Source organism: Micromonospora sp. CPCC 206061 (assembly GCF_036906915.1).
Taxonomy (GTDB): Bacteria; Actinomycetota; Actinomycetes; order Mycobacteriales; family Micromonosporaceae; genus Phytohabitans.
Map to the genome: position 1 here is coordinate 1 of NZ_JBAKHX010000055.1, position 53,836 is coordinate 53,836.

The window sequence follows — 53,836 nt, forward strand, 5'->3', positions numbered from 1 at the left end:
GGCCGCCGTCGGCATCGCCTGCGGCGGCACGGCGGTGGCCGCCCGCGAAGCCGGCTCGGGCCGGGCCGGCGGTGGGGCCGGCGCCGGAACGACCGCTACCACCGGCGCCGCCGCCCGCACCTCCACCTCGACCGGTACCCTCACTTCGCCGGTCAGCCCCTTGAGGGTGATGGTGCCCCGGTGCGCACCGGCGTGGCGGGCCCGCACCGACACGGACGGGCCGGCCGCCGTCTCGGTGACGGTGATCCAGCTCTCCGACACCTGGTACGTGCAGGCGCGCGCCAGGGGCGGGCCGAGCAGCGGCAGCACCCGGGCGGCCGGCTCGGTGCCGGCGGTCACGGTGCCGAAGTGCAGCTCGGCCTCGGCCGGCCGGATCGCCGCCTCCCGCAGGGCTGCCATGGCCGCCTCGGCCACGTACTGGATGTCGCTGCCCGCGATCTCCCGCAGCGCCTCGAAGGCGCCCATGGCGACGGGCAGGTTGTCGCTGACCAGCCGGGCGCGCAGCTCGGTGACCGCGCCCAGGCGGCTGAACATGTTCGCGTCCGTCATGGCCGCGCGCAGGTCGGGCGGGACGGGCTGCGGCCGGATCCGGCGCCGCCGGCTTCGCGCCAGGTAGAGCTCGCCCTGCATTTCCACGTCGCGGCTGGGCGTCTGGTGAGGGTTACGCTCGCGGACCCGATCGAAGACGTACTCGTACAGCTCGTTGAGCGACACCCAGCCGTCCTCGTCGCGGTCGGCGTCGCCGCTCGACAGCCCTTCGACGAGCGCGGTGGTGAACACGGACGGGGCGCGACCGTGCTCGTCGGCGAGGCGGTCGCCCTCGAAGGCGTACTCCATGGCGCTGGACGCGCTGATGACCGCACGCCCGCGCCCGCCGCCCCTGCCGCCCGGGAAGCTGTCGAGCACGTTGACGTCGCCCGCGGCGCGGACCGCGACGCCTTGCCCGAAAGCCCCGCCGTAGCAGCAGTCGAGCAGCAGCACGATGCTGCGCGACCGGCTGGCGCGCATGCAGCGCTGGACGAAGTCCGCCGACAGGGCGGTCGAGCCGAGCCGGTTGGGACGGGTGTTGCGGGCGGCGAAGTACAGCTCGCCGGACTCGCTCTTGAGGCCGTGGCCGGAGAAGTGCACCAGGAGCACGTCATCCGGCTTGGCCTCCGAGAACAGGTCTTCGACGTGGCCGCCCATGACGTGGGCCGGCTCGTTGTGCACCACCCGCACGTCGAACCCGCCGACCTCGGCGTCGCCGAGCACCCGTCCCAGCGCCTCGGCGTCCGCGGCCGGCGAGAGCAGGTGCTGGAGCCCGTCGTTCTCGTACTGGTCGTTGGCGATGATCAACGCCTTGCGCTGGCCGGTCATGCGCCGCCTCCCGCAGTCGGCCTGGAGTCGAGGGGGCTGTGAGGGCGCGCCTCCCGCAGCCGGTCGCTGCGCTCCCTCCGGTTGGTGGCGGCTGCGGGGCGGCTTGGAGCGCCGGAACCGCCGTCGCGGAGCGACCGAGCGGAGGGTCGGTTACAGCGAGGCTCAAAGAGCGCATGACCCGCACGAGCGGCGACGGGTCGGGGTCGCCGCGCGGCGCCGGACGCGCCGAGCCGGACCTGTCGTAGAGGGCGGGCCAGCCCGGTCACGGGTCGACCTCGTCGTGAGCGTGCCGGCTGACGAACAGTGTGATCAGGCGGTCCTGCTCGGCCGCCGACACCTCGGAGAGCTCCAGCATGTCGCCGTCGATCTCGATCTTCACGGTGCGGCGTACCCCATCACCGCGCGACAGCCAACGGCGCACCGCGGTTACGACGTCTTTCAGGCCCGCGGCCGTGCGGCCGAGCGTCACGACCAGGCCGCCGAGGGCCACGATGTCGACCGCGCGGGTACCCGGCGGCGCCGCGCCACCCGTTGCCCGCCGTACGTCGTCGACGTCCAGCTCCAGAAGCTCCTGCCGGAGGTATCCGGTCAGGGTGTCCAGCCGTTCGGCGCTCGCACCGTCTTCGGCGAGGTTGAGGTTGAGCTGCCGCACCATCGGCCCGCCCCTCTCGTGGGACTCCTGTCGAGATGTAGAGCCGGTCAGAGGGCGCCAGATACCATCACCACGATGATCGAGCCCGCTGACACCACCACGTCGGCCGGCGCGCGGCTGCTGCCCGGCGCGCCCGTTGCCGAAGCGGTCCTGGCCGAGACCGCCGCCGCGGCCGCCCGCCTGCGCGAGCGGGGCGTCACGCCGAGCCTCGCAACCATCCTTGTGGGTGACGACGACGCCAGTGCCGGGTACATCCGGATCAAGCAGCGCCAGGCCGCCGATCTCGGGTTCGCGTCACCGCACGAGCACCTGGCCGCCACGACCACCCAGGACGAGCTGCACCGGGTGATCGCCCGGTTCAACGCCGACCCGGCCGTGCACGGGATCCTCGTCCAGTACCCGATCCCGGGGCACCTGGACTACGACGCGGCGCTGCAGACCATCGACCCGGACAAAGATGTCGACGGCATGCACCCGCTCAACATGGGGCGCCTCGCCGTCGGCGTGCCCGGCCCGCTGCCGTGTACGCCCGCCGGCATCGAGGCGCTCCTGGCGCACTACGAGATCCCCGTCGCCGGCCGTGAGGTCGTGATCCTCGGCCGCGGGGCCACCCTGGGCCGGCCGCTCGCGATGCTGCTGTCACAGAAGCGCCCCACCGCCAACGCCGCCGTCACCGTCGTGCACACCGGCGTGCCGGACTGGCCGCGCTACACCCGCCGCGCCGACATCCTCGTCGCCGCCGCCGGCGTGCCCGGCATCATCCAGCCGGAGCATGTCAGGCCGGGCAGTGTAGTGATCGGCGCCGGTGTCCGGTACGCGGGGCGTCGGTTGCTCCCCGATGTCGACGAGGCATGCGCCGAGGTTGCTGGCGCGATCACACCGAGGGTCGGAGGCGTGGGCCCCACCACCGTGGCCATGCTCTTCCGCAACGCTATCCACGCCGCCACCCGCCTGACCCCATAGCCCCGCCCCGCCCCCCGGCTGCCCCCGCGCCGCGCTCTCCCGCGCCGCGCTCTCCCGCGCCGCGCTCTCCCGCGCCGCGCGTCCGGCGAGAGGCGCTCGCGCTGCGCGCCGTGCGCTCTCTCCGCCGTGCGCTCTCTCCGCCCGATCAAGGGCAAACGCACGTGGTTTGATCTCTTTTCCACGTGCTTTTGCCCTTGATCGACGCGATGTTCCTTGAGCGGCGGCGCTCAGAGGGGGAGCGGGCACCGCGCCGGGCCACACATCCGTGCCGTGCCCGCCAACGTAGGCCGCGATATCGGGGAGACCGCGGCCTCGACCCACGCGCCCACGCCTGATACCGCGATGCCGTCAGCGTCAGGGATGGGTGTCCAGGCAGGAGCGGACGAAATCCTGGACGACCGGGTCGGCATCAGCCGCGGGCGCCCACCCGACACCCACGCGGGTCGGGTCAATGTCGGTGACCGGCCGGTACGTCACGCCGGGTCGGGCGTAGAAGCGCGCCGCCGACGCCGGTGTGAGGGCGATGCCGTACCCGCTCGCGATCGCACCGAGCCATTCGTCGGGTTGCTCCGTGACCGCACCGATGCGGATCGGGCGCCCGTCGCGTTCACCGGCGGCCAGCCAGTAGTCGCGCCACTCGCCGGTCTCCGCGGGCGCGGCCACGAACGGCTCGTCCCACAGCTCCCGGAACGGGATCTCCGCCCGCTCGGCGAGCGGGTGCGCGGCGGGCAGCGCGATCCAGCGCGGCTCGGTGAACAGCACCTCCACCCGCAGCGCGTCCTCACCGGGAAAGGGCAGGCGGAGCAGCGCCACGTCCACGTCCCCGTCGGCGAGGCCCGCCGTCGGGTTCGACCAGGCCGCCTGCCGCATATCGACCCGCCACCCGGGCCGCCGGCGGGCGAACACACCGAGGATGTCTACAGTGGACTCGTTGGCCGCGCTGGCGATGAAGCCGACGCACAACACCCGCGCGATCCGGCTCGCCGTGCCCTTGGTCTCGCGCGAGGCCTCGTCCCACTCGGCGAGCAGCGACGGTACCCGCCGCGCCAGGACCTGACCGGGCTCGGTGAGCGCCATGCCGGCCCGCGACCGCGTGAAGAGCTGGACGCCCAGCTGCGCCTCGAGCTGCTTGACCTGCTTGGTCAACGCCGGCTCCGACACGAACAGCCGCCCCGCCGCGGGTCAGGTTGCCCTCCTAGGCAACGGCCAGGAAGTAGCGCAGCAGCCTCGTGTCCACGTCCATGCCGTCAGGTTATCGATACAGGTATTGGACGCCTTTTCCGCGGCTCGGCAGGCTCCCATGCGTGACTGTGGCGTATGTCGTCGTGACCGTGGCGACGATGGCGGTCAACGTGTGGGCCGCCGTCGTCGACTTCCTCCGAGCCAGGTTCGTCCTCGCCAACGCGGCCGACGTGGGCGTACCGGCGTCCTGGCTGCCGATGCTGGGCGCGCTCAAGCTCGCCGGCGGCGCCGGGCTGCTGCTCGGCCTGTCCGGCGTGGAGCCGATCGGCATCGCGGCCGCCGCCGGACTCGTCCTGTTCTTCGTCGGGGCCGTCGGTGCGCACGTCCGGGTCGGCGCGTACGCCAAAATCGCCTTCCCGGCCGGCTTCCTCGCCCTGGCCGCCGCGTGCCTGGCTCTGTCCGTCGCGCGGCTGTGACCCGGGTTGCATCGCGTGCGCGATGATCAAACACCCCGTCGGCGTCAAAGAGCAGTCCCCGCACGCCCTAGACGATCCGCTCCGCGGATCCAGCCGCTCGATCAAGGGCGATCGCATCGATCAAGGGCAAACACACGCGGAAAAGAGATCAAACCACGTGCATTTGCCCTTGATCGGCGGGCAGAGCCGGCGGGGGGAGCCCGGCGGGGGAGCCCGGCGAGGGCTAGCGGTGGGACGGGTCGGGGGTGAGCACGACCGTCGCGCCCGGCGTCGTGGCCGCCTGGATGGTGCGCAGGTGCAGCAGGGCCGGGTGCTCCTCGAGCAGCCGCGCGGCGTTGGCGAGGGTGCGCAGTGCCGCCGCCTCGGCGCGGGCGCGCTCCAGATCGGCCTTGCCGCTTTCGCGGGCGAGCAGGGTCTCGGTCGCGGCCCGGCGCAGCTCGCCGGGGAGCATGAGGTCCTTGACGGTGGCGGAGAGCAGCTCGATGCCGTGCTCGGCGACTCGCGGTGCGGCCGCCTCGGCGAGGCCGGTGGAGAGCCGGCCACGGTCGGCGAGCACCTCGTCGAAGGTGAGCGCGGCGACGGCGTCGCGGATCGCGAGCTGCACCGCCGTGTACAGCTCCTGGCCGGTGTCGGCGGATCCCGTGAGGAACGCCAGCGGCTGACTGATCCGCCAGGTAGCCACAGTGGACACCCGCAGCGTAACACTGTCGGCGGTAAGCAGCTCCTGACCGGACACCACGATGGTGCGCGGGCGTACATCGACCACGTGCAGGTGGGTGCGGCGCCGGCGGTACCGGTGACGGCCCGGCGGCAGCTCGCGCGTGAACCGGCCGTCGGTGAACAGCAGGCCGCGCTGCCACTCCATGATTGTCGTCTTCGCCATGTCATTCACCTCCATTGTGGACCGGGGAGCGGCTCCGCGCGCACCGCGGCGGGTCGGCGGGGGCGTCCGCGACCGTGGTCGCGAGCCCGCATGGCCGCACCGCCGCCGCCCGAGGGCAGGATTGCGCGGAGCCGCTCTGCGAGGAATCGAACCTCAGCCTTGTCGGCCATACCTGAAATGGTTGGAGAGCCCGACGCGCGGGACGCGGGCCGGCGATGCCGGTGCGCCGCTTGGCATCTCCAGGCCGAACGGTACGGGATCATGCCCGCGCGACGCACCGGGTTTTCCGGAGGTGGACGCCCATCGGGGGAGTGTCGAGAGGCTATACCCGCTGTGTATGCGTGCTGGGTCGAGTCGACTCGGTCCGGACGATGCGCCAGATCGCCACGAGGCACAGCGCGTTGACGACGAAGATGAGCACCGGCACCGAGCCGGCGCCCGCCTGCTCGATGCCGGCGCCGAGCAGCGGTGGAAACGCGACGCCGCCCAGCATCGAGGCCGCGAAGACGTACGCGCCGGCCCGGCTGGCGCCCGGCACGGCGCGGTGCAGCCAGGGCAGCCCGGTGGGGAAGACCGGTGCGATGAACAGGCCGACGCCCGCGTACGCGACGATCGCCAGCCCCGGTACGGCCGCGAGAGCCAGGCACACCGCGATCCCGACGCAACTGCCGATGACAATGGCGCGGTCGGACACGCGCAGGGTCAGGGGCACCACCAGGAACCGCCCGAGGGTCATCATCAGCCAGTACACCGAGGTGGCCGTCGCGGCGTCCGAGGCGCTGTGGCCGATGGCCTCGAGGTGCGTGGGCTCCCATCCGCCGACCCCGGCCTCGACGCCGACGTTCATCACGTAGAGCACGATGAACGCGGCCAGCAGGCCGCGACGGCGGATGCGCGCGGGGGTGACCGCCGGTTCGGCCGGGTCGGCGGGCACCTGCGCGGAACCGCGCAGCCCGGGCAGGAGCAGCAACGACAGCGCCGCGAAGCCGAGGAAGACCGCCGGGTACCGGTGCGGTCCGAGCAATCCGACGAGCAATGGACCAGCGATCGCGCCGATTCCGAAATGCGCGTTGAGTACGTTCAGCATCGCTGACCCGCGCCGCCGGAACGCCCGCGCGAACATGTCGTTGCACCCGTAGTCGATGCCGCCGAAGCCGACGCCGGCGACGAGCGCCGCCGCCAGCACGAGCGGCCAGGTGGGTGCCACCGCGACGCCCGCCGCGCCCGCGGCCATCGCGACCAGCGAGGCGGCGAGCTTCCGGGTACCGGTCAGCGGCGACCGCGCGTACCAGAGCACCCCGGCGATGCCCCCGACGAAGTGCGCGCTCAGCGCCAGGCCCGCGACCGGCACGGAGATGCCGAAGTCGGCGCGGAACGCGGACACGGCGGGCCCGTACAGCGCCTGGAGCGCGCCGATGAGCACGAACGCCGCGCAGGCGCTGACCACGCCAAACAGCTTCACAAGAGTCTCCGTTAACGGTCACGTGAACGTTCACGGTAGTCTGACCCGCGTCGAGACCGTCGTCAAGATCGGATTACGATCGGGGGCATCGTGGACAAGCGGCAGGACACCTCGCCTCGCCGGGCCACCCTGCGGGACGTGGCTCGGGCCGCCGGCGTGTCCCACCAGACGGTGTCGCGGGCCATCAACGACAAGGGCGAGATCGACCCGGAGACGCGGCGCCGGATCCTCGAGACCGCGCGTGAGCTGCAATACCGGCCCAGCCGGTACGCCCGCGGGCTGGTCAGGCCGGGGCTCGTCACGGTCGGGCTGATCGTGCCCGACGTCGTGAATCCGTACTTTCCCGAGTTCATCGCCGGCGTCATCCAGGCCGCCGACGCGCAGGACTGGCAGGTCGTGGTCGCCAGCACCGAAAGCGACCGCCGCCGCGAGTTGCCGCTCGTGCGCTCGCTCGGCCGGCAGGTCGACGCCGTCGCCGGGTACCTCAGCCACACGGACGCGGAGCTCGCACCGTACGCGGAAGGCCTGCCGCTCGTGGTCGTGGACCGCGGCCCGGAGCCGTCCGCGCACGGCACCGTGCGCGTCGATCTCGCGGCCGGCGTGCGCGCCGCCGTGGCGCACCTGGTCGAGCGCGGCCACCGGCGGATCGGCATGATCGACTGCCCGTCGGTGTGTGACCCGCTGGTGCGTCGGGACACGTTCCTCGCCGCTGCCGCCGAGCACGGGCTGCCGGTCGGCGAGGACTGGGTCGCGTCCGGCGCTCAGTCGATGGAGGGTGGGGCGGAGACGTTCGCCGCGCTGCGCGCGGCGCACCCCGACATGACCGCGACGTTCGCGTTCAATGACCTGGTCGCGATCGGTGCCATGCGCGAGGCGCGCCAGCGAGGCCTCCGGGTACCGGAAGACTGCGCGATCGTCGGATTCGATGGCCTGAGCCTTGGCGAGCTGCTCGACCCTCCACTGAGCACCGTCCATATCGACAAGCGCCGCCTCGGCGAGCTGGCCGTGGAGCAGATCCAGGCGCTGCTCGCCGGAGACGTGCCCCCGCCCGCCATCCTGCCCCCGACGCTCCTGGTCCGCGGCACCACCTGATGGCAGCCGGCCCGCCGCATCCATTGCTGGGCTACCTGCTCGACGGGGCCGAGGGTCGCTTCCCGCCCGCCGACGGGGGCGTCACCGTCGTGCCGGCTCTGCCCGGCGGCCTGGAGTGCTCGGTCGCCTTCACCGGCCACGCGGTCGTCGCCACCGCCCTGCCCGCCGGGGACGTCCACGCCCAGCAGCCGGACGGTTTCGGTGGATCCCTTGCCCCCGACTTCCTGCGCTGGCTCGCAGGTCCCCGTGGATGGATCGACGTCGTCGACGCCACCCTCACGCGTGGCGGCACCGGCGGCGAGCCGCGGCTGCGCCCGCTCGACGACGCCGGCGACCACCCCCGGGTGCGGCACGCCATGGAGTTGCGCGCGCGAGTCCGGGTGTTCGGCGACGGTCGCGGGCTCGTCACCCTCGCCGAGGGGCTCGCCGGGCGCACCGAGCTCAGCCTCGAACTGCACCGGCCAGACGACGGCGGCCGCGGGCGCGGGCGTTCGCTGATCGCCGACGCGCTGACCCTGGTGCCCGAGGGTGAGCCGGTGTTCGCGGCGGTCTCCCCGGGCAACGCCCGATCCTTGCGCGCGTTCCTCGCCGTGGGGTTCACCCCTATCGGTTCCGAGGTGCTGATCCGTCCCGACCGGTCGCGTGGCTGAGGCGCCGCCGATCAAGGGCGATCGCGTTGACCAAGGGCGAACGCACGTGGATCGGAGATCGAAGCACGTGCGTTCGTCCTTGATCGGCGGGAGGGGGCTGATTCAGGAGCCGTACGCGGTCAGGAAGCGGTCGCGGAACGTGCTCATCGGCCAGACCGGCGACTGCGGGCCGGGGCGCAGGCCGTCCTGCCAGCCCCAGCCCGCGATCCGCTCCAGCACCGCCGGGTCGCGGGCCACGATCGAGATCGGCACGTCGTGGCCGGCATCGTCGCCGGCGACCAGCGGCGACGGCTGGTGGTCGCCGAGGAAGATGACGACGAGGTCGTCGTCGCCGTACGTCTCGATGTACGACGTCAGGACGGTGAGCGTGTACTCGATCGAGCGGCGGTACTCGGTGCGCACCCGGGTCTGGTCCCGCCACACCTCCTCGGCGTTCAGCCCCTCCTTGCGGATCTCGTGGTAGATCGACCCGTCGCCGACCTGGTTCCAGTCGATGAAGCGGGGCAGCGGCGCCCACGGGCTGTGGCTGGACACCAGCGGGATCGTGGCGAAGACCGGGCCGCGGTCGGTCTTGGCGTGCTCGAAGCGCTCGTACGCCACCATCGTGTACTGGTCGGCCATGGTCGCCCAGCCGAAGCCGGGGCCCCGATAGCCGAGGTTGGGCAGGTCGTAGACCTGGTCGTACCCGTAGAAGTCGCCCTCGGGCCAGGCGCGGGTAATTCCCGGCATCACACCGACCGTGCGCCAGCCGGCGCGCCGGAACGCACTGACCAGTGTCAGCCGGTCGCTCGACGTGACCGTGCGGAAGCGCTGCTGGTTGTCGACCCACAGCCCGGACAGGAACGTCGCGTGCGCCAGCCAGCTCCCGCCGCCCGAGGTCGACGACGTGAGGTAGCCGCTCCGCGCGCCGTACCCGGCGGTGCGCAGCCGCCCGTACCCCGTGTCGAGCACCGCACCGACCTGCCCGGAGAACTCCGGGTCTTCGACCGCGTCCCGACCGTAGCTTTCCACGAACGCCAGCACCACGTCCTTGCCGCGCAGCGCGGTCAGCAACTGGTCATCGGGCGTGTCGCGGAACGCGTCGACCTTCGCCTCCTCAGCGAACAGCTGCCGATCGCGCAGGCCGTCGCGCACCATCCCGGCCCGCTCGTACACGAGGATCGCGCTGCGCTGCGTGGCGATCGGCGCGTTGGTGACCAGCAGCGCGCCGAGGATCGCGCAGGCGATCCACGCCACCGCGCCCCGACTGCGCGGCACGACACTGGTCAGCCGGATCACCGAGAGTGTGGCGAGCACGAGCACCGCGATCGCCAGCAGGATCGCCCCGACCACGGTGGCGACCACGCCGCCCTCGCCGACCGAGCCCTTCAGCACCGTCAGCGCGTCGTCGAAGAGCACCCAGTCGAGCACCAGGTCGAACGGGCGGTCGAGGATCGAGAAGAAACCCATGTCGAGGAGCTTGACGATCACCAGCGCACCGAGCAGCGGGCCGACGACCAGCGCGAAGATCCGGCGCCCCCTCGGCGGCAGGAGCAGCAGCAGGACCGCGCCCGCGAGGGCCTCCACCGGGATGTAGAGGAACTCGCGGACGGTCAGCAGGTCGAGCTTGTTCGGCAGTACCAGCGCGGCCAGGACGGCGGCGGCTGACAGTACCGTCAAAACCCACGCGACCACCGTGCGCCATCGCGGCCGCTCGCCCTCGGCGGCGGCCGGGCCCTCCTGATCCGGGCCCTCCTGATCCGGGCCCTCCTGATCCGGGCCGGCGCCGTCATCCGGGCCGGCGCCGTCATCCGGGCCGGCACCGTCCGCATCCGGGGGCGCGGCCGGGCGCCGGAGGCGCGTCAAGAACGACATGCCGACTCACGCTACCCGTCCGTGGTGCGGCCCCGGCCGCGCCCGGGCGGCTCGTATTATCGCCGGGTGGCGCCTACCGATCTCGACGTCAACCGCGACGCGGCGGAGACACTGCGGCGGGTCTTCGGCTACGACGCCTTCCGGGGCGAGCAGCAGGAGATCATCGAGCATGTCGCCGGGGGCGGCGACGCCCTCGTGCTGATGCCGACCGGCGGCGGCAAGTCGCTGTGCTACCAGATTCCCGCGCTGGTGCGCGAGGGCGTCGGCGTGGTCATCTCGCCGCTGATCGCGCTCATGCAGGACCAGGTCGACGCGCTGCGGGCGCTCGGGGTGCGCGCCGGCTTCCTCAACTCGACGCTCGACTTCTCCGAGCGCCGGCTGGTCGAGGCCGAGTTCGTGGCCGGCGAGCTGGATCTGCTGTACCTGGCGCCCGAGGCGCTCGGCTCGCAATCGACCAGAGCTCTGCTCGACCGCGGCCGGATATCGCTCTTCGCGATCGACGAGGCGCACTGCGTGGCGCAGTGGGGGCACGACTTCCGTCCCGACTACCTGGCGCTGTCGATGCTGCACGAGCGGTGGCCGAAGGTGCCCCGGATCGCACTGACCGCCACCGCGACCAGCGCCACCCGCACCGAGATCGCGACCCGGTTGCAGCTCGACGAGGCCCGGCACTTCGTGTCGAGCTTCGACCGGCCCAACATCCAGTACCGGATCGTGCCGAAGAACGAGCCGCGCCGGCAGCTGCTGACCCTGCTGCGCACCGAGCACGCCGGCGACGCAGGCATCGTCTACTGCCTGTCGCGCGCGTCGGTGGAGAAGACCGCCGAGTTCCTGACGCAGAACGGGATCACCGCGCTGCCGTACCACGCCGGGCTCGACGCGGCGACCCGCACCGCGCACCAGTCCCGCTTCCTGCGCGAGGACGGCCTCGTCATGGTGGCCACGATCGCGTTCGGCATGGGCATCGACAAGCCCGACGTGCGGTTCGTCGCGCACCTCGACCTGCCCCGCTCGGTCGAGGGCTACTACCAGGAGACCGGGCGCGCCGGGCGCGACGGGCTGCCGTCGACCGCCTGGCTGGCGTACGGGCTGCAGGACGTCGTGCAGCAGCGCAAGATGATCGACAGCTCAGACGGCGACCTGTCGCGCCGCCGGGTGCTCGCCGCGCACCTCGACGCGATGCTGGCGCTGTGCGAGACGGTCGAGTGTCGCCGCACGCAGATCCTCGCGTACTTCGGCGAGCAGAGCGCCGCCTGCGGCAACTGCGACACCTGCCTCGCGCCGCCGGAGTCGTGGGACGGCACGGTCGCCGCGCAGAAGCTACTGTCCACTGTGCTGCGTCTGGCCCGCGAGCGCGGCCAGAAGTTCGGCGCCGGGCAGTCCATCGACATCCTGCTGGGCAGGCAGTCCGACAAGGTGGTGCAGCACCGCCACGACTCACTGTCCACATTCGGCATCGGCACGGAGCTGAGCGAGAGCGAGTGGCGGGGCGTGGTGCGCCAGATGCTGGCGCAGGGTTTGCTTGCGGTCGAGGGGGAGTACGGCACGCTGGCGCTCACCGAGGGCAGCGGTGCCGTGCTGCGCAAGGAGCGCGAGGTGCGGTTGCGGCGCGAGGCGCCCCGCACGGCGTCCGCGCGGGTCGCCAAGCCGCGCGCGTCTGGCGGCACAGCGGCCATGGAGATGCCGCCCGAGGCGGCACCGGTCTTCGAGCGGCTGCGCGCCTGGCGGGCCGCCACCGCGAAGGAGCAGGGGGTGCCGGCGTACGTGATCTTCCATGACGCGACGCTGCGCCAGATCGCGACCGAGTCGCCGACGAGCCTCGCCGCTCTGGGCACGGTGAGCGGTGTGGGCGAGAATAAGCTGGCCAAGTTCGGCCAGCAAATCCTCGACACGTTGGCGAACGAGACGGGCGGCTAGGCGATGCGGCGGACCCGGCGGATCGCGAGATAGAGCAGCACGACGGCCAGCGCTACGAAGATGCCGGTCTCGATGCTCTGAAAGAGCCAGAAGCGGTCGCCGGGCTGGTATTGCTGCCAGTTGTAGGCGCCGGCCTGGAGGCCGAGGCCGCTGCCGCACGGGCTGCCGCCCGGGCCCGAGACGCCCGGTGGGCAGGCCACTTCGGCGTTCGTCGCCGCGACGGTGCCGTCCGGGTTGCGCACCTGCTTGGCGAGCACCCAGTCGCCGGTCAGGTTGCCCCGCTCGCCAGTGCTGCCCTCCACCGGGTAGGTGCGCACCTTCGCGGGCATGTAACGGGGCCGGACCAGCAGGGTCAGGGCGATCCGCAGCCCGGCGAACCCGGCGAGTGCGACACCCATCGCGGGCAGCACCTTGTGCCACACGGTGCCGGCGAACACGCCGAGCGCGACCGCGAAGAGCGTGTATCCGATAGGCGCGATCCCCTGCATGTCGAAGAGCCCGGATTCGAACCGGCTCAGCAGCCCGGTCTGGGTCAGCGGCTCCATCCACCACGTCGTGCCGAGACCGTACACAGTGGCCACAGCGAGCGTAAACCCGCCCACCGCACCGACCTTGACGAGCGCCCAGTGCCGCCGGCTGACGCCCTGCGTCCACACCAGACGGTGAGTGCCCTGCTCGGTCTCGCGGGCGACCAGCGGCGCACCCCAGAAGAGCCCGACCAGCAGCGGCAGGACCAGTAGCAGCACGCCCGCGAAGGTCAGGCTGGCGTACTGGTCGTTGAACGCGTCGAGCGCGCGCATGCAGGTGATGCTCGCCTCCGGTGCGAGGCTGCCGCCTTTCAGCCCCTCGAAACACGCCGGCAATCCCTTGTCGGCGTACGTGTCCCGCATCGCCAGGCCGGTCGGCACGATCATCGCGGCCAGGGCCAGCAGGCCGGCGAGCGTGTACAGCGCCTGCTTGCGGTGCTGCCGCCAGGTCAGCCAGATCATGCCGGTACTCCCCACTCGGTGTGGCTGGCGCGGGTGTCGCTGTCGGCGAGGTACGCCAGGATGATGTCTTCGAGGCTCACGTCCCGCACCGTCCACGTCGGATCGGTGATCGGCCCGTCGGTGCGCACCAGCAGCGTCGACTGCCGGTCGGTGTGGCTGGCCCGCACGACGGCCGCGACGCCGCCGATCGGGCCACCGTCGTGGCGGGCCCCGATGAGCTGCCGGTATTTGGTGGCGAGTTCGTCGGTCGGGCCGGCCAGCCGCACCTGGGAGGCGCTGAGCACCACGACGTAGTCGCAGGTGCGCTCCAGGTCGGCGAGGATGTGCGAGGAGAGCAGCACGGTGGCGCCGGTCTCCGCGACGCTGCCCATCAGCGCCTGTAGGAACTCGCGCCGGGCCAGCGGGTCGAGGCTGGCGACCGGCTCGTCGAGCAACAGCAGCGAGGGTCGTTTCGCCAGCGCCAGGGCGAGCGCCACCTGGGCGCGCTGCCCGCCGGAGAGCTTGCCCACGGGCCGATCCGGTGGCAGCCCGAGCTGGGCCAGCCGGGTGCGGGCCAGCGCGGCGTCCCACCGGCGGTTGAGCTTGCCGCCCATGGTGACCAGCTCGGCGGCGGTGAAGTCCCGGTACAGCGGGGTGTCCTGGGCGACGAACCCGATTTCGGACAGCACCTCCGTGTCGCCGTACGGGGAGCGGCCGAGGATCCGCACCGCGCCGGCGTCCGGGCGCAGCAGGCCGACCGCCATGTGCAGCAGCGTGCTCTTGCCCGCGCCGTTCGGCCCGACCAGCGCGGCGACCCGGCCGGCGGGCAGGCGCAGCGTGCAGTCCCGCACCGCCCACCTGCTGCCGTACCGCTTGCCGAGCTGGTCTGTCTCCAGCACGTACTCCATCCCCGGTCCTCTCGTTCTGTTCACGCGTGCCCCTCTTGCCGCGGATAACTCGCGCGGATGGTGGTCTGGACCAGTGCGGTGATGTCGTCTGGTGTCAGCCCGGCGTCGCGGGCGCGGTGCACCCACGCCACCAGGTCGTCGCGAAGCTCGGCCTGGCCCGACAGGGGTGCGTTTCCGAGCGTCCCCTTGACGAACGTGCCGACGCCCGGCCGGCCCTCCGCGAGGCCTTCGTGTTCCAGCTCCCGGTACGCCTTCAACACGGTGTTCGGGTTGATGGCCAGCGACTGCGCGACGTCTCGCACCTTCGGCAACTGGTCGCCGGGGACCAGGAGGCCGACCCGTAGGGCCTGCTTGACCTGCTGGACGAGCTGCACGTACGTGTTCACCTTCGACCGGCCGTCCAGCACGAACTCGATCACTCGCGGCGTCCCTTCCTATTGTCCTACGACAGTAGAACAATAGGACAGGTAGGCGTCAAGATTCCCGCGTCGTTACGCGCTGTGACCGCCCGCGGTGACGCGCCGACTGGCGTAACCGGTCAGGAATGGAGAAGCCGGTCGGCATACTCGGCTCCTAGCCTGTCTCGTAACAGAAGGGGGAAAACGGTGTCACTACAGGCGAACGTCATCATGCTCGGCGTCAAGGACGTGGAGCGCGCCAAGAAGTTCTACGTAGACGGCCTGGGTTGCGAGGTCGAGCAGGACTACCCCGGCTTCGTCAGGTGCCGGCTGGGTGAGGGGTCCTCGAGCCTGGCGCTGTACGACTGGGAGGCGGCGGCGCAGGACGCGGGCGTCTCCGCGGAGGGAACCGGGTTCCGCGGCGTCTCGTTCCACTTCATCGCCGACTCCCGGGACGCGGTCGACGAGGTCATGCGGGCCGCGGCGGCCGCCGGCGGCGAGGTGGTCAGGGAGGCGGCCGCCGCCGAGTGGGGCGGGTACTTCGGCTACTTCAGCGACCCGGACGGCTACCTGTGGAAGGCCACCACCGCCGCCTGACCGGCGCCCCTGGCAAGGGGCGCTCGACGTCGATGTGAGGCATCCGCCACGCACAGTCCTCGCTGAACTCGGCGCGCAGCGCCTCGATCTCGACGCGGTCGGCGATGGCCCGGAGGTCGCTCATCGGTGTCTCCTTCCCCTTCGGCTCAGGCGGCGCGGCCCGCCTTGAGCGCGGCCGCGGTGTCGACGGCGCGCCGGGCCTGGTAGCGGGCCGCTTCCAGGGCCACATCGCCGGGTGGGCCATCGCCGGCGACGTGGGAGGTGCCGTATGGATTGCCCATCTGGAACTGCACGGGATTGGTGTATCCGGGCGGCACGATGATGCCGCCCCAGTGATAGAACGTATTTCCCAGCGCGAGGATGGTGGATTCCTGTCCACCGTGCGCGGTGTTGGAGGCGGTGAAGGCCGAGTACACCTTGTCGGCGAGCTTGCCGTGAAACCACAGGCCAGCGGTGGTTTCGATGAACGCCCGGAGCGGGCTGGCCGGGTTGCCGAAACGGGTGGGCGTGCCGAACAGCACCACGTCTGCCCACTCCAGGTCGTCGAGGCCGGCCTCGACGACGCCGGCGGTGTCCCGAAGGTGTCGGGCCCACTCCGGCCGGGCGTCGATGGCCTGCGGTGGGGCCGTTTCGGCGACCTTGCGCAGTCGTACGTGTGCGCCGGCCTTTTCCGCGCCTTCGGCGGCGGCGCGCGCCAGGGCGTGCACGGTGCCGGTCGCGCTGTAGTAGATGATCGCGGCGTTTACGGGTTCCATGTCAGTACGACGACACAGTCCACCGAAGTGTGAGGCGACACGATGAGCACGCAGCCCGATCCGGGCCTGAGCGCGATAGTGAGCGAGCGGCGCCGGCTGATCAATCTCGCTTACCGGCTCCTCGGCTCACTGGCCGACGCCGAGGACGTCGTTCAGGAGACGTACGCGCGCTGGTACGCGATGTCGCGGCAGGAGCAGGACGCCATCGGCAATCCGGGAGGCTGGCTGACGACGGTCGCCAGTCGCGTCTGCCTCGACCTGCTCGGTTCGGCGCGGGCGAGGCGGGAGCGCTATGTCGGCGAATGGATCCCGGAGCCGCTGCCCGACCGTACAGAGTGGATCGATGGTCGGTCGAGCCGCGCCACCGCCGACCCGGCCGACCGGGTAACCCTCGACGAGTCGATAAACATGGCGTTTCTCGTCGTGCTGGAATCCATGACACCCGCCGAGCGCGTGGCGTTCATCCTGCACGACGTCTTCCGGTACACCTTCGTCGAGGTGGCCGAGATCGTGGGCCGGACGCCGGCCGCGTGCCGCAAGCTGGCGTCGTCGGCCCGCGGCCGCATTCGCGCGTCGCGGACGCCAGCGCCAGCGCCCCCGGCCGCCCAGGTCGCCGACGTCGTCAGGGACTTCAAGCTGGCCTGGGAGGCCAGGGACATCGAGGCCCTGATCGGCCTCCTCGATCCCGACGTCACGGCCATCGGCGACGGCGGGGGCCTCGTCAGCGCCGAGCTGCGCCCGGTCGAGGGCGGCGAGCGGGTGGCGCGCTACTTCGCCGATCTGGCCGGCAGGGAGACCGACCTGGCGATTCTTGAGCGTACGGTCAGCGGCCAGCCCGGCCTGGTGGTCCAGCAGGACGGCGTCACCGTGACGGTGATGGCGTTCGACGTCGCCGATGGCCGGATCAGGCACATCTGGGCGGTGCGGAACCCCGAGAAGCTCCGGCCCTGGGCCTAGCCCAGCTCGCGGCGCAGGGCGGCGAGCGGGCCGTCCCAGTCGCGGGCGAGCGCGGCGAGGAACTGCTGCGCCACCTTCATGGGCCCGGAGTCCAGCCGGTACCGGACCCGGCGCCGTTCGCCCGGCTCGGCCACCACCAGCCCCGCCTCGGCCAGCAGGGCGAGGTGTTTGGCGATGGCCTGCCGGGTGATCGGCAGCCGGGCGGCCAGGTCTGTCGCGGTGGCCGGCCCACCGGCCGCGAGCGCGGCGAGGATGCCTCGCCGGCTCGGATCGGCCAGGGCGGCGAAGACCTCCTGCGCGACCGCTTCGGGGTCAGAGTCGGCCATCGAGGTACGCGACCAGCTCGCCCAGTTCGTGGGTCCAGCCGTCGGTGTTGGCCGAGTGCGCCCGCTTGTGCTCGCCGGCGTCGGGCAGCTGCCCGAACCCGGTCTCGACCATCGTCAGCGTGGTGCCTGCGCTGGTGGGCTCCAATGTGAACTCCACGTAGGTGCGGCGCGGATCGCCTTCGGGAAGGCCGTAAACGGGCCAACTGTAGCCGAACACCCGCGGCGGCTCGACGCGCTCGATGGTTAGTGTGGCCGTGTCGCCGCTGTCCCAGGTGAGCTTGGCCTGGCCGCCGACGCGCAGGTCGACCTCGGCCTTCTGGCCGAACCAGGTGCCGAGGCCCTCGACGGTGGTCAGCGCCTGCCAGACGCGCTCAGGCGCGTGGTTGAGCTGGAGGGTGCGCTCGATGCGGTCGGGGAATGCCATGACGTCTCCTCAAATAGCAACCATCGGGTTGCTATGAACATATGGCAATCGGACGGTTGCGTCAACCCCTCCGTTGGCCGCTGGCGTCCGCGTAGCCCTCCTCCTGATCTCGGCTCAGAGGTGGGTCAGGAAGTGGTTCATGGCCTCGTTGAACTCTGCCGGGCGTTCGAGGTTGGGGAGGTGGCCGGCGCCGGCGATCACCACCAAGGTGGCGTCGGGAATGCCCTTGTGCAGGATCTCGGCGTCCCCGACCGGCGTGTACTCGTCGTCGGAGCCGACCACGACCAGGGTGGGCACCGTGACCGTCGGCAGTAGCGGCAGGTAGTCGGGGCGCTCGGCCCGCCCGCGCAGCGCTGCCGCCGCCCCTGCCGGCGGCGCGCCGCGCATCATCCGGAGCACCTGTGCGGCGACGGCGGGCTGCGCGGCGACGTTGTGCGGTGCCACCATTTTGGACAGTACCTCGTCGGCGTACGGGGCCATGCCCTCGCGCAGCAACCGGTCTGCCAGGGCGTTGCGCCACGCTTTGCCCTCGTCGGTTTCGGCCGCGGCGAAGGTGTCGGCGAGCACGAGACCGTGGATGCGCTCGCCGAAGAGGCGGTAGCACTCCATCGCGATCTGACCACCCATCGACAGGCCGCTGAGCACGAAGCGGTCGACACCGAGGTGGTCGAGCAGCGCGGCGATGTCCTGGGCGAAGTCGCCCAGTGCCGTCGTGCCGGGCACCACTGTGCTCTGCCCGTAGCCTCGCAGGTCGGGAGCGATCACGCGCCAGCCGCGCGCCGCGAACGCCTCGACCTGCGGTGTCCACATCGACCGGTCGAAGGGGTGGCCGTGGATCAGTACCAGCGGCGGACCGCTGCCCTTGTCGTCGTACCCGATGGTGATGTCCCCGAGCGTCACCGTGCTCATCGCCAGCCCTCCCCCGCACCCGCCTTGACATCTCGATGCTATTGGTCGCACTATCTCGGTGCAATAGAAGAATTGATCTCGGAGCAATGATGGACGATTACCGGGTGATCGCGGACGAGATCGCGGCGGACATCGCCGCGGGGCACCTGCGTGCGGGGGAGCGGTTGCCGCCGCAGCGCCGGTTCGCCGCGCATCGGGGCATCGCCGCCTCCACGGCGTCCCGCGTGTACGGCGAACTTGTCCGGCGCGGGCTCGCGACCGGCGAGGTCGGCCGGGGTACCTTCGTGCGCGCGGCAACACCCGGTCCCGAACCGGCGCTCGCCGAGCCCGGCGGCGCCCGCGTCGACCTGGAGTTGAACTTCCCGACCCTGCCCGAACAGGCCGAGATGCTGGCCGCCGGGCTGACCCGGATGCTGCGCCCGGACGTGCTCGCGGCCGGCCTGCGGGCGGCCGGCGCGGCCGGCACCGCGGCGGCCCGGGACGCGGTCGCGGCGCTGCTCACCCGCGGTGGCTGGACGCCCGACCCTGGCCAGATCCTCTTCGCCGGCAGCGGGCGGCAGGCGATCGCCGCGGTACTGGCCGCCCTCGTACGGCCCGGCGAACGGCTCGGGGTGGAGCGGCTCACCTACCCGGTCGTCAAGGGCATCGCCTCCCGCCTCGGCATCCGGCTCGTGCCGCTCGCCATGGACGAGACGGGGCTCGATCCGGACGCGCTGACCGACGCGCTGCCGCTGCGCGCCGTTTACCTGCAGCCCACGGTCCACAGCCCGACGGGGGCCACGATGTCGCTGGAGCGCCGGGCACGGCTGGCGGACCGGGTGCGGACCGCCGGTGTGCCCGTGATCGAGGATTTTATCTGGGGATTCCTCCGTCCCGACCTGTTGCCGCTGGCCGCTCTCGTGCCCGAGCGCACCTACCTTGTCGACAGCCTGTCCAAGCGACTGGCACCGGGCCTGAGCGTGGGGTTCGTCGTGCCGCCGAACGGTAGCGAGCAGGCGGTGGCGTCGGCGCTGCGATCGGGCGCGTGGACGGCGTCGCGGTACGCGCTGGAGGCGGCGACGCAGTGGCTGACCGACGGCACCGCCGCCGAGATCGGGCGGGCCAAGAGGGTCGACGCCGAGCGGCGGCAGCGCACCGTGTCCGAGCGGCTCGCCGGGTTCAGGGTCCACGGTGACCGGTGCGGGTACCACTGCTGGTGGGAGCTGCCGGACCCGTGGCGGGCCGAGACGTTCGTGGCCGCCGCCGCCCGCCGGGGTATCGCCGTCGCGCCCGCGGCCGCGTTCGCCGTCGGCTCGGGGCACGCGCCGAACGCCGTACGGATCGCCCTCGGTACACCGGCGCACGACGCGCTCGAAAGCGCCCTGGACGTGCTCGCCGGACTGGCCCGTGCCGCGCCGGAGGACGCCGCGCCGGAGTGACCCGAGGGCGCTGATCAAGGAGGATCACGCGTGGAGCCTCGCGGCGTGCGCCGGGCAGTCGGTGCGCGTGCTGATCGAGGCGGCCGACGCGAGCACGGCCAGCCTCGTCGAGGCCGGCGTCGACGACGTCCGCGTCACCGTGTAGCGGCGCAGGAGAGAGGCGGGTCGTGCACCAGGCGTGGCGGTGAGGCGCGGGCAATCCCGTTGAGGCCATGGCCGAGGTGCGGCAGGATCGGCTGATGGATCTTGTCGCTCTGTTGCCCGGGTTCGTCGTGGCGGTACTGCTCATCTCCGCCTCGCCGGGGCCGGCCATGGCCCTGATCTTCCGGCGGGCGGCGCTGCACGGCCTGCGCGCCGCGGTGCCCACCGTGTTGGGCCTCGAAGCGGGCCTCTACATGTGGGCGCTCTGCGCGGGTGCCGGGCTCGCCGCGATCGTGGCCGCGTCCGAGGCGGCGTTCATCGCGCTGCGTGTGGCCGGCGCCGCCTTCCTGATCTACCTGGGCGTCAAGGCGTGGCGTACGGCGTGGCGCAACCCCGCGCCGGCCGAGGAGGCGCTGCCGCCGATGGGCCGGCAGGGCTGGTGGAAGGCGTTCGGTGAGGGTGTCGTGGTCATGCTCGCCAACCCCAAGGCGGCCGTGTTCATGGTCGCCTTCTATCCGCAGTTCGTGCCGGCGGACCGGCCGTTGCTGGCGACCACCGCGCTGCTGGCCGCCGCGCAGGTGCTCGTCGAGACCGCCTTCTACCTGACCCTGGCCGCCGCGGTGGGCCGGGCCGGAGCGTGGTTCCGCCGGCCGCGGATCCGGCGCAGGCTCGAAGCGGTGAGCGGCACCGTGCTCGTCGCCCTGGGCCTGCGCCTGGCCACCACGACGCGCTGACGCATTGGGTCAGGTTTGCGGTTTGACTGGAGTCGACATGGTGGTCTCGAACCGGCGTGCCAACGGCGCGCTCGCGGCCCTGTCGGTCGGGACGTTCGTCTACGTGACGACCGAGGTGTTGCCGATCGGCCTGCTCACCGTCATGGCCGCCGACCTGGGCCGTTCGCCGTCAGAGATCGGGTTGCTGGTCACCGGATACGCGTTCGTCGTGGTGCTGGTGTCGCTGCCGCTGACCCACCTCACCCGGCGGGTGCCGCGCCGGCTGCTGCTCACCGTGACGCTCGGCGTGTTCGTCGCCGGTGTCGTGCTGACCGCGGTGGCGCCCGGCTACTGGGTGCTGCTCGTGGCCCGGCTGCTGGTCGCGCTGACCCAGGCGCTGTTCTGGTCGGTGGTCGGCGCGACCGCGACCGGCCTGTTCCCGCCGGAGGTGCGCGGCCGGGCGATCGGGCGGCTGGCGATCGGCACCTCGCTGGCGCCGGTGCTGGGAATCCCGGCGGGCACGTGGCTGGGGCAGCAGGCGGGCTGGCGGGTCACCTTCCTGGTCATGGCCGCCGCCGGGCTGGCCACCTGTGTCGCGGTCGCGGCACTGGTGCCGACGGTCGCGCCGAGCGACGGTGGCGCCGCGCGGGGCATCCATCCCGATCGGCGGCGGTACGTGATCCTGGTGATCGCCTGCGGCCTCGGCGTGACCGGGGCGCTGACCGCGTACACGTACGTGACGCCGTTCCTGCTCGACGTCACCGGGTTCGAGCCGACCGCGCTCGGGCCGTTGCTGGTGGTGATCGGCCTGTCCGGTGCCGTCGGCGCGGTCGCGGTCGGCCGGTACCTCGACCGCCACCCGTGGGCGGCGGTGGCCGTGCCGTTGGGCGCTATCGCCACCGCGCTCGCGATCATGGCTGCCGGCGGCGCCGTCCCGGTGGCGATGGTGGTCGCCCTCGCGATCTACGGGGTGTCGTTCAGCGCGATGGCCGCCGCCATCCAGAACCGGACGCTCCGGATCGCGCCCGGCAGCACCGACATCGCCAGCGCCGGCATCAGCTCCGCGTTCAACGCGGGCATCGCCGGCGGGTCGCTGCTGGGCGGGGTACTGGTGGACACCGCCGGCGTCCGCAGCGTGGCGCTCGCCGGCGCGCTGCTGGTCGCCGCGGCGGTGGCGGTGCTGCTCGGTGAGCGCCTGCTACTTCCGGCGGATCCGGTACTCCAGGACCAGGAACGCCAGGCCGAACAGCGCGAACGCGTGCTCGGCCCGTAGCTCGCCGCCCTCGGCCCACACGTCGAGGTGTTCGGCGAACCCGTGCACCGCGAGGGTGGTCAGCTCGCCACTGCCCGCGTCCACATAGGTCAGGTAGTGGCCCGGCTGGTCGAGCTCGCTGCGGCTGGTCAGCACCAGGCCGCCGCCCGGTCGCGGGCGCGGCGCGAGCGTCGCGGTGAAGCTGCCCTCCGGCACCGGAAAGCCCACGCTGACGTACCCGTGCCCGTCGCGCCGGTAGGTCGTGTAGATGCCGACGTAGATCGGCTCGTCGGTGTCCACGAAGGACCGGATCCAGCCGCGCACGCTCACCACACCGCCGGGCGCGTCGCTGATCGTGTCGATGCGGCTGCGCACGCCGCGCTGCGCCTCGCGCTGGTTCATGGGCACGCTGGCCTGGCCCAGCGGGCGCGCCACGAGCGTGCGGTAGAGCAGGTAGCCGGGGCGCACCCACAGCCGCCAGTGCGGCACGATGTCGAGGGCGAACCGCGTGGTGTGCTCGTAGAACTCGCGCACCAGCGGGTCGACGCCAGCGGGGTCGAAGCCGGGCCCGGCCAGCTCGTCGAGCGACGCCACGATGCCCACATCGGCCGCGTCCGGCTGATAGTGGCCGCCGAGCGTCTCGGCCAGCTCCTTGACGTACCCGGTGCCGACATACGCGGTGCGCGCGGCCAGCGGTACGACGAAGGGGAGCCGCTCCGGCGGTACCGCCTCGGCGAGGAGCTCGACCTGCGCGTCGCGGAACAGGACTGCGGCGAGCGACCGGAAAGCCACGACGGCCGCCGCGGCGGCGACGGCGGCCGGCGCCGACGGCCAGGCCGTCCAGAACACCAGCCCAGCGCCGAGGCCGACGACCGGCCCGAGCGCCACCTTCTGCGGGCGGATGCCGAGCGCGCCGGCGGCGGTAGCGGCGACGAGCGCGACCACGAGCGGCCCGGCGCCGGTCAGCGCGCCCAGCGCCCAGCCCAGCGGCGCCGCGACCGCGCCGCTTGCCAGGATGCGCGACCACAGCGGGGGTAACTCGTTCGGGTGCTGTTGCGAGCGGGCGACGGCCTCGGCGACCGCGAGCAGCGCCCCACCGGCGAGCGCGCCGGCCAGGATCGCCCACCCACCCCGGCCTGCGGCGATGCTCGCACCGGCGATCGCTCCGATCACCGCCGCGACGTGCACCGAGCCGTGCTTCCTGTCCGCCTTCGCCACGGCCGAGAATGTACTCGGCAGATGTGACCCGCTCGTGACCCGCGTTGCGCGCTGCCCGATAGGCTCATGCGGTGATCAGATCGCGCGGTTCGAGTAGCGATGAGCGGTTGCGCCGTATCGAGGCCATAACCGACGCCACGCTGTCGCAGCTGCGCTCGCAGGATCTGCTCGACGTGCTCCTCGATCGGGTGTGCGATCTGATGGACGTCGATACCGCGGTGGTCCTGCTGCTGGACGCGCACGCCCAGCAGCTGGTCGCGACCGCCGCGAAGGGCCTCGAGGTCGAGGTCGAGCAGGGGTTCCGGCTAGCGGTGGGCCGCGGGTTCGCGGGGCGGGTGGCGCGCGACCGGACGCCGGTGGTGATTCCGGACCTCTCGGTGGCCGACATCGCCAATCCTTTGCTGCGGGAAAAGGGCCTGTCGTCGCTGCTTGGCGTGCCGATGCTCGCGGCGGGCGAGCTGGTCGGCGTGCTGCACGTGGGATCGCTGGCCCCCCGGGAGTTCAGCGAGGGCGACATCCAGCTGCTGCAGCTCGTGGCGGAGCGCGCGACCCTGGCCGCGCAGGTCCGCACGAGCGAGATCGACCGGATGGCCGCCCTGGCGTTGCAGCGCAGCCTGCTGCCCAGCCGTCTGCCGGGGGTGCCCGGGCTGGAGCTGGCCGCGCGGTACCTGCCCGGCCACGACACCGGCGTCGGCGGAGACTGGTACGACGTCTTCCACCTGCCGTCCGGCTGGCTGGGCGTGGTCATCGGCGACGTGTCCGGCCACGGCCTGCCGTCCGCCGTGGTGATGGGGCGGCTGCGCAGCGCCCTGCGGGCGTACTCGCTGGAGTGCGACGACCCGGCGGACGCCCTCGCCCGGCTGGACCGCAAGATTCACCACTTCGAGGCGGGCAGCCTGGCGACTGTCCTGTACGGCATGATCAGCCCGGATCGGGAGCAGGTGGTGATCTCCCTCGCCGGGCACCCGCCGCCGGTGCTCGCGCCGCTGGACCGCGAGGCGCAGATGGTGCGGGTGCCGACCGACCTGCCGCTGGGCACCGGGCGGCCGGAGCGGCGGCGCTCCACCACGGTCGACCTGCCGGCCGGGGCGGTGCTGGTCTGCTACACCGACGGGCTGGTGGAGCGGCGCGGCGAGTACATCGACCTGGGGCTGGAGCGGCTGCGGCTGGCGGTCGAGCCGGGGCCGGCGGAGGTCGTGTGCGCCACCGTGATCTCGGCGGTGGCGGCCGAGTTGCCGACCGACGACGTCGCCCTGCTCGCGATCCGGAGGCCGTAGCGCACGGCACACCGGGGGTGGCTTGCATCGTCATGCGGTCGAGCGCATATACTTCTGACCGTGTCCAAGGTGCTTACCTCCCTGCCTGTCGGTGAACGTGTCGGGATCGCCTTCTCCGGCGGCCTCGACACCTCTGTAGCGGTCGCGTGGATGCGCGAGAAGGGCGCCGTGCCGTGCACCTACACCGCTGACATCGGCCAGTACGACGAGCCCGACATCGCGTCGGTGCCCGGCCGAGCCACCGCGTACGGCGCGGAGGTCGCGCGCCTGGTCGACTGCCGGGCGGCCCTCGTGGAAGAGGGCCTCGCGGCCCTCGCCTGCGGCGCGTTCCACGTCCGGTCCGGCGGCCGCGCCTACTTCAACACCACACCGCTCGGGCGGGCGGTCACCGGCACGCTACTGGTCCGCGCCATGCTGGAGGACCGCGTACAGATCTGGGGCGACGGCTCCACCTTCAAGGGCAACGACATCGAGCGGTTCTACCGGTACGGCCTGCTGGCCAACCCGTCGCTGCGGATCTACAAGCCGTGGCTCGACGCCGACTTCGTCACCGAGCTCGGCGGCCGCACCGAGATGTCCGAGTGGCTGCTCGCCCACGGCCTGCCCTACCGCGACAGCATCGAGAAGGCGTACTCCACGGACGCGAACATCTGGGGCGCCACCCATGAGGCGAAGTCACTGGAGCACCTCGACACCGGCATCGAGATCGTCAACCCGATCATGGGCGTGCGGTTCTGGGACCAGGACGTCGAGATCGCCCCGGAAGACGTCACGATCGGCTTCGAGCAGGGCCGGCCGGTGACGATCAACGGCAAGGAGTTCGCCACGGCCGTCGACCTGGTGCTGGAGGCCAACGCGATCGGGGGCCGGCACGGCATCGGCATGTCCGACCAGATCGAAAACCGGATCATCGAGGCCAAGAGCCGGGGCATCTACGAGGCGCCGGGCATGGCGCTGCTGCACGCGGCCTACGAGCGGTTGGTCAACGCGATCCACAACGAGGACACGCTCGCCAGCTACCACAGCGAGGGCCGGCGGCTCGGCCGGCTGCTGTACGAGGGGCGCTGGCTGGACCCGCAGGCGCTGATGCTGCGCGAGTCGCTGCAGCGCTGGGTGGGCGCGGCGATCACCGGCGAGGTGACGCTGCGGCTGCGTCGCGGCGAGGACTACTCGATCATCGACACCACCGGTCCCGCGTTCAGCTACCACCCCGACAAGCTGTCGATGGAGCGCACCGAAGACTCCGCGTTCGGCCCGGTCGACCGGATCGGCCAGCTCACCATGCGCAACCTCGACATCGCCGACTCGCGGGCCAAGCTGGAGCAGTACGCCGGGCTCGGCATCGTCGGGCCGCGACTGATCAGCGGCGCCCCGACCTCCCGCACGGAGCTGATCGGTGCGATGCCCGAGGGTGGTGCCGAGGCGATCGCGTCGCGCGGTGAGGGCACGGCCGACGAGGAACTGCTCGACAACGCGGCCATGGAGGCCGGCACCGACTGATCTAGCGAAGCGCCAGATCTGATCTCGCACCCCCTCTCGCGCCTATTGGCGAGAGGGGGTGACCTCATGGCGGCACTTCGGGTCGCGGTGATCATCGGGAGTACCCGGGAAGGCCGGGCCGGCGACACGGTGGCCGGCTGGTTCCTCGCGCGGGCCGGCCGGCCCGACGGGGTCGAGCTGGCCGTCATCGATCTCATCGACTACAAGCTGCCGTCCCGGTACCCGGCGCGGGCCACCCCGGCGATGGCCGCGCTCGCCGCGAGCATCGGGCGCGCGGACGCCTTCGTGGTCGTGACACCCGAGTACAACCGGAGCTTTCCGGCGTCGCTCAAGCAGGCGATCGACTGCGCCTACGACGAGTGGCGGGCCAAGGCGGTCGGCTTCGTGTCGTACGGCAGCGGGTCCGATGGCGTGCACGCGGTCGAGCAACTGCGGTGCGTCTTCACCGAGCTGCACGCCGTGACGGTGCGCGACGAGGTGCGGGTGGACCTGATGCGGCCGTTGCCCCATGACGCCCGGGCCGTCACCACCATGCTCGACCAGCTCATCTGGTGGGGCGAGGCGCTGCGGGACGCCCGCGCCGCACGTCCCTACGTTTCCTGAGCCTTACGTGTCCTGAGGGGAAGAAACCATGACAGAATTCGCAATCGAGACTTCGGGTCTCGTCAAGACGTTCGGCAGCACCAGAGCCGTCGACGGCATCGACCTCGCCGTCCCGGCGGGTGCGGTGTATGGGGTGCTGGGGCCGAACGGCGCCGGCAAGACCACGGCGGTCAAGATGCTGGCCACGCTGCTGCGGCCGGAATCGGGCAGCGCCCGGGTGTTCGGCCACGACCTGCTGCGCGAGGCCGACGCGGTGCGCGGGCTGGTGAGCCTGACCGGGCAGTACGCCTCGGTCGACGAGGACCTCACCGGCATCGAGAACCTCGTGCTGCTCGGCCGGCTGCTCGGCCACCGCAAGGCGGCCGCCAAGGAGCGCGGCGCGCAGCTGCTCGACGCGTTCGGGCTCACCGAGGCGGCGGGCAAGCAGGTCAAGAACTACTCCGGCGGCATGCGCCGCCGGCTGGACATCGCCGCCAGCATCCTCAACACGCCCAAGCTGCTGTTCCTGGACGAGCCCACCACCGGGCTCGACCCGCGCAGCCGGAACCAGGTGTGGGACATCGTGCGCGCGGTCGTCGCACACGGCACGACCGTGCTGCTCACCACGCAGTACCTGGACGAGGCGGACCGCCTGGCGAGCCGGATCGCGGTGATCGACCACGGGAAGGTCATCGCCGAGGGCACGCCGGGTGAGCTGAAGTCGTCGGTGGGTCGCGGTGCGATCCACGTGCGGTTGCGCGACGCCGATCAGCGCGGCAAGGCGGAGTGGGTGCTGTCGGAGGCGCTCTCCGCCCCGGTGCAATTGGACGCCGATCCGGTAGCACTGACCGCGCGCATCTCGGGGCACGAGACCGAGCGCGGCGCGGCCGAGCAGGCGTCGCGGGCCCTCGTGGCGCTCGCCGAGGCCGGCATCACGGTCGACGACTTCTCCCTCGGCCAGCCCAGCCTGGACGAGGTCTTCCTGGCCCTTACCGACAAGCCCGCCACCGACCAGCCCACGCGGCACGAGGAGATTTCGGCATGACCACCGCGACCACCACCGAGGCCCCCACCACCCACACCTTCTCGCCCGAGATCCTCAGCACGGTCCTCGCGCCGGGGTCCAATCCACCGCGCCCGAGCGCGCTGTCGGCGTCGATGACGTTCGGCTGGCGGGCCATGCTGAAGATCAAGCACGTGCCCGAGCAGCTCTTCGACGTCACCGCGTTCCCGATCATGATGACGCTGATGTTCACGTACCTGTTCGGCGGCGCCCTGGCCGGCTCGACGACCGAGTACCTCCAGTTCCTGCTGCCCGGCATCATGGTCATGAGCGTCGTGATGATCACGATGTACACCGGGATCGCCGTCAACACGGACATCCAGAAGGGCGTGTTCGACCGGTTCCGCACGCTGCCGATCTGGCGACCGTCCACGATGGTCGGTTACCTGCTCGGCGACGCGTTCCGGTACACGATGGCCTCCACGGTCATCCTGCTGGTCGGGCTCGTGCTCGGCTTCCGCCCCGACGGCGGCGTCCTCGGCGTCCTTGCCGGCATCGGCGTGCTGGTGGCGTTCTCGTTCGCGTTCTCCTGGCTGTGGACGATGTTCGGGCTGTTGCTGCGCACGGAGAAGTCGGTGATGGGAGTCAGCATGATGGTGCTGTTCCCGCTGACGTTCCTCAGCAACGTGTTCGTCGAGCCGACCACCATGCCCGGCTGGCTGCAGGCGTTCGTCAGCGTCAACCCGATCTCGCACCTGGTGGCGGCGGTGCGGGCGCTGATGGACGGCGGCTGGGACACCGAGGCGATGACCTGGGTGATCGCCTCGGGTGTGTTCTTCACGGTGGTGTTCGGCGCGCTGACGATGCGCCTGTACAACCGCAAGTAGCGCTACCTCACCGCACCCTGTTTCGTCGATCAAGGGCAAACGCACGCGTGCGTTTGCCCTTGATCCATGCGGTTGTCACAGCGCGCGGCGGGCGGCCGCGTGGGTGTGCTCGTACTCGGCGCGGCGGCGGAGCATGACGACGAACATGAGCGGCAGCATCGCGACGTGCGTAGCGATCATCAGGACACCGCCGGATATGGCGCCCGCCATGCTCAGCGGCGCGAGCAGGACGGCCGGCGCGGACATGGCCGCCACCATCTCCAGGGTGGCGGCCCACCCATGCCCGCGATAGCGCATCCAGACCACCATCCCGACCGACATGTCGAAGGCCATTCGCAGCGCCATCGCCTCGGGCGAAGAGGGAAGCGCCAGCCCGGTGACCGCCTCGGCGCCGGCCCACGCCGCGGCGAGAACGCCCATACTGACGAACATCGCGACGACCATCTCCACGAAGTGGCGTTTCATGCTGGCGTCCTCCCGATCGGGTACCCCAGGGGGGTATGGTATGTCGATCCTGGGAACATACCAGCCAGGGGTATGCCGAGCAAGCCCAACTTTTCCGACCGCTGCCCCAAGGAACCGGACGGAATACGACGCCTGACGTATGCGCACCGGTGGATGGCATGCCACTGTGGAACACGCGCGACTGTGCGGAAGCGGGGCAGATGCGGTGGCGGACGGGGGAGATGCGGTGGCGGGAGTGCGGATCGCTGTGCTGGGGCCGTTCGAGGTGTCGGTGGACGGTCGCCCGGTGACGTTGACGGCGGGGCGGCTGCGCACGGTGCTCGTGGTGCTGGCGCTGGCGGCGGGTGAGCCGGTCACAGTGGACCGGCTGGCCGCCGCCGTGTGGGGAGAGGACCTGCCCAAGGACGCGCGGCGGACCGCGCAGCTGTACGTGACGCGGCTGCGGCGGCGGCTGGGGGCCGCCGCCATCCGCACCGCGCCGAGCGGGTACGTCCTGGACATCGAGCCGGACCGGGTCGACGCGGTGCGGTTCACGCGGCTGCTCGACGAGGCCGCGGCCGCCACCGGCGCGGAGGCCGAGCGGCAGTCGCTGGTGGAGGCGCTGGCGCTGTGGCGCGGCGAGCCGTTCGAGGGTGCGCGCTCGACGTGGCTGGACGGGGTGGAGGCGCCGCGCCTCATCGACCGGCGGCTGGCCGCGCTGGAGCGGCGGATCGAGCTCGACCTGGCCACGCGGCGAGGTGCTGACCTGGTCGGCGAGCTGCAGAGCCTGACGGCTCGCTACCCGCTGCGGGAGTGGCTCTGGGGCCACCTGATGACCGCGCTGTACCGGGCCGGCCGGCGAGCCGACGCCCTGGCGGCCTACCAGCGGCTGTACCGGCTGCTAAGCGACGAACTGGGCATCGAGCCGAGCCAGCAGATCGCCAAGATCCACCGCGGCGTCCTCAACGGCGACGCGCCGCTCGACCCGGCAACGGCCAGCGCCTGACTCGCCCTGCCACCGCCGCGCCAGCTGCCGGCCGCGACCGGCCACTTCGCCGGCCGCGACCGGCCACTTCGCTGGCCGCTCCAGCAGTCTCGCTCAGCTCGACGCGCTTCTACCGTCCGAAGTGGACGCGCAACCAGACGCGATGCCGCGCGACGGTCCGTGAGCGTCGCTATGCGGAGGCTCTCAAGGGCTCGAGGGCGGCTAGGACGAGGTCGAGGCCGAAGACGAACTCCTCCGCCGGGTCGTAGCCGGCAGCGACGAGCGCCGCGGCGGACTCGTTGAGGTAAGGGAACTCGTCAGGAGGAAGCTGGGGCAGGAAGACGTCCTCGGTCATGTCCGCGAGCTCATCGGCGGTGTCGAACGGCAGGCTGGCTTCCTGCAGGGCGAAACCGTAGACATAGCTGTCGAGCAACCAGTTGGCGTGCGTCGCCATCAGGACCGAGAAGCCAGCCCTCCGCAGGCAGGCGGTGACCGCTTCGCGGTGGCGGAGGTTCGCGGGCCCGGGCGATGTCCGCGACTCCATCAGGCCGATCGCCCACGGGTGGCGTGCGAGAACCTGTCGGGCGGATGCCGCCCGCCGTCGCATCGCTGACTGCCAGTCGGTCCCTTCGGGCGGGAGGTCGATCTCCTCGAACACGATGTCGATCATGGCGTCCAGCAACTCCTCCTTGCTCGCCACGTAGTAGTAGAGCGACATCGCGCCTGCGCCGAGCGCGCCAGCCAGCCGGCGCATGCTCAGTCCGTCGACCCCCTCGCGGTCGGCGAGCCGGACCGCCTCGATGACCACCCGTTGCTTGCTCAGCCCCGCGTCTGACGCGACCTGGCGTTGTTCCTTCGCAGACACGGGTCTCCTCGCTCCCTCGAATGGCTTGACAATCGTCCAGCGTACGGTCTTGGTACAGTGTACTATTCGTAGTACGCTGTACGACGTACGGTGTACGAATCAGCGAGGGTCGTAGCTCGGACGTGAGGAGGCTTCTGTGGGAATCGAACAGCGATCGAACGCCGGAGCATGCCTGGCGCCGGGGCGAGTCCGGCCGGGGGCGACAGCGATGCGGGGCCGCCATCCAGCACCGCTGCGGCCCGCCCTCAGCGCTCGAGTCGTCCGAGGTCTGGCTGCCGCTGCCCGGTCTAGGCGATGTGCTCGTCCAGGTGGGTGCGGCCTCGGTACATCCCTGCCGTCACTCCGGCGGAGGGACCGCTCTTCTCGAAAGAAGAACCGATGACCACCCGAACGAAAACCCCGAACCTGCTCGACAACCCGCCGATCCCCGTGCAGGCCAAGCTCGCCGCCGCATGGACCAGCTTCATGTTCCTCTACATTTACGTCGACTACTTCCACCTCTACAAGCCCGGCGTCATCGATAACCTCCGCGCCGGCGTCGTCTTTGAGTTCGACATCAGCCCGACGTTGTTGACCATGATGCTCGCGTCCGTGGCGATCCCCGCCCTGATGGTGATGCTCTCCATGACGCTGCCCGCCCGGGTGAACCGCGCCACGAACCTCGTCGTTGCATCGCTCTACATCCCCTACTCGGCGGTCAACGCGGCAGGGGAGTCCTGGGACTGGGCCTCCTTCTACGGCCTCTCCATCGGACTCGAGGTGCTGCTCCTGGCCTTCATCCTGCGCTCCGCCTGGACCTGGCCTCGAACCCCCGCCGTCCCAGCCGATCCCGCAACGACCGACCTTCGACAGGACCTTCGACAGTAGGTATCCGTGTAAAAAGTCCGCACCGGCGGCCGCCAGCCTCGCCGGCCTGCCACCGCGCGGGTGCGCGAACTGCTCACCGAGCTCGTGCGCATCCACATGCTTGTGGAGCACGCACCAGGCCGGTACGCCCTGCACGACCTGTTGCGGGCGTACGCGACCGAGCAGGCCGCCCGGTGGGACTCCGGCGACCAGCGCCGGGCCGCGGTCCGCCGGGTCCTCGACCACTGATCACGAGGTGGTCGCGGGCAGCGGGGCGCCGCGGCGAAGTTGCCTTCCGGTCAGGTAGCGGCGGCGGTCGGTGATGAGGATGGTGGCGAAGGCGCCGATGGCGAGCCAGACGGCCAGGTGCGTTGCGCCGGTCAGCAGCCCCGGGCCGCCGGTGACCATGGCGCGCAGCGCGAGGGTCGCCGCGTGGGTGGGCAGGTATCCGGCGACCGTGTACAGCGGACCGGGCAGTGTGGACAGCACCCCGGTGGCGGCGGTCAGCACCAGCACCGCGAGCGAGGCCAGCCGCCCCGGCCGCCCGAAGATCGCGGTCACGGCCTGGTTGAGCGCGACGAACGCCGCCGACGCGAGCAGCGCGACGGCCAGGAAGCCGAAGGCGCGACCGATGCCGAGGTCCAGCACCGGCACGGCTATCGCGGTGATGGCGAGCGCCGCGAGCGCGGCGGCGGTGGCGCCCGGAAGCGCGGCGCGGACGATGATGCGCCAGGTGGGCTCGCGGGCGGTCAGCACCGCGTCGGGGACCGCCCGGGTGACGATGTACGTAGCCAGGGCGAGCGCCCACAGCGCGAGGGCGGCGATCAGGGTGACGGCGAGCGTGCCGACCGGGGTGCGGTCGGTGGTGGCGGTGCTGGGATCGGCGACGACGGTCTTGAGGTGTGCGCGCTCGGCGTCCGAATAGGACGGTACCTGGTCGCGCCCCTTGCCCAGCTCGGTGGCGAGCTGCTTGGTGCCCTCGTCCACCCGCCCGGCACCGGTGTTGACCTTCCCCGCCCCCTTGGCGAGGTCGGTGGCGCCCGCCGCCACCTGCTCGGCGCCGTCCGAGAGCTGCCGCGCGCCGCTGTTCGCCCGCTGTATCCCGTCGTCGAGCTGGCGGGCGCCGGCCGCGGCGCTGGCGATCCCGCTCGCGAGGCTCCCGGCGCCGCCCGCCAGTTGGGCGTTGCCGCTGGCAACCTGCCGGGCGCCGGTCGCGAGCGCCGTGACGGACTCGCGCGCCTCGACGGCGGCGCCACGGATGCGGGCCTTGGCACCGTCGATCGCGTCGGCGTCCCGCGCGAAGCGGCGCGCCGCGTCGTCGAGGCGCTGGCAGAACGCCGCGCCGCCGCCGGCCGGTCCACATTGGCCGGCGAGGCGCTGGAACTCGGCCGCGGCCGCGGCAGCCGAGGGCAGCGCGTCGATCGCGGCGATGATCCGGTTGGCGAGCGGCACGACGGTGGCGGCGAGCTGCTCGTTACCCCGGGCCACTCGCGCGGCGCCGTCGGCCAGATGGCGGGTGAGCTGGGGGAGGCGCGCGGTGTCGCGCTCCGCCTCGGTCAGCCCGCCGGACAGCCGCGCCGATCCGGCGGCCAGCTGCGCGGTACCGTTGGCGAGTTCGTCGGCGCCGGTGGCCAGCTGGCCCGCGGCCGTCGCCAACCGCTCGGCGCCCTCGTCGACCTGCCTGGCGCCCGTGCGGAGCCGGCCGGTGCCGCTGGCGAGCTGGCTCGCGCCGTTGGCGCCCTTGCCGATCTGCTCGTGGATCGTGCCGAACGCGACGTACACGTTGTCCAGGTAGGTCTGCACGACCTGCTGGTTGAGCGTGCGCCGCGTCGCCTCGGCCACCTCGGCGCTCAGCGCGGGATCGGCCACGCCCGCGGCGTCGGAGGTGCGGATGCGCAGCTCCGCCTTGGTGGCGGCGAGAGGTTTGCCGGTGGCCGCGGAGGTGGCCCGCGCGGAGAAGTCCTTCGGGATGGTGACCGTGGCCGCGTACGCGCCGCTGGCCAGGCCGTCCGTGGCGTCCTCGCTGTCGGTGAGCACCCACGTGTAGGCGGAGTCCGCGTTGTGGGTGAGGTCGCCGGCCAGCTGCCGGCCGAGCGGGACGGTCTGGCCGTTCACCGTCACCGGTTCGTCGTCGTTCACGACCGCGGCGGTGGCGGTGCCGTGGTCGGTCTCCGGTGACCAGTACGCCCACGTGAGCAGGCCGGCGGTGAGGACGGGTACGACGATGAGGCCGGCCCAGGTGCGCCAGGTCAGCGGGGCGGAGGCGAGGGCACGGGCGGAGTCGGCGAACGGCGTGAGCATCAGGGAACCTCCGCGAGCGGTGCGGGCGAAGCGGCGAGCGTGAGCAGGTGGGTGCCTTCGGGTAGCAGGTCGCGTACCCGGTCCGGATCCTGGCAGGTGAGCACGACCGAGACGTGCCGACCGGCGGCCGTGCGGCGCCGGCCGAGGATGTCGCGCACGGCGGCGCGGGCGTCGGTGCGCAGCACGAGGTCGACGTCGTCCAGCAGAACCAGGTCGACGCCCTCGTCGAGCGCGGCGTTGACCGCGCCGGCCGGGTCGTGGACCTCGTGGCAGCGCGCGACCGCGACCGACCGGCGCAGCGCGTGCGCGTGCTGGGGCAGCACCCGGCCGAGCACCTTCAGGTCTCCCTTGTGGGCGGTCACCCGGCCGGCGAGGGTCATCAGCAGCGCGGTCTTGCCGATCGGGCCGGGCCCGTGGATCACGAGGACATCGCCGCGCGGCAGGTGGATGTCGACGCCGGCGTATACGGCGTGGCCGCGGTCGTCGTCGAGACGCAGGTCGCGTGCGCTGACCGCCTCGTCGGCGCCGGGCCAGTCGGCCAGGCGCAGCTCGTGGACCAGGGCGTCGCCTTCGGCGTCGAAGACCGGGAGGGCCCTATCGAGCTTGGGCGGCAGGCCCCAGGCGCGGTGCCCGAGCAGGGCCAGCACCGCCGGTACCAGGGTCATGCGCACCAGGAACGCGTCGACGAACACCCCGACGGCGAGGCTGAACGCGATGGGTTTGACGGTGGCGCTGCCCTCGGGTACGAACGCGGCGAAGACGGCGAACATGATGACCGCGGCGGCGGCCACGACACGCGACGCGGAGACGAACCCGGACTCGATGGCGTGAGCCGGGTCTCCATGATGGACGTAGTGCTCGCGGATGCGGGAGACGAGCAAGACCTCGTAGTCCATGGCGAGTCCGAACAGGACACCCATGAGGACGATGGGCAGGAAGCTGATGACGCTGCCGGTGTGCGTCACGCGCAGGTGCTCGGCGAGGTGCCCCTGCCCGAACACGAACCACGTCGCGCCGAACGCGGCACCCACCGACAGCAGGTATCCGGCGGTCGCCTTGATGGGCACCCAGACCGACCGGAACACCATGGCCAGCAGGACCAGCGACAGTCCGACGACCAGGATGCCGAACGGCAGCAGCGCGCCACCGAGCTTGGCCGACACGTCGATGCCGATGGCGGTGATGCCGGTGACGGCGGTCCGGGTGCCGTACGCGTCGAGGAAGTGCTTCTCCTGCTCCCGCAGCGTGGTGACGAGCTTCTCGGTCTCGGGCGAGTCCGGTGCGCTGGCCGGGACCACCTGGATGACGCCGGTGTCGCCCTTGGGGTTGGGCGTCGCGAGGGGCACGGAGGCCACCCCGGGCAGCGCGCGGATCTCGGCGGCGATCTTGTTGACGAGGCCAACCGGGTCGGTGCTGGTGATGATGTCCGCCGTCACGATCAGCGGCCCGTTGTACCCGGGTCCAAAGTGGTCGCTGACCACGTCGTACGCCGCGCGGGCCGGGCTGCCCTCGGCCTCGGTGCCGTTGTCGGGCAGCGCCAGCCGCAGGCCGGCCGCGGGGAGCGCGCACACCGCGAGGCCGGCGACCACGACCAGCACGGTGACCAGCGGCGCGCGCGTGACCGCGCGCACCCACCATCGCGCGATCCGCGGCCGCGGCCTGCGGGTCTTCTTCTTGGTTCGCGGGCGCAGCCATCCGCCCGCGAACGACAGCAGCGCCGGCACCAGCGTGACCGCGATGGCGACCGCCAGGCTGACGGCGGCCGCCGCGGCGACGCCCATCGTGGTGAGGAACGGGACCCCGGCGACCCCGAGCCCCAGCAAGGCGATCACCACGGTCAGCCCGGCGAAGATCACCGCCGATCCGGCGGTGGCCGTGGCTCGCGCGATCGACTCCTCGACGTCGAGCCCTTCGGCGAGCTGGTCGCGATGCCGGGAGAGCAGGAACAGCGCGTAGTCGATGCCGACCGCGAGGCCGAGCATGACCGCCAGCATCGGCGCGGTCGACGAGATCGGCGTGACCAGCGTCGCCATGAAGATCACTCCGACGGCGATGCCCACGCCGAGCACGGCCGTCAGCAGCGGCATCACCGCCGCGATCAGTGACCGGAACGTCAGCAGCAGTACGAGCAGCGCGATGACCAGGCCGGTCCCCTCGGTGGGGCTGAGCCTGGGTACCCGGTTGGAGAACGCGTCGCCGCCGGTGTATACGCGGGCGCCGTCACCGACGGTCGACGCCAGGTCGGCGGCGATGGCCGACAGGTCACTCTTCGTCGCCGGCGTGACCTGGGCGAGGTCCACGGTGAGCGGTATCGCGATCAGGGTGGCGCGGCGGTCCGCCGACATCGCGGGTTCCGCCACGGTCGCGACCTGTGTGACTCCTTTGATCCGCTCTACCGTCGCCGACGTGGCGGCCTTGGTCTGCGCCGTGTCGACCCGCCGCCCCTCCGGCACGACCAGCACGAGTTGGGCGGAGGCGCCGCTGACCTCGGGAAACACCCGGCCGAGGTAGTCGAGGGCGTCCTGTGACTCCGAGCCCGGTATCGCGAACGTGTCGTCGGTGCCCTGGTTGAACGTCGAGGCGAGGCTGCCCATCGCGAGCAGAGCGAACAACCACACCGCGAGTACCAGCCCGCGAGCCCGCACGGCGGTACGGCCCAACCGGTAGAGGAATGACGACACAGCGGCTCCCGGCTCGATCGCTAGTTACGGGGTGTAACGATCAGGCGAGCCGAAGATCACGCCCGATCCACGGCGGCTTGCGCGGATCGGGGGCCTCGGCCATCATCATTGGATGATCCTCAACCGAAAGGGCGTCCACGCCCTCGCGCGATGACCGCGCCCGTGCGGCGCAGTGACGCCGCACGATCTCCGGTTGGCCTTCGTAGCACCACCGCTCACGACCTGTGGCAGCGCGCTGTCCACCTCAGGCAGGAGTGGCTGGAGCACGGGCTGTGCACACAACCGGCCGACAGGACGACCGCCGAGCGCAGCCTGGCGGCCATCTACGCGACCATGTCCCGTCCCCGACCGCGGTTCGAGTGGGTGGACTCGCCGGCCAAGGCGTTGCCCTTGGTGGGTGCGCTGCCGACGCTCGAGGCGCTCTACGGCTGGGTCCGGGATCCGCGTCCACCCGGACCGCCACCCTTGGCCAGCGATCTCGCGATGATGGTGTCCCGGCTGCGGGCCGCCCTGAGCGCGGGCGTCGTCCACAGTGACCCGGAGCTGTCTCCGGCGCGCCGGGGCAAGAACAAGGAGCCGTGGCCCGAGCTGCCGCCGCCGCGCGCACTCGACACGGGGGTGCCGCTGGGCGTCGTCCTGCACCAGGGCGTCCGCGGCACGCTGCACCGCAGCCTGGCCACCGGGTTCGCCCTGCGCGTCCGGGACGCGCTGGCCGGTGACGGCCCGGTGCCGGTGTGCTGGTACGGGCAGCAGGACGTGGCCTGGGTCGGGTACTACGACGTCCTGCGGCGACTGGGACTGGCCCAGTACGGGTCGGACGAGACGAGCCAACTCGGCGACTGGGCCGCGCTGGCACGTTCGTGCGGCTGGTGGTGGCCCGGCGACGACGTGTGCGTCGTGGTGGAGCGGCCCCAGACCGTCCACACCGAACAGTTGCCCGGCACCTGGCACGACGAGGTCCGGCTGGAGCGCCGCGGTGTGCGGTACCGCGACGGGTGGTACCCGATGCTGACCTGACGCGAAGGCCGGCCGGGGCGCGGCGCTAGCCGCCCCCGGCCGGTGCGTCAGGCCCCGTCGATGGTGAAGGCGATCTCGCCGGTGTTCTTCGCCGATGGTGGGTCGTTGTTGAGCCACCCCAGGTCGAGCAACTGCAGGGCGTACTGGCCCGGTGCCGGCCACGTCAGGGTGAACAGGACCGTCTTGTCCCTGGCCACCTGCTTGGCGCCGAGCAGGTCGTGTACCCCGAAGGTGGGCGCCTCGACGGTGACCTTGTCGGGGAGCTTGAGGCGGTTGTTTCGCTCGTCGAGGTTCTGGCCGCCAGGGCGGCCGCTGGCGCCGTGGTACGTGATGGTGACCAGGCAGGCCAGGTGGCGCTGGCTGTCCTTGATCTGGTACCCGCTGTCGAGGTTGTCCGGGCGTATCTCGCACCTGGTGACCGCCATCGTCAGGGCACCGGCCGACACGGTCTTGTTCTCCAGCACGGTCTTCGGCTCCAGCGAGACGAGCTTGCCCTTGTCCCCGAACGGAAGCACCGCCTGGAGCTCGCCGGCCCGGCCCACGGTCAGTACCGCGTCGGCGAGCCTCGGCGGTGGCTCCTGGACGCGGAAGCCGTACGTGACGGTGCCGGTCGCGAGCGCGGGCAATGGCTCGAAGCGGTCCGTGAAGCCCTCGTAGCTCTCGCCGCCCACGTTGAGGACCATGTCGACGCCCGGGTACGCCCCCTGGTTGGCGAGGTTCTGCACGGTCGCGCCGATGGTCAGCGGCGGGTCCTTGGACGCGTCGTACTCCGCCGTCCCGAAGGTCATCTTGCGGCCGCCGTACCAGACGGTCTTGTCGATCTTCGCGGTCTGCCGGTTCGCGCCGGGCTCGGCTTCCTCCACCTTCGGCTCCTTGCCGGCCGTGATGCTGCCCGGGTCACCGCCCTTCTCGTCACCGCCTGAGCGGTCATCCAACCACCGGTACCCGGCGACCCCACCGGCGGCCATCAGCACCAGCGCTGCCGCGGCGGCGGTCAGGGCGAGCGGCCGGGTCCGCCGGCGCGGCATCCGGTCGGACACGTGCGGGCGGGTGGGCGGCTCCGGCCACACCGGCGCGAGGGGCACGGACCGGGTCGTGTCGGCGGCGGGCGCCGGCGAGGCGGGCGCGGCCGAGACTGGCAGCGGCGGCGGGACCGGATAGGCGGATCCTGGGGACGCGGGCGCGGCCGACACCGGCGCCGCCGGTGGTTCACCGGGCGGTGCCGCCGCTAGGCTGCCCAGCGCGACCACCAGCTCCGGCTGCTCGATGACCGTCGGGGCGATCCCGAGGCGCTGGTGCAACATGGTGCCCACCAGCGGGATCCGGCTCGACCCGCCGACCAGGAACAGCCCCGCGACCTGGCTGGCCGCCAGCCCGGTGCGGGCCAGCAGCGCCTCGGTCTCCTCGACGGTGCGCGCGATCCACGGCCGGGCCCGCTCCTCGAACTGCTCCCGCGTCACGTGCGCGTTCGTGTCGAACAGCGGCACGTGCACCGCCGCGCTCGGGGCGCGCGACAGCTGCTCCTTGGCCGCCCGCGCGTCCTCCCACAGCGCCCGCCGGGCCCGCCGCGTGTTGTCCTCATCGGACTGTCGCAGCCGTGTCCACAGTGTCGCGTCGCGTGTGGACATCGCCTCGCCGACGAGGTCGACGAGCACCGCGTCGAGGTCGAGGCCGCCGACGTCGATGCCGTCGCTGGCGAGCACGTCCCAACCCTGGTCGGGGCGGCGGCGCAGCACGCTCGTGTCGAACGTGCCGGCGCCGAAGTCGTACACCACCAGCCCGGCGCCGGTGGGCACGGGCCGGCCGAGCACCGTCGTGAAGTAGGCCGCGGCCGCGACGGGCTCCGGCACGAGGGTCAGGGATCGCAGGCCCGCGAGGTGGGCGGCCTCCGCGAGCACGGTGCGCCGCGTCGTCGCCCAGTTGGCCGGGTACGTGAGCACGGTCGTCCCCGGCGAGCCGCCGCCGACCCGGCCGGCCTCGTCCGCGACCCGGCGCAGGGTCGCGGCGAGGAGCTCGGCGACCGGGTACTCCCGGCTGCCCAGCAGGACAGTGCCGTCGTCTATCCGACGCTTGGGGTTGGGCTCGAAGCGGGTCGGGTCGAGCCGGGCGCCGCGTTCGGCGTCCCGTCCGGCGACCAGCGGCCGGCCCTCCTCGGCGAAGACGGCCGAGGAGAGCAGCGGGCTGGAGTCGAACAGCAGCTGTTGTACCTGCGTACCCCGCACCGCGAGGGACGCGACCGTGTGCGTCGTACCAAGATCGATACCAAGTGACGACGCCGTGTATCCGAGCACGGCGCCACCGTAGCGACGCACGTCAACGGCGGCCCGCCGCCTCGATGGCGAGACCGGTCGCGCAGAGCAGGTCCTCGCCGTCCATCGGCCCGACGAGCTGCAGGCTGGCGGGCACCGGCAGCCCGGGGGAGGGCACCGGCATCGCCAGGGCCGGTACGCCCGCGAGGTTGAACGGCGCCGTCAGCTGGGTGAACGGGAAGCCGGCGGAGTCCGCCACCAGCGGCGGCACCCCTACCAGCGTCGGTAACGCTAGCAGCTCCACCTCGTCCAGGACGGCCGCGATCTCCGCCTGCCAGCGCTGCCGGATGGCCATGCCCTCGTCCAGCTGCTCCCCAGTGACGGCTCGCCCCGCGTGCAGGCCCTGGTTGACGAAGGCGCCCAGGCCGTCGGCGTCGAGCAGTGCGTGGTGTGCCCTCCACAGCTCGCCCGTGATGATCCAGTGCAGGGCCCAGTTCGTGGCGTCCCAGCCCGGCAGTCGCACGTCGCGCGCCTTCAGCCCCGCCGCGTCGAGGGCGGCGTCGACGGGCTCCTCGACGGCGTTGTCGACGCCCTCGATCCGCAGCCGGCCGACGGTGCGGGCGGGGCGCGGTGCGACCGTCCACCCCGGTGCGAGCAGGCGCATCCCGGTGGCGACGTCGGTGACGGTGCGGGCGATCGGTCCAACGGTGTCCAATGTGGGCGCTAGCGGCCAGACACCCTCTGTGGGTACGCGTCCCCAGGTCGTCTTCAGGCCGACGATGCCGCAGCAGGCCGCGGGGATGCGCACCGAGCCGCCGGTGTCGGTACCCAGGCCGATGTCGGCCTCCCCGGCGGCGACCGCGACCGCGCTGCCGCTCGACGAGCCGCCCGGCATGCGGTCCGGCGCCAAGGGGTTGACCGGGGTGCCGAACGCGGCGTTGTCGCCGGCTGGGTTGACGCACAGCTCGGTCAGCGTCGTCTTACCGACGATGGCGGCGCCCGCCGCGCGGACTCCGGCCAGACACGCGGCGTCGGCGGTGGCCGGCACCGCCCGCTCGCGCACCGCGGCGCATCCGGCGGCCGTGACGAAGCCGGCGATGTCGATGGCGTCCTTGACGGCGACCCGGAGGCCGTCCGGTGCCCCGAGAGGCGGGTCGAAGCGCTGGATCCAGGTGGTCACGCTGAGAACCTACCCGGGAACCTGGTGTCCTAGGATGCTTTAGGTGGTGTGGTGGGTGGCACGCTGGAGGGGCCGAGGCCGGCGGGAAACCCCGGCGGCGGCCGCCCCGAGGCACAGGTCGTTCACAGGTAAGCCACAACTGGCTCATCGGAGCGGCATCGAGAGTGAGTCGTGGCGCCAGGTGGCGTCATCACCATGATCGGAGGAGTCATGCCGCACCAGCCGCGAAAGTCGGTCCCGACCTACGAGGGCCGTCCGTTTCCGAGGCCCGACGAGGAGCTCGTCGACCAAGGGCTCGGCTTCGACCTCGGCACCGTGATGGGGCGCCGGCGGATGCTGCAGGCGCTGGGTCTGGGCATCGCGGGCGTCGGCCTCGCGGCGTGCGGGTCGAACAACGGCTCGTCCTCCTCGCCCCCCTCCTCGTCGTCGTCCGCTTCGCCGTCGTCGTCCGCGACGACCGCCGCCAGCGCGACCGGTGAGATCCCCGAGGAGACCGCCGGCCCGTACCCGGGCGATGGCTCCAACGGCCCCAACGTGCTCGACGACAGCGGCATAGTGCGCGCCGACATCACCAAGAGCTTCGGCGACGGGAGCGGCACCGCCGACGGCGTGCCGATGACGCTCGAACTCGACATCAAGGACCTGGCAAACGGCGGCTCGGCGTTCGCCGGCGTCGCGGTCTACGTCTGGCACTGCGACCGCGAGGGCCGGTACTCGATGTACTCCGACGGCGTCACCGACCAGAACTACCTGCGAGGCGTGCAGATCGCCGACTCCGCGGGCAAGGTCAAGTTCACCAGCATCTTCCCGGCCTGCTACGACGGCCGGTGGCCGCACATCCACTTCGAGGTGTACCCCGACCAGGCCAGCATCACCGACTCCAGCAATGTGATCGCGACCTCGCAGGTGGCGCTGCCCAAGGACGTCTGCGAGAAGGTGTACGCGACCTCCGGGTACGAGCAGTCGGTGTCGAATCTGTCAAAGGTCTCGCTGTCCAGCGACAACGTCTTCAGCGACGACGGCGGCGCCAGCCAACTCGCCGCCGTATCCGGTGACATCAGCTCCGGGTACACGGTCCTGCTCTCCGTCGGTGTCGACACGACCACCTCGGCGGGCGGCGGCGGCCAGGCCCCCAGCGGCGGCGGTGGGCCCGGCGGCAGCTCCCCACCGTCACGCTGACCGTGACGGTGCGGGGCTGCAGTGGTGCCAGCGACCTTAGACCTCGACCAGCGGTGCGCCCGCAGGCAGCTCGCCGGCGGCGCACCGAGGTCGGCGGCCCCGGATCTGCTAGCCGGCGCTCACCGCGCTCGCGCGGGCCCGCTCCGCGGTCCAGACCGCGCCGCCCCAGGGCCGGTCGAGCGCGAGCAGGGCCAGGTTGGCCGTGGTCGCCGCGCCAGCGATCGTGGTGAGAAGCGATACGAGGCCGGCGGCGGCACCGAAGCCGAGCGCTCCGCCGAGGAAGGCCCCGGCGAGCGCCGCCGCGAGGCCGAGCCGGCGCGGGCGGTCGCGGCGGGCCCAGGCCAGCCAGGTGCCGAGGCCGACGGCCAGAGCGACCGACGGTACGGCCAGCATGGCGTCGCCTATGAACAGTCGCGGCCACACCGTCCACACCAGAAGCGCCGCGAGCAGCCAGCCGCCGATGCCGAGCGGAAGGGGCGTCAGGAACCGCAGCCATACGCCGGCTCGCGGGCCAAAGCCGCCGCGGCGGCGTACCCGGAGCGCCATCCACCCGAGCAGTAGCACGGCCAGCAGCGCACCGCCCACGGCGACTCCGGCGAGGATCCGCGCCATCCGCGACATCGTGGCGAAGCCGACCTCGAAGTCGACGGTCTGCGCCCGGTAGCCGGACTCGTCCACCTCGCCGCTGTCGAAGAACCCGGTCAGCAGCCGCGCGCCCGCGTCCCGCTGGTTGCCCCAGAAGTCGGCGGAGTGGCCCATGCCGGTGAGCTTCACCTGGCGTCCCCTGGTCAGTGACGGCATCAGCTCGCCGGTCGACAGCTCGGCCGGGGTGGTGAAGTCGACGGTGCCGTTGATCACGAGCGTCTCGACGTCGGAGCGGCGCAGCGTCCGGTATTCGGCGTTGTCGGGGCTGTCCGGCCAGGCCCGGTGGAACCCGTCCGGGCCGCCCCACAGCAGGTCAGTGGCGGCGTTGCCCAATGTGGAGCCCGGGTCGCCGCCGGCCGCGTAGTACCGCTCGGCCGCCGGTGCGTCGATCATGCCGAACGAGGCGAACTCGCCCCACACGAACGAGCTCGGGATGGTCAGGTCGGCCAGCACCGACATCGCCCACATCCCGGCCGCGTCGCCCTCCTTTGCCGCCAGCCAGGCGTCGACGATGGTCGGTGCGTTGAGCGGGGCGGCCGCCTTGGTGCTGTGGAACATGCCGTACATGCCGGCGACGCGGACGTTGCCTTCCTTGATCGGCAGGAGGCCCCACCGGGCGGGGACGTCGCCGGCCTCGGCGCGGACCGTCGCCGCCAGGTCGTCGGTGCGGCCGGCGCAGGTGCCGTCCTGGGCGCACAGCTGGGTGTACTGAGCGAACTGGCTGTCGGTGATGCGAGGATCCCACACGAAATGCCCCGGGGGATTCGCCGCGATCATCACCGAGCGGTGCAGTGACGCGGGATACCGCCACGAGTACACCATCGCGGTGCGGGTGCCTGCGCTGGAGCTGATCAGGTTGACGCGCTGGTAGCCGAGCGCGGTGCGGGCAGCTTCGAGGTCGTCGACGCGCTGCGCGATCGAGTAGCCGGTGAGGTCGATCCCGTCGCCCGTCAGCCGTTGCGCGCAGCCGGAGAACGCCTCGGTGGCGCCGCGCAGCGACGCCTCTCCGGCGAGGTCGGCGGAGCGCCTCAGCGCCGAGGTCACCTCGGGGCAGTCCAGCTTTCGTGACCCGTCGACGCCCCGGTATCCGACGAGGACCACGTCGTGCTTATCGGTCAGGCGGCTGACCTGCGGGAACTCCAGATTGGTCGCGCCGGGGCCGCCGTTGAGCCGGAAGATCGGCTCGGCGGGCCGCTCGCTCGTGGCCCGGATCCGGACCACCGGCAGCGCGATCAGGTCGGAACCGCTGTCGCGGCGGTTCTCCGGCACGACCAGCGTGCCGCAGTCGGCGGCCACGCTTCCTGCCTCGGTGTCGTACGTGCACGACGACATGGAAAGTGCACCGGGGCGCGCACCGGCCGGGACCGCCAGGGTCTGCTCGGAGCGCACGTTCAGGTAGCCGAGCGCGAGCACGAGCGCGCCGGTAATCCCCAGGGCGGCGAACTTGGCAGTGGTCATGCGGTGAAGGTAGGTGCGCGGCGACGGCGTCTCGTCCCTCCGCGGAGGCGCATCTGCGTACCTCCGCTGGGGTACCCCTTGACGCGCGCAGACGACCACGCCGACGCCCAGCACCTACACGCTGGCCGCCCGGCACAGCGGGAAGCTGCTCGACGCCTACAACGCGTCCACAGCGGACGGTGCCGACGTCGTGCAGAGTTCGAGGAGTTCCTGCCCGGCGCCACCGACAACGGCGTCACCGGCGACGGCCGGCGCAGCGTGGTGCTGTCCGTGTCCAGCCTGCTCAGCGACTACCCGCGCCAGCAGCGCGCCGCCGACACGCTCGTCGAGAACGCTCTGTGCGGTGACAGGTAGCGCCCAGGCGGCGTACAGAAGCCGTGGCGATGCTCGGAGGAGCATCGCCACGACAATCACGGTTGGCCCACACGGGCAACACGCCTTGCGTCCGTTTGGAGTGGACGGTGCGCAGTCCGGATCTTCGCGCGGCTATGTGGCTACCGCGCGGCGATGGCGACTTCCGGATACCGCGACGACGCCGTCTCCAGCAGAGGCTGCGGGCGGTGTCGCAGGTGCAGGTCGAACACCGCCCGGTTGTACCGCCGGGTGATCTCCATCGAGCGCGTGCCCGTGATGGTGGCGCCCGACGGGATGCCGAGCTGTTCGGCGAGGACAGCCGCGTCGTGGAACGAGCCGTGTACGGCGCCGTCGACCACGAGCCACCGCTTCCACCCGGTCATCAGGCTCCAGTCGACGTTCCAGCTTTCGTCCGGGCCGCCGGGCACGTGCGGTGGCGCGCCGAGGAACACGAACGGGCGGGACAGTCCGGTGGCGGGGATCGCCTTCGAGGTGGTGCCGTCCATGTTGACTCCCACGTCGATGCGGGTGTCGCTCAGCATGGCCGGTATCGCGCTGGCGCCGCCGGACGAGTGGCCAGACGCGCCGATCCGGGACGCGTCGATGAGCCGGGCGCCGGACCATGCGGCGCGCGGCCCGGTCAGGCTGTCGATGACGAACGAGACGTCGGCCGCCCGGACCTGGTGCTGCTTGGCGCGGAAGCTGGACGGACCGTCGACAAGGCACGCGGCACAGGGGGCGATCCGGCCGTCCGGGAAGGTGACCGCGTACGTCTCGTAGGTGTGGTCGATGACCGCGACGACGTAGCCGTGGCTGGCGAGGTCTTCGGCGAGGCCGGTGAGGAAGGCGCGGGGTTGGGTGTGGCCGGGGGAGAGCACGACGAGCGGGAGCCGGCGCCCGGCTGGTTTGGCGTCGGCGTACGCGTGCGTCCGCACGGTGCTGAGGACATCCGGCGCCACGTCGGGTATCCGCTTGCCTTCTACGTAGAGCTTCGACTCCTCGGGCGTCATGTACTGGGTACGGGCGCCGTGCCGGGCATTGGTCGGGTACCAGACGGTGACCATCAGCTCGCGCGCCTCCACCTCGGGTACCCAGGGGTCGGGGCGGGAGGTGTCCTTGAGATGGACGTCCGTGGCGCCGACCGCGTGCGGCCCGGTCGGTCCCGGCAGTTGGAGCGTGTCGCTGGCCCGCGCCGGCGTCGCACTCGCCACCGGTGACAGCAGGGTAGCGGCGACGGCGATGCCGACAAACGCCATACGCCCCCGTGAGAAAAGTGTCATGCGTCGATGCTAGGAATGGCCCGCGGTGCGGCGCGTCGGTCGCCGTAACGATTTCCGGTACCTCCGGAGGAGTCATCCCCCCGATGTACGCGACACGGTGACGAGCGTGAATCAGCCGATCATCGACAGCTGCGTGCGGCGCGCCTCCCGTACCGATCAGGGCCCGGCCCTAACCCACCACCGCGGCGGCCCTCGTGGACGGGAACAGGCTGTCGAAGACGGCGCCGCGGTCGAAGCCCATCGCGCGGCTCCGGGCGCGCAGCTCCAGTTCCCGCCGCTCGGCGGCCGGAATCTCCAGGACGACCCGGTCGACCGCGGCGGCCAGGCCGGCGATGTCGCCAGCCCTAGGGTTGCATACCCTAGGGGGGTATGGGTAAGGTGTCCTCATGCAGACCATGAGGACACCCGTCAAGCTGACGGCGTACGCGCTCGGCCTGGTGGCGGTGTTCGGCGCCGCCGCCGGCATCGGCAGCGTGGTCGGCCTGAGCGAGGCCACACCGCCGGCATCCCACGACACCCACGCCGGCGACGCCCGCGCCGAGGGTGCCGCCGCGGCGCAGGTGCCGGGTGGGCTGCAGGTCACGCAGGATGGGTACCGGCTGGTGCCCGTCACCGGCGCCCTGGCGGTGGGCGGCGCGCAGCCGTTCGCCTTCCGGGTGCTCGGGCCGGACGGCGAGCCGGTCACGGAGTACACGACAAGCCACGACAAAGACCTGCACCTGATCGTCGTGCGGCGCGACCTGTCAGGCTTCCAGCACCTGCACCCGACCCTGGCGGCGGACGGCGCCTGGTCGCTGCCGCTGTCGGTGGCGAGCCCCGGGCAGTACCGGGTGTTCGCCGACTTCCAGCCCGCCGCCCGCGCCGAGGGCCTGACCCTCGGCGTGGACGTGCCCGCCGCCGGCGACTACCAGCCGCGGCCGCTGCCGGCACCGGACCGCACCGCCGAGGTCGACGGATACACCGTCACCCTCGCCGGCGACCTGGTGCCGGGCAGCTCGTCGAAGCTGACCCTGTCGGTGAGCAAGGACGGCGCACCGGTCACCGACCTGCAGCCCTACCTGGGCGCCTACGGGCACCTGGTGGCGCTGCGCGACGGCGACCTGGCGTACCTGCACGTGCACCCCGACGGCGCGCCCGGCGATGGCCGCACCGCCGCCGGACCCGACGTCACCTTCTTCGCCGAGATCCCGTCGGCCGGCGCCTACCGCCTGTACCTGGACTTCCAGCACGGCGGCAAGGTCCGCACCGCCGAGTTCACCGTCACGGTCGGGCCGCAGACCCTGACCAGCGTCGCGCCCGAGCCGAGCCCCACCGGCCCGCCGAGCCCATCTGAGCACGGCGCGCCCGGCCACACCCACGAGTAGCAGGAGGTCACGATGGCTCTCCAGACCGCGCCGCAGCGGATCGAGCTCGCGATTGGCGGCATGACCTGCGCCTCCTGCGCCTCGCGGATCGAGAAGAAGCTCAACCGCATGGACGGCGTCACCGCCACCGTCAACTACGCCACGGAGAAGGCCACAGCCACCGTCGAGGGCGGGGTCACCGCGAGGGACCTGATCGCGACGGTCGAGAAGACCGGGTACACGGCCGCGCTACCCGCCTCGGACAAGGCTTCTCAGACGCCATCGGACGGCCTGCGAACCCGCCTGCTGGTCTCCGCCGCCCTCAGCGTTCCCGTCGTGGTGCTGGCCATGGTGCCGGCGTGGCAGTTCACGTACTGGCAGTGGCTCTCGCTGACCCTGGCCGCCCCGGTGGTCGTGTACGGCGGCTGGCCGTTCCACAAGGCCGCGGCCGTCAACCTTCGGCACGGCGCCGCCACAATGGACACGCTGATCTCGATGGGTACGCTCGCCGCGTTCGGCTGGTCGTTGTGGGCGCTGTTCCTCGGCACCGCCGGCGAGCCCGGCATGACCCACCCGTTCAGCCTCGACATCGGCCGCACCGACGGCGCCGGCGCGATCTACCTGGAGGCGGCCGCGGGTGTCACCACGTTCATCCTCGCGGGGCGGTACTTCGAGGCGCGCTCGAAGCGCCGCGCCGGCGCCGCACTGAAAGCGCTCCTGGAACTCGGTGCGAAAGACGTGGCGGTGCTCCGAGAGGGCACCGAGGTGCGCGTGCCGGTGTCGCAGCTGACCGTCGGCGACCGGTTCGTCGTGCGGCCAGGTGAGAAGGTGGCCACCGACGGCGTCGTCGAAGACGGCTCCTCGGCGGTCGACCAGAGCATGCTGACCGGCGAGAGCGTGCCGGTGGAGGTCGGCCCCGGCGACGGCGTCGTCGGCGCCACCGTCAACGCCGGCGGTCGCCTGGTCGTCCGCGCGACCCGGGTCGGCTCGGACACCCAGCTGGCGCAGATGGCCACGCTGGTCGAGCAGGCGCAGGCCGGCAAGGCCACGGTGCAGCGGCTCGCCGACCGGATCTCCGGGGTCTTCGTGCCGATCGTCATCGCGCTGGCCGTCGGCACCCTGGGCTGGTGGTTCGGCACCGGCAGCGGATGGACCGCCGCGTTCACCGCGGCCGTGGCGGTGCTGATCATCGCGTGCCCGTGCGCGCTCGGCCTGGCGACGCCGACGGCGCTGCTCGTGGGCACCGGTCGGGGCGCTCAGCTCGGCATCCTCATCAAAGGCCCCGAGGTGCTGGAGTCGACCCGCCGTGTCGACACCGTACTGCTGGACAAGACCGGCACCGTCACGACCGGCCGCATGACGCTCGTCGACGTGACCGGCGACCCGGACGCGCTGCGGCTGGCCGCCGCGGTCGAGGCCGCCTCGGAGCACCCGATCGCCCAGGCGATCGCCCGTGCCGGCGGCGGCACGCTCCCGGCCGTGACAGGGTTCAGGAATATCGAGGGCCTCGGCGTCCGCGGCACCGTCGAGGGCCGCGAGGTGCTGGCCGGTCGGGTACAGCTGCTGCGTGAGCGCGGTCTGGCGGTACCCGATGAGCTCGAACGGGCCGTGACCGCCGCGCAGGCCGCCGGTCGGACGGCGATCGTGGCCGGTTGGGACGGCGCCGCGCGCGGCGTGCTCGCCGTCGCCGACGTGGTCAAGCCGACCAGCCGGGAGGCGGTCGCCGCGCTGCGCCGCCTCGGCCTGACCCCGGTGCTGCTCACCGGCGACAACGAGACCGTCGCCCGCGCGGTCGCCGCCGAGGTCGGCATCGACGAGGTCGTCGCGGAGGTGCTCCCCGCAGACAAGGTCGACACCGTCAAGCGGCTACAGGCCGACGGCAAGGTCGTCGCGATGGTCGGCGACGGCGTCAACGACGCCGCCGCGCTTGCCCAGGCCGACCTGGGCCTAGCCATGGGCACCGGCACCGACGCGGCCATCGAGGCCTCCGACCTGACCCTGGTCCGCGGTGACCTGCTGGCCGCCGTCGACGCGATCCGCCTGTCCCGGCGCACGTTGCGGATCATCAGGAGCAACCTGTTCTGGGCGTTCGCCTACAACGTGGCGGCGCTGCCGCTGGCGGCCGCGGGGATGCTCAGCCCGATGATCGCGGGCGCCGCGATGGCGTTCTCGTCAGTGTTCGTGGTCGCGAACAGCCTGCGCCTGCGCCGCTTCCGCGCGGTGACAAAGTCAACCTTGTGATCATGGACGGTGGTTGGGTGGCGGTCACTCGGACGGCTGCGGCACAGTGCATTCGACCTTCGGGTTCACGCCCACGTAGTTCAGCGGCCCCGCTATGACGGTGACCGCGATGGTTCCGGCCTCGGTGCAGCTGCTGGAGGACCCGCCGAGGTATCCGCGTTGGCCGGCAGCCACCAGTCCAATGATCAGCCAGACCACGACGATTACTGCTCCGATGCGCACTGGTTGCCTCCTGATGCGGATCCGAACGGTGATTCCGCGGTGGCCTCGTGCTGCCGCGACCGATGCCACACAGGTACCCAGATCGGTGATGTCTTTAACGGACGCCGATGGACAACGTCCGGTAAGGGAACCGCCACTTGTCGTAGCGGTTGAGGCTGTAGGGCGCGCCGTTCGACTGCGGGAGTACAGGCGCCGGCGATCGCCGCAGCGCGCCGCTGATCTCCTGTCCTGCCGGAGTCGCTGCGAGCTGAGCTGGCGGAAAGTCGCCCGCGGTGTCTGCCCATGGAAACGTCTTACGTGTAGCCTGCGAGTAGCTGCGTCGCACAACATGCGCGGCTTGTCGAGCCCGCAACGCCCCATGTCATTCGGGGTTGTTGCCTCCCCGGCCTGGGCCCAGTCCCCGCCCACTCGTCACTCATCGTTGAGGCAGTTGGGCTGGAGGAACAATGTTCACTACCACCTTTTCGCCGGTAACCACGTCGGCGCAGCTACACATCGGCATCAGCTACCCATCGCCGGCCACAGCCCGGGTCGCCGTGGTTGGCGAGGTCGACCTGGCAACCACGCCCCTGCTGCGCGAGCGGCTGCTGCGCATGTTGCGGGACGAACGTCCAGACCTGCTCGACGTCGACCTGACCGGGGTCACTTTCCTGGACTGCACCGGACTTGGTGTGCTCGTCGCGGTGCGCAGCGCCGCCGTCCAAGCCGGATGCCAGATGCGGGTCAGCCACCCGCAACCCATCGTGCGTCGGGTGTTGGAGGTGACCGGGCTGCTAAGCGTGTTCGCCGTCCCGACGATCGCGCCGGCGCCGGCGCCGGCGGGGATCGGGTATCCGTCCAGGGTTGGACCCACCCCGACGGATGTGACGCAGCCGGTGCTTCAGCAGGGGCGCCGTCCCGGCCGGCTCACCTGCGGCGTGTCCCCGTAACGAGCGTCGATCAGCATGACCGTTCTCGCCGAACCCTCCTCGATCATCGCGGCCACAACCCGTCCCGCCGAACCGGTCGCCGTTCTGCCCCGGCGCCGGTTCCCTGTCGGCAGTTGGCCGCTTCGCGTCAGTGACCCGGTCAGCGTTGACGGCCACCGGTTGATCGCACGTCTGGGATCCGGCGGGATGGCGGACGTGTTCTACGCCCTGGCACCAGCCGGCAGGCCGGTCGCGGTCAAACTCCTCCGCCGCGCCAGCGGGGCCGCCGAGGCATGCCAGCGCGAACACCAGATGGCGTCCGCAGTGGACCCGCGCTGCACCGCGGCCGCACTCGGCCACGGCATGTCGAGGGCCGGCGCCTACCTGGTGACCGCCCACCTACCGGGCTACCGGTGCGGCTCCACATTGGTGGGCAGGCCAACACCGGCCAGCCGGCTGTGGAGCCTCGGCGCGGCGCTGGCCCGAACACTCGCCGCGATCCACGCCCGAGGCATCGTGCACTGCGACGTGAAGCCGTCGAACCTGCTCACCCGAGACCACGATGTTCGCGTTATCGACTTTGGTATCGCCCGGCACGTCGGCGAGCGGTGCGGCGACGACGGGATCGTGCAATGCAGTCGCGGCTGGGCCGCACCCGAACAGCTACGCACCGCGCCAGCCACACCGGCGGTGGACGTCTTCGCCTGGGGATGCCTGCTCGCGCACCTCGCCGCTGGCGTCCACCCATTCGCCAGCCGCAGCGAACAAGAATGGATCCTGCGCGTCCAGTCCGCGCAACCAGACCTGTACGGCCTACCCCCGCACCTCGACGACCTGGTGGGATGGGCGCTGACCCGCGACCCGCGCCACCGGCCCAGCGCAGCTGAACTGGTCACGATCTGCCAGACGCACGATGACGGACAACCACAACCGGTGTCCCCACCTCGGCGCGAACAAGCGTCTACACCACGACTTGCCGCCCCGAACGCCGTGACGACGGTCCGTCTGGCCCGCGCGGCCCAAGGACGATGAGTCACCGCTACCACAACTTCACCCTCGTCTTCACGGCGGCACCCCGTTCTACTGACGGTTGCCAGAAATGGCCCCGGGAATCGGCAGGGTGAGCCGGCCGGCGTGCGGCATGCCGGCGCCGGCCGAATCACTCTATTTGGTTGGACTTGAAGCCAAGTTGAGGTCGTATGGTCCTCTCCATGGGGATTCAGGGGGACCGGAGGACGTTCTTCCAGCTGCTGGTCAGCACGCTGCTGGTGTCGGTGATCAACTTCACCGTGTGGTTCGCGATCACGTTCTACGTGTACCTCCAGACGCGTTCGGTGTTCGCGACCGGTGTTATCTCCGGGCTCTTCCTGGTGATGACGGCGCTGACCGGCATCTGGTTCGGCAGCCTGGTCGACCACCACTCGAAGAAGACGATGATGCAGGCGTCGGCGAGCGTTTCCCTCGTGGCGTACGCCGTGGCGTTCGTGGCCTACCAGGTCACCCCGAAAGAGTCCTTCAAGGACCCGACGAGCGTTTCGCTGTGGCTGCTCATCCTGCTGCTGATGGTGGGTGTCATCGCGGGAAACATCCGCACGATCGCGCTGCCGACGCTGGTGACCGTGCTGATCGCCGAGGAGACCAGGGATCGGGCCAACGGCCTGGTCGGCACCACGTCGGGCGTGACCTTCCTGGTCACGTCGGTCATCAGCGGCGTGCTCGTAGCAATCGGAGGCATGTTCTGGGTACTCGTGCTGGCGCTCGTGGTGCTTACCGTCGCGGTAGCGCACCTGGCGCTGGTACCCGTGAATGAACGCCCAGCGGAGCCGGCGCCGGACGCGGCGGCCGAGACCGGCGGACGCCGGGCCGTCGACCTGCGAGGCACCGTGCGGGTGGTGCGCGAGGTGCCGGGCCTGATGGCACTGATCCTGTTCTCCGCGTTCAACAACTTCCTCGGCGGCGTGTTCATGGCGTTGATGGACGCGTATGGGTTGTCGCTCGTGTCGGTGCAAACATGGGGATTGCTGTGGGGCATCCTGAGCACCGGGTTCATCGTGGGAGGGTTGCTCATCTCGCGCACCGGTCTGGGTAGCAATCCGATCCGGCTGCTGTTGCTGATCAACCTGGTGCTGTGGACGGTGATGGTGCTGTTCCCGCTGCGGTCGTCGATCATCATGCTGACCGTGGGCATGTACGCGTACATGATGCTCATGCCCTACGCGGAGGCCGCCGAGCAGACGGTCATGCAGAAGGTGGTTCCGTACCAACGGCAGGGCCGGGTGTTCGGGTTCGCGCAGAGCGTCGAGCAGGCCGCGTCGCCGCTGACCGCGTTCCTGATCTCGCCGATCGCGCAGTTCGTGTTCATCCCCTTCATGACCGACGGCGCGGGGGCGCGGGCGATCGGCGACTGGTTCGGCACCGGCGTCGACCGCGGCATCGCCATCGTGTTCATGCTGACCGGCGTCATCGGCCTGATCGCCACGGGCGCGGCGCTGCGCAGCCGCCCGTACCGCCGGCTGAGCGACTACTACACGGCGAGCGCCCCGGCGGCGGCGGTCCGCGAGCCGGAGCCTGCGACCCAGGCATAGTTCGAGGCTGCGGCGCGCACCTTCGGCGAGGCTGCGGCATCCGGGGCCGGTCGAGGCCACGCCTTCGCCGTCGGCGCGGGCCCGGCTTGCCGTGACGTGGCGCTCGTGGCGGCGGGCCTTGCCCGCGGGTGGCCCGCTCTCCGGGGTCACAGATCAAGGGAGATCGCAGCGCTTGTGCGGCGGGCCTTGCCCGCGGTGGCCCGTCCTCCCGGGTCGTCGATCAAGGAAGATCGCATTGATCAAGGGCATACGCACGTGGAAAGGAGATCGAACCACGTGCATTTGCCCTTGATCGGCGGGAAGAGGGCGGGGCGGGCGCGGCCGGGCGGGGGG

At 71.7% G+C, this 53,836-nt stretch carries 51 protein-coding genes; 27 read left to right on the forward strand and 24 right to left on the reverse strand.

Features of this window, described 5'->3' with window-relative positions:
* Together V6V89_RS28500 and V6V89_RS28505 are read right to left on the reverse strand one after the other, a co-directional pair.
* A partial coding sequence (locus V6V89_RS28500; protein WP_334622549.1) for a caspase family protein occupies positions 1–1,356 on the reverse strand: 1,356 nt, incomplete at its 3' end.
* 262 nt (positions 1,357–1,618) lie between these two features.
* A complete protein-coding gene (locus V6V89_RS28505; RefSeq protein ID WP_334622550.1) occupies positions 1,619–2,011 on the reverse strand; it encodes a hypothetical protein in 393 nt (130 codons plus the stop codon).
* A 72-nt stretch (positions 2,012–2,083) separates the two neighbouring features.
* Between V6V89_RS28505 and V6V89_RS28510 the strand changes: the two genes are divergently transcribed.
* Entirely contained in the window at positions 2,084–2,971 is an 888-nt protein-coding gene (locus tag V6V89_RS28510) for a bifunctional 5,10-methylenetetrahydrofolate dehydrogenase/5,10-methenyltetrahydrofolate cyclohydrolase (RefSeq protein ID WP_334622551.1), read from the forward strand.
* Positions 2,972–3,325: 354 nt separating this feature from the next.
* Here V6V89_RS28510 and V6V89_RS28515 read toward each other — a convergent pair whose 3' ends face one another.
* Positions 3,326–4,117, reverse strand: a complete 792-nt coding sequence (locus tag V6V89_RS28515) for a LysR family transcriptional regulator (RefSeq protein ID WP_334622552.1) — start codon at positions 4,115–4,117, stop codon at positions 3,326–3,328.
* Between the two features lie 158 nt (positions 4,118–4,275).
* Here V6V89_RS28515 and V6V89_RS28520 point away from each other — a divergent pair, with 158 nt between their 5' ends.
* A complete protein-coding gene (locus V6V89_RS28520; RefSeq protein ID WP_334622553.1) occupies positions 4,276–4,629 on the forward strand; it encodes a DoxX family protein in 354 nt (117 codons plus the stop codon).
* Positions 4,630–4,852: 223 nt separating this feature from the next.
* On the opposite strand, the gene V6V89_RS28525 is transcribed toward V6V89_RS28520, so the two are convergent.
* Positions 4,853–5,512 carry a slipin family protein gene (locus V6V89_RS28525; RefSeq protein ID WP_334622554.1) on the reverse strand — a complete coding sequence of 220 codons (660 nt, stop codon included), beginning with the start codon at positions 5,510–5,512 and terminating at the stop codon, positions 4,853–4,855.
* Between the two features lie 322 nt (positions 5,513–5,834).
* Positions 5,835–6,974 carry an MFS transporter gene (locus tag V6V89_RS28530; protein ID WP_334622555.1) on the reverse strand — a complete coding sequence of 380 codons (1,140 nt, stop codon included), beginning with the start codon at positions 6,972–6,974 and terminating at the stop codon, positions 5,835–5,837.
* A gap of 90 nt (positions 6,975–7,064) precedes the next feature.
* On the opposite strand from V6V89_RS28530, the gene V6V89_RS28535 reads away from it, so the two are divergent.
* Positions 7,065–8,066, forward strand: a complete 1,002-nt coding sequence (locus tag V6V89_RS28535) for a LacI family DNA-binding transcriptional regulator (RefSeq protein WP_334622556.1) — start codon at positions 7,065–7,067, stop codon at positions 8,064–8,066.
* Positions 8,066–8,716, forward strand: coding sequence for a hypothetical protein (locus V6V89_RS28540; protein ID WP_334622557.1), 651 nt, complete (start codon positions 8,066–8,068; stop codon positions 8,714–8,716). The genes V6V89_RS28535 and V6V89_RS28540 overlap by 1 nt, the downstream gene beginning before the upstream one ends.
* Positions 8,717–8,818: 102 nt before the next feature.
* Here the strand turns inward: V6V89_RS28540 and V6V89_RS28545 are convergent, their stop codons facing one another.
* Positions 8,819–10,570 (reverse strand): sulfatase-like hydrolase/transferase, encoded by a 1,752-nt coding sequence (locus V6V89_RS28545; RefSeq protein WP_334622558.1) that lies wholly within the window; start codon positions 10,568–10,570, stop codon positions 8,819–8,821.
* Positions 10,571–10,636: 66 nt separating this feature from the next.
* Between V6V89_RS28545 and recQ the strand changes: the two genes are divergently transcribed.
* On the forward strand, positions 10,637–12,487 hold the full coding sequence (gene recQ, locus V6V89_RS28550; RefSeq protein ID WP_334622559.1) for a DNA helicase RecQ: 1,851 nt from the start codon (positions 10,637–10,639) through the stop codon (positions 12,485–12,487).
* On the opposite strand, the gene V6V89_RS28555 is transcribed toward recQ, so the two are convergent.
* The 3 genes from V6V89_RS28555 to V6V89_RS28565 are packed head-to-tail and all read right to left on the reverse strand — an operon-like array spanning position 12,484 to position 14,782.
* Positions 12,484–13,476, reverse strand: a complete 993-nt coding sequence (locus V6V89_RS28555) for a transporter (RefSeq protein WP_334622560.1) — start codon at positions 13,474–13,476, stop codon at positions 12,484–12,486. The genes recQ and V6V89_RS28555 overlap by 4 nt on opposite strands.
* Positions 13,473–14,363: an ABC transporter ATP-binding protein gene (locus V6V89_RS28560; RefSeq protein ID WP_334622561.1), complete on the reverse strand. Its 891-nt coding sequence runs from the start codon at positions 14,361–14,363 to the stop codon at positions 13,473–13,475. Before V6V89_RS28560 ends, V6V89_RS28555 begins: the two co-directional genes overlap by 4 nt.
* Before the next feature lie 20 nt (positions 14,364–14,383).
* Positions 14,384–14,782 carry a GntR family transcriptional regulator gene (locus V6V89_RS28565; protein ID WP_334622562.1) on the reverse strand — a complete coding sequence of 133 codons (399 nt, stop codon included), beginning with the start codon at positions 14,780–14,782 and terminating at the stop codon, positions 14,384–14,386.
* A gap of 186 nt (positions 14,783–14,968) precedes the next feature.
* Here V6V89_RS28565 and V6V89_RS28570 point away from each other — a divergent pair, with 186 nt between their 5' ends.
* Entirely contained in the window at positions 14,969–15,358 is a 390-nt protein-coding gene (locus V6V89_RS28570) for a VOC family protein (RefSeq protein ID WP_334622563.1), read from the forward strand.
* A gap of 146 nt (positions 15,359–15,504) precedes the next feature.
* On the opposite strand, the gene wrbA is transcribed toward V6V89_RS28570, so the two are convergent.
* Entirely contained in the window at positions 15,505–16,113 is a 609-nt protein-coding gene (wrbA, locus tag V6V89_RS28575; protein WP_334622564.1) for an NAD(P)H:quinone oxidoreductase, read from the reverse strand.
* Positions 16,114–16,155: 42 nt separating this feature from the next.
* Between wrbA and sigJ the strand changes: the two genes are divergently transcribed.
* Positions 16,156–17,070, forward strand: a complete 915-nt coding sequence (gene sigJ, locus V6V89_RS28580; RefSeq protein ID WP_334622565.1) for an RNA polymerase sigma factor SigJ — start codon at positions 16,156–16,158, stop codon at positions 17,068–17,070.
* Here the strand turns inward: sigJ and V6V89_RS28585 are convergent.
* The 3 genes from V6V89_RS28585 to V6V89_RS28595 all read right to left on the reverse strand — a co-directional run bounded on the left by V6V89_RS28585 (position 17,067) and on the right by V6V89_RS28595 (position 18,729).
* Positions 17,067–17,396, reverse strand: coding sequence for an ArsR/SmtB family transcription factor (locus V6V89_RS28585; RefSeq protein ID WP_334622566.1), 330 nt, complete (start codon positions 17,394–17,396; stop codon positions 17,067–17,069). The genes sigJ and V6V89_RS28585 overlap by 4 nt on opposite strands.
* Complete coding sequence (locus V6V89_RS28590) at positions 17,383–17,820, reverse strand: SRPBCC domain-containing protein (RefSeq protein WP_334622567.1); 438 nt, start codon at positions 17,818–17,820, stop codon at positions 17,383–17,385. The genes V6V89_RS28585 and V6V89_RS28590 overlap by 14 nt, the downstream gene beginning before the upstream one ends.
* 114 nt (positions 17,821–17,934) lie before the next feature.
* On the reverse strand, positions 17,935–18,729 hold the full coding sequence (locus tag V6V89_RS28595) for an alpha/beta fold hydrolase (RefSeq protein ID WP_334622568.1): 795 nt from the start codon (positions 18,727–18,729) through the stop codon (positions 17,935–17,937).
* 89 nt (positions 18,730–18,818) lie between these two features.
* Here V6V89_RS28595 and V6V89_RS28600 point away from each other — a divergent pair, with 89 nt between their 5' ends.
* The 4 genes from V6V89_RS28600 (at position 18,819) to V6V89_RS28615 (ending at position 22,274) form a co-directional block, all read left to right on the forward strand.
* Complete coding sequence (locus tag V6V89_RS28600) at positions 18,819–20,147, forward strand: aminotransferase-like domain-containing protein (RefSeq protein WP_334622569.1); 1,329 nt, start codon at positions 18,819–18,821, stop codon at positions 20,145–20,147.
* The gene (locus V6V89_RS28605) at positions 20,116–20,292 is read left to right on the forward strand and encodes a hypothetical protein (RefSeq protein WP_334622600.1); all 177 of its coding nucleotides are present in this window, start codon (positions 20,116–20,118) and stop codon (positions 20,290–20,292) included. The genes V6V89_RS28600 and V6V89_RS28605 overlap by 32 nt, the downstream gene beginning before the upstream one ends.
* Before the next feature lie 94 nt (positions 20,293–20,386).
* On the forward strand, positions 20,387–21,022 hold the full coding sequence (locus V6V89_RS28610) for a LysE family translocator (RefSeq protein WP_334622570.1): 636 nt from the start codon (positions 20,387–20,389) through the stop codon (positions 21,020–21,022).
* A gap of 37 nt (positions 21,023–21,059) precedes the next feature.
* Positions 21,060–22,274, forward strand: a complete 1,215-nt coding sequence (locus V6V89_RS28615) for an MFS transporter (protein WP_334622572.1) — start codon at positions 21,060–21,062, stop codon at positions 22,272–22,274.
* Here the strand turns inward: V6V89_RS28615 and V6V89_RS28620 are convergent.
* Entirely contained in the window at positions 22,200–23,471 is a 1,272-nt protein-coding gene (locus V6V89_RS28620) for a hypothetical protein (protein ID WP_334622573.1), read from the reverse strand. The two genes, V6V89_RS28615 and V6V89_RS28620, sit on opposite strands and share 75 nt — an antisense overlap.
* A gap of 71 nt (positions 23,472–23,542) precedes the next feature.
* Here V6V89_RS28620 and V6V89_RS28625 point away from each other — a divergent pair, with 71 nt between their 5' ends.
* The 5 genes from V6V89_RS28625 (at position 23,543) to V6V89_RS28645 (ending at position 28,720) form a co-directional block, all read left to right on the forward strand.
* A complete protein-coding gene (locus V6V89_RS28625) occupies positions 23,543–24,748 on the forward strand; it encodes a PP2C family protein-serine/threonine phosphatase (protein ID WP_334622574.1) in 1,206 nt (401 codons plus the stop codon).
* Between the two features lie 60 nt (positions 24,749–24,808).
* Positions 24,809–26,248, forward strand: a complete 1,440-nt coding sequence (gene argG, locus V6V89_RS28630; protein ID WP_334622575.1) for an argininosuccinate synthase — start codon at positions 24,809–24,811, stop codon at positions 26,246–26,248.
* Positions 26,249–26,314: 66 nt separating this feature from the next.
* Positions 26,315–26,851: an NADPH-dependent FMN reductase gene (locus V6V89_RS28635; protein ID WP_334622576.1), complete on the forward strand. Its 537-nt coding sequence runs from the start codon at positions 26,315–26,317 to the stop codon at positions 26,849–26,851.
* A gap of 28 nt (positions 26,852–26,879) precedes the next feature.
* The gene (locus V6V89_RS28640) at positions 26,880–27,875 is read left to right on the forward strand and encodes an ATP-binding cassette domain-containing protein (RefSeq protein ID WP_334622577.1); all 996 of its coding nucleotides are present in this window, start codon (positions 26,880–26,882) and stop codon (positions 27,873–27,875) included.
* A complete protein-coding gene (locus tag V6V89_RS28645) occupies positions 27,872–28,720 on the forward strand; it encodes an ABC transporter permease (protein WP_334622578.1) in 849 nt (282 codons plus the stop codon). The genes V6V89_RS28640 and V6V89_RS28645 overlap by 4 nt, the downstream gene beginning before the upstream one ends.
* Positions 28,721–28,795: 75 nt before the next feature.
* Here V6V89_RS28645 and V6V89_RS28650 read toward each other — a convergent pair whose 3' ends face one another.
* Complete coding sequence (locus V6V89_RS28650; protein WP_334622579.1) at positions 28,796–29,185, reverse strand: hypothetical protein; 390 nt, start codon at positions 29,183–29,185, stop codon at positions 28,796–28,798.
* A 226-nt stretch (positions 29,186–29,411) separates the two neighbouring features.
* On the opposite strand from V6V89_RS28650, the gene V6V89_RS28655 reads away from it, so the two are divergent.
* Positions 29,412–30,170, forward strand: a complete 759-nt coding sequence (locus V6V89_RS28655) for an AfsR/SARP family transcriptional regulator (RefSeq protein WP_334622580.1) — start codon at positions 29,412–29,414, stop codon at positions 30,168–30,170.
* A gap of 169 nt (positions 30,171–30,339) precedes the next feature.
* Here the strand turns inward: V6V89_RS28655 and V6V89_RS28660 are convergent, their stop codons facing one another.
* Positions 30,340–31,014, reverse strand: a complete 675-nt coding sequence (locus tag V6V89_RS28660) for a TetR/AcrR family transcriptional regulator C-terminal domain-containing protein (protein ID WP_334622581.1) — start codon at positions 31,012–31,014, stop codon at positions 30,340–30,342.
* Positions 31,015–31,392: 378 nt separating this feature from the next.
* Between V6V89_RS28660 and V6V89_RS28665 the strand changes: the two genes are divergently transcribed.
* Together V6V89_RS28665 and V6V89_RS28670 are read left to right on the forward strand one after the other, a co-directional pair.
* Entirely contained in the window at positions 31,393–31,881 is a 489-nt protein-coding gene (locus V6V89_RS28665; protein WP_334622582.1) for a DUF6326 family protein, read from the forward strand.
* A 60-nt stretch (positions 31,882–31,941) separates the two neighbouring features.
* Complete coding sequence (locus tag V6V89_RS28670) at positions 31,942–32,109, forward strand: hypothetical protein (protein ID WP_334622583.1); 168 nt, start codon at positions 31,942–31,944, stop codon at positions 32,107–32,109.
* On the opposite strand, the gene V6V89_RS28675 is transcribed toward V6V89_RS28670, so the two are convergent.
* Together V6V89_RS28675 and V6V89_RS28680 are read right to left on the reverse strand one after the other, a co-directional pair.
* Positions 32,110–34,161, reverse strand: coding sequence for a YhgE/Pip family protein (locus tag V6V89_RS28675; protein ID WP_334622584.1), 2,052 nt, complete (start codon positions 34,159–34,161; stop codon positions 32,110–32,112).
* Entirely contained in the window at positions 34,161–36,842 is a 2,682-nt protein-coding gene (locus V6V89_RS28680) for an MMPL family transporter (RefSeq protein WP_334622585.1), read from the reverse strand. Before V6V89_RS28680 ends, V6V89_RS28675 begins: the two co-directional genes overlap by 1 nt.
* Before the next feature lie 150 nt (positions 36,843–36,992).
* On the opposite strand from V6V89_RS28680, the gene V6V89_RS28685 reads away from it, so the two are divergent.
* Entirely contained in the window at positions 36,993–37,859 is an 867-nt protein-coding gene (locus V6V89_RS28685; protein WP_334622586.1) for a DUF6745 domain-containing protein, read from the forward strand.
* 47 nt (positions 37,860–37,906) lie between these two features.
* On the opposite strand, the gene V6V89_RS28690 is transcribed toward V6V89_RS28685, so the two are convergent.
* Both V6V89_RS28690 and V6V89_RS28695 read right to left on the reverse strand, forming a co-directional pair.
* Positions 37,907–40,150 (reverse strand): Hsp70 family protein, encoded by a 2,244-nt coding sequence (locus V6V89_RS28690; RefSeq protein WP_334622587.1) that lies wholly within the window; start codon positions 40,148–40,150, stop codon positions 37,907–37,909.
* A gap of 22 nt (positions 40,151–40,172) precedes the next feature.
* Positions 40,173–41,288 (reverse strand): amidase, encoded by a 1,116-nt coding sequence (locus tag V6V89_RS28695; RefSeq protein ID WP_334622588.1) that lies wholly within the window; start codon positions 41,286–41,288, stop codon positions 40,173–40,175.
* Positions 41,289–41,483: 195 nt separating this feature from the next.
* Between V6V89_RS28695 and V6V89_RS28700 the strand changes: the two genes are divergently transcribed.
* Positions 41,484–42,467, forward strand: coding sequence for an intradiol ring-cleavage dioxygenase (locus tag V6V89_RS28700; RefSeq protein WP_334622589.1), 984 nt, complete (start codon positions 41,484–41,486; stop codon positions 42,465–42,467).
* Between the two features lie 108 nt (positions 42,468–42,575).
* Here the strand turns inward: V6V89_RS28700 and V6V89_RS28705 are convergent, their stop codons facing one another.
* The gene (locus tag V6V89_RS28705) at positions 42,576–44,570 is read right to left on the reverse strand and encodes an alpha/beta hydrolase (RefSeq protein ID WP_334622590.1); all 1,995 of its coding nucleotides are present in this window, start codon (positions 44,568–44,570) and stop codon (positions 42,576–42,578) included.
* A 78-nt stretch (positions 44,571–44,648) separates the two neighbouring features.
* Here V6V89_RS28705 and V6V89_RS28710 point away from each other — a divergent pair, with 78 nt between their 5' ends.
* A complete protein-coding gene (locus tag V6V89_RS28710; RefSeq protein WP_334622591.1) occupies positions 44,649–44,924 on the forward strand; it encodes a hypothetical protein in 276 nt (91 codons plus the stop codon).
* A 140-nt stretch (positions 44,925–45,064) separates the two neighbouring features.
* Here the strand turns inward: V6V89_RS28710 and V6V89_RS28715 are convergent, their stop codons facing one another.
* Positions 45,065–46,204 carry an alpha/beta hydrolase family protein gene (locus V6V89_RS28715; protein ID WP_334622592.1) on the reverse strand — a complete coding sequence of 380 codons (1,140 nt, stop codon included), beginning with the start codon at positions 46,202–46,204 and terminating at the stop codon, positions 45,065–45,067.
* A gap of 169 nt (positions 46,205–46,373) precedes the next feature.
* The gene (locus V6V89_RS28720; RefSeq protein ID WP_334622593.1) at positions 46,374–46,592 is read right to left on the reverse strand and encodes a hypothetical protein; all 219 of its coding nucleotides are present in this window, start codon (positions 46,590–46,592) and stop codon (positions 46,374–46,376) included.
* Between V6V89_RS28720 and V6V89_RS28725 the strand changes: the two genes are divergently transcribed.
* Both V6V89_RS28725 and V6V89_RS28730 read left to right on the forward strand, forming a co-directional pair.
* A complete protein-coding gene (locus tag V6V89_RS28725) occupies positions 46,591–47,568 on the forward strand; it encodes a hypothetical protein (protein WP_442935236.1) in 978 nt (325 codons plus the stop codon). The genes V6V89_RS28720 and V6V89_RS28725 overlap by 2 nt on opposite strands.
* Before the next feature lie 12 nt (positions 47,569–47,580).
* Positions 47,581–49,788, forward strand: a complete 2,208-nt coding sequence (locus V6V89_RS28730; protein WP_334622594.1) for a heavy metal translocating P-type ATPase — start codon at positions 47,581–47,583, stop codon at positions 49,786–49,788.
* A gap of 24 nt (positions 49,789–49,812) precedes the next feature.
* On the opposite strand, the gene V6V89_RS28735 is transcribed toward V6V89_RS28730, so the two are convergent.
* Complete coding sequence (locus V6V89_RS28735) at positions 49,813–50,010, reverse strand: hypothetical protein (protein ID WP_334622595.1); 198 nt, start codon at positions 50,008–50,010, stop codon at positions 49,813–49,815.
* Between the two features lie 446 nt (positions 50,011–50,456).
* Here V6V89_RS28735 and V6V89_RS28740 point away from each other — a divergent pair, with 446 nt between their 5' ends.
* The 3 genes from V6V89_RS28740 (at position 50,457) to V6V89_RS28750 (ending at position 53,503) form a co-directional block, all read left to right on the forward strand.
* Positions 50,457–50,939: an STAS domain-containing protein gene (locus tag V6V89_RS28740; protein ID WP_334622596.1), complete on the forward strand. Its 483-nt coding sequence runs from the start codon at positions 50,457–50,459 to the stop codon at positions 50,937–50,939.
* Positions 50,940–50,954: 15 nt separating this feature from the next.
* A complete protein-coding gene (locus V6V89_RS28745; RefSeq protein WP_334622597.1) occupies positions 50,955–51,950 on the forward strand; it encodes a serine/threonine-protein kinase in 996 nt (331 codons plus the stop codon).
* A gap of 179 nt (positions 51,951–52,129) precedes the next feature.
* Positions 52,130–53,503, forward strand: coding sequence for an MFS transporter (locus V6V89_RS28750; RefSeq protein WP_334622598.1), 1,374 nt, complete (start codon positions 52,130–52,132; stop codon positions 53,501–53,503).
* The last annotated feature ends 333 nt before the right edge of the window (positions 53,504–53,836 follow it).

What these genes read in the sequence shown, in the direction of transcription:
- V6V89_RS28725 (WP_442935236.1), top strand. Translation starts at nt 46,591, where the DNA reads ATGCAGACCATGAGGACACCCGTCAAGCTGACGGCGTACGCGCTCGGC.
- V6V89_RS28585 (WP_334622566.1), bottom strand. Translation starts at nt 17,396, where the DNA reads ATGGCCGACTCTGACCCCGAAGCGGTCGCGCAGGAGGTCTTCGCCGCC.
- V6V89_RS28750 (WP_334622598.1), top strand. Translation starts at nt 52,130, where the DNA reads ATGGGGATTCAGGGGGACCGGAGGACGTTCTTCCAGCTGCTGGTCAGC.
- V6V89_RS28540 (WP_334622557.1), top strand. Translation starts at nt 8,066, where the DNA reads ATGGCAGCCGGCCCGCCGCATCCATTGCTGGGCTACCTGCTCGACGGG.
- V6V89_RS28720 (WP_334622593.1), bottom strand. Translation starts at nt 46,592, where the DNA reads ATGAGGACACCTTACCCATACCCCCCTAGGGTATGCAACCCTAGGGCT.
- V6V89_RS28740 (WP_334622596.1), top strand. Translation starts at nt 50,457, where the DNA reads ATGTTCACTACCACCTTTTCGCCGGTAACCACGTCGGCGCAGCTACAC.
- V6V89_RS28745 (WP_334622597.1), top strand. Translation starts at nt 50,955, where the DNA reads ATGACCGTTCTCGCCGAACCCTCCTCGATCATCGCGGCCACAACCCGT.
- V6V89_RS28545 (WP_334622558.1), bottom strand. Translation starts at nt 10,570, where the DNA reads ATGTCGTTCTTGACGCGCCTCCGGCGCCCGGCCGCGCCCCCGGATGCG.
- V6V89_RS28555 (WP_334622560.1), bottom strand. Translation starts at nt 13,476, where the DNA reads ATGATCTGGCTGACCTGGCGGCAGCACCGCAAGCAGGCGCTGTACACG.
- V6V89_RS28595 (WP_334622568.1), bottom strand. Translation starts at nt 18,729, where the DNA reads ATGAGCACGGTGACGCTCGGGGACATCACCATCGGGTACGACGACAAG.
- V6V89_RS28715 (WP_334622592.1), bottom strand. Translation starts at nt 46,204, where the DNA reads ATGACACTTTTCTCACGGGGGCGTATGGCGTTTGTCGGCATCGCCGTC.
- V6V89_RS28705 (WP_334622590.1), bottom strand. Translation starts at nt 44,570, where the DNA reads ATGACCACTGCCAAGTTCGCCGCCCTGGGGATTACCGGCGCGCTCGTG.
- V6V89_RS28675 (WP_334622584.1), bottom strand. Translation starts at nt 34,161, where the DNA reads ATGCTCACGCCGTTCGCCGACTCCGCCCGTGCCCTCGCCTCCGCCCCG.
- V6V89_RS28505 (WP_334622550.1), bottom strand. Translation starts at nt 2,011, where the DNA reads ATGGTGCGGCAGCTCAACCTCAACCTCGCCGAAGACGGTGCGAGCGCC.
- V6V89_RS28600 (WP_334622569.1), top strand. Translation starts at nt 18,819, where the DNA reads ATGGACGATTACCGGGTGATCGCGGACGAGATCGCGGCGGACATCGCC.
- V6V89_RS28700 (WP_334622589.1), top strand. Translation starts at nt 41,484, where the DNA reads ATGATCGGAGGAGTCATGCCGCACCAGCCGCGAAAGTCGGTCCCGACC.
- V6V89_RS28645 (WP_334622578.1), top strand. Translation starts at nt 27,872, where the DNA reads ATGACCACCGCGACCACCACCGAGGCCCCCACCACCCACACCTTCTCG.
- V6V89_RS28665 (WP_334622582.1), top strand. Translation starts at nt 31,393, where the DNA reads ATGACCACCCGAACGAAAACCCCGAACCTGCTCGACAACCCGCCGATC.
- V6V89_RS28635 (WP_334622576.1), top strand. Translation starts at nt 26,315, where the DNA reads ATGGCGGCACTTCGGGTCGCGGTGATCATCGGGAGTACCCGGGAAGGC.
- V6V89_RS28510 (WP_334622551.1), top strand. Translation starts at nt 2,084, where the DNA reads ATGATCGAGCCCGCTGACACCACCACGTCGGCCGGCGCGCGGCTGCTG.
- V6V89_RS28640 (WP_334622577.1), top strand. Translation starts at nt 26,880, where the DNA reads ATGACAGAATTCGCAATCGAGACTTCGGGTCTCGTCAAGACGTTCGGC.
- V6V89_RS28610 (WP_334622570.1), top strand. Translation starts at nt 20,387, where the DNA reads ATGGATCTTGTCGCTCTGTTGCCCGGGTTCGTCGTGGCGGTACTGCTC.
- V6V89_RS28730 (WP_334622594.1), top strand. Translation starts at nt 47,581, where the DNA reads ATGGCTCTCCAGACCGCGCCGCAGCGGATCGAGCTCGCGATTGGCGGC.
- wrbA (WP_334622564.1), bottom strand. Translation starts at nt 16,113, where the DNA reads ATGGAACCCGTAAACGCCGCGATCATCTACTACAGCGCGACCGGCACC.
- V6V89_RS28525 (WP_334622554.1), bottom strand. Translation starts at nt 5,512, where the DNA reads ATGGCGAAGACGACAATCATGGAGTGGCAGCGCGGCCTGCTGTTCACC.
- V6V89_RS28615 (WP_334622572.1), top strand. Translation starts at nt 21,060, where the DNA reads ATGGTGGTCTCGAACCGGCGTGCCAACGGCGCGCTCGCGGCCCTGTCG.
- sigJ (WP_334622565.1), top strand. Translation starts at nt 16,156, where the DNA reads ATGAGCACGCAGCCCGATCCGGGCCTGAGCGCGATAGTGAGCGAGCGG.
- V6V89_RS28650 (WP_334622579.1), bottom strand. Translation starts at nt 29,185, where the DNA reads ATGAAACGCCACTTCGTGGAGATGGTCGTCGCGATGTTCGTCAGTATG.
- V6V89_RS28590 (WP_334622567.1), bottom strand. Translation starts at nt 17,820, where the DNA reads ATGGCATTCCCCGACCGCATCGAGCGCACCCTCCAGCTCAACCACGCG.
- V6V89_RS28685 (WP_334622586.1), top strand. Translation starts at nt 36,993, where the DNA reads ATGACCGCGCCCGTGCGGCGCAGTGACGCCGCACGATCTCCGGTTGGC.
- V6V89_RS28560 (WP_334622561.1), bottom strand. Translation starts at nt 14,363, where the DNA reads ATGGAGTACGTGCTGGAGACAGACCAGCTCGGCAAGCGGTACGGCAGC.